The organism is Vreelandella lionensis (genome assembly GCF_044543515.1).
Lineage (GTDB): Bacteria > Pseudomonadota > Gammaproteobacteria > Pseudomonadales > Halomonadaceae > Vreelandella > Vreelandella lionensis.
In genome coordinates this window covers 56,944-112,347 of sequence record NZ_JBITWC010000002.1, presented here as the reverse complement: position 1 = coordinate 112,347, position 55,404 = coordinate 56,944, and the positions used below count along the sequence as shown (strand labels likewise).

Sequence of the window (55,404 nt, the reverse complement as noted above, 5' to 3'; positions counted from 1 at the left end):
TTTACGGCGCTGTTTGGCATGCGCCACGTTGGCTCCTTTCATTGGGCCTTTCATAGCGCCAGGCCCACAGCCGGTGCAGATATCTAAATCGCGCAAGCCCAAGTGGTAGCCCACATCCTTGGTGTACTCGTACTCTTCGCGGGAAATAGAGTGCCCGCCCCAGCACACCACTAAACTAGGGTCGCGACCGGGTTTCAGCGTGCCCGCCTTGCGCAGGATATGAAACACCGCATTGGTGGTGCCTTCGCCCGTACTGAGATCAAAGCGCTTGTGGTGCTGAATTTCGTTATAAATATACACAATGTCGCGAATGATGGACGAGAGATGTTCGCGGATACCGCGAATCATGCGTCCATCTACAAACGCTTCTGCTGGCGCGTTAGTCAGCTTTAGGCGAATGCCGCGATCTTGCTGCAGTACTTCAATGTCGAAATCTTTATAGGCTTCGAGAATGGCCAAGCTGTCATCAGTAGCGCTACCGCAATTAAGTACGGCAAGCGCGCAGCGGCGCAGTAAATCGTGCAAACCACTTTTAGACGTGCTCTTGAGCCGATTAACCTCATGCTGCGAGAGGACTTCAAGGCTTCCTTCAGGAGAAATAATGCTGGAAATCGTGGCACGAGGCGCTGGGGTTTGCGTCATTAGTCTGGCTGTCCCTAAGAGTGTTAGTAACGAACCTGCATACTAGCACGGCGCTTGGCGCTGTTCAGCAATGCGGCTAAGCGCCCGTCTTAGCAGCGTTTGTGCTACGCTAGGGGCCTGCAAGCGCACACGGCTGCGGGTGCGATAGCACGTCACAATAGTGCTTCACGTCAGCGCCTTACGATGATGGATAATGAGGATGTTGCTTAAACCCTATGTTTAATGCCCAATACTTTCGGACGTTTATAACGTTAGTGGAAACCGGCAGTTTCACACGAACGGCGCGTCGTTTAGAGATGACGCAGCCTGGGGTTAGCCAGCATATTCGTAAGTTGGAGAGCTATCTTGGCAAAACGCTGTTAGAGCGCCGTGGCAGAAGTTTTACCCTGACCGAATCGGGCCGCCGTGCCTATGATTACGCACTTAAGCTGTTTGCCGAACATGAGCAGTTCCGGCATGGCTTGGATGATGACTCGCTGGATAGCGGCGAATGCCGGATTGCATCCCCAGGCAGCGTAGGGCTGATGTTTTATCCCTATATTCTCGGTCAGCAGCAGATGCATCCCAACCTGACCGTTAACTATAGCTTTGCGTTCAACCATGAGATCGTCAACGACCTGCTTGAAGGCCGCTACGATATCGGTATCGTGACCGAGCAGGTCAATCACCCGGAACTCACTTGCACGGTATGGCACAAAGAGCCGCTCTGCTTGGTCGTACCTGCTGATTTTGCAGGCAGCACGCTGTCAGAGTTAATGGGTATCGGTTTTATCAACTACTACGATGGGATTAACCACGCCAATGCACTATTGCGGGCGAACTATCCCGATGAATTTCGCTCCATGACTCATTTCCGTCATCAGGGATTCACCAATGAAGTGAGCATGGTGCTGGACGCAGTGGCGAGGGGGCTTGGCTTTACGGTGGTCTCGCGCTTAGTCCTAGAAACGTCGCCGTGGCAGCGGCAGGTGAAGGCGTTAGCGCTTCCCCAAGCGATTAACGAAGTGCTCTATCTTCTTCGTCGGCAAGATTCTGTCCTACCTAAACGCTATGAAAAGCTGTTGAACGGCTTTCATGATCAGCGTCTCCAAGAAAAAACGCCCCTGATACCCGAATAAACGGGCCAGGGGCGTTTCCTATCGCGCTATGGATATTGCTTAACGGCGATACTCGTCAATGCTGGGGCAGGAGCAGATCAACTGCCGATCACCAAAGACGTTATCGACGCGATTCACTGAGGGCCAGTATTTCGACGCCATCACTACTTCTGTGGGGAAGGCGCCTAGCTGGCGGTCATAAGGCCGGTCCCATGCGCTATCCATTAGGTCGGCTTGTGTGTGTGGCGCATTCACCAGCGGGTTATTATCCAGCGGCCATTCGCCGCTCTCTACCCGTGCAATCTCTTCACGAATCGCAATCATCGCATCGCAGAAGCGGTCAATTTCGTAGAGTGATTCAGATTCCGTGGGCTCAATCATCAGCGTACCCGGTACTGGGAACGACATGGTGGGGGCATGGAAGCCGTAATCCATCAAACGTTTGGCGATATCTTCTTCACTAATACCAGACGCGCTCTTCAGCGGTCGGATATCGATGATGCACTCATGGGCGACATTGCCGTTCTGGCCGCGATAGAGAATCGGATAGGACGCTTCTAAACGCTTAGCAATATAGTTGGCGTTAAGAATGGCCAGCTCGGTGGCTTCACGCAAGCCACGGGCACCCATCATCTTAATGTACGCCCACGAGATCGGCAGAATGGAAGCGCTGCCAAAGGCTGCCGCCGACACCGCGCCGCTCTCTGGGTTAACCCCGTTGATGGGCGTCACCACATGGTTAGACACAAACGGGGCCAGGTGTGCTTTAACGCCGATCGGGCCCATCCCCGGACCACCGCCGCCGTGGGGGATGCAGAATGTTTTGTGCAAGTTCAGGTGAGACACGTCGCCGCCGAAGTCGCCAGGGCGAGTGAGGCCAACCTGAGCATTCATGTTAGCGCCATCGACGTAAACTTGGCCGCCATGCTGGTGCACCACTTCGCATACTTTGCGAACGTGCGACTCAAAGACGCCGTGGGTCGACGGGTAGGTAATCATCACCGCTGAAAGCCGCTCACTGTGTTGCTCGGCTTTGCGGGTCAAATCCTCTAAATCGATGTTGCCGTTAGCATCGCACTCCACCACCACCACTTCCATGCTCAGCATGGCGGCAGAGGCCGGGTTAGTGCCGTGGGCGGAGCTTGGAATCAAGCACACATCACGGTGAGCTTCACCTTGAGCTGCCTGATAGCGGCGAATCGCCAGCAAGCCCGCGTATTCACCCTGCGCGCCTGAGTTAGGCTGCATCGAGATATGATCATAGCCGGTCACTTCGACCAAGAAGGCTGCCAGCTCATCAATCATCTGATGGTAGCCCGCTACCTGGTCGCGAGGCGCGAACGGGTGCAGGTTGGCAAACGCAGGCCATGAAACAGGAATCATCTCGCTAGTCGCGTTGAGCTTCATGGTGCAGGAACCTAGCGGGATCATGGCATGGGCCAGCGACAGGTCTTTGTTCTCAAGACGCTTCAGGTAGCGCAGCATTTCGGTTTCGCTGTGGTAGCGATTGAAGGTCGGATGTTCCAGAAAATCGCTTTCCCGCTGGTAGGCAGCCGGAATACCGCTCAGCTTATCGGTTACCACCTGGTCATCCAGTACTGACACAGCCAGACCATGCTCATCGCCCAGCAGTACATCGAATAGGGCGGCAACATCGTGGGCGGTGGTTGTTTCATCCAGGCTAATACCCACATCGCCATTGGCGAAGTAATGAAGGTTGATATCGTGGGTCATGGCGCGGCCGTGAATCTTGCCCGCGTCTACCTGGGTAAGGCGTAGCGTATCGAACCAGGTGTTATTCGCTAGTTGAACGCCGGCTTGCTGTAAGCCGGTAGCCAGCACAGTAGTCAGGCGGTGAACGCGACCGGCAATTTTGCGTAGGCCTTCTGCGCCATGATAGGTGGCGTAGAAACCGGCAATATTGGCCAGCAGCGCTTGTGCGGTACAGATATTCGACGTCGCTTTCTCACGGCGAATGTGCTGCTCGCGGGTCTGCATGGCCATGCGCAGCGCGGTTTTACCACGGCTGTCTTTAGAGACGCCGATAATCCGTCCTGGGATCGAGCGCTTGAGTTTGTCGGAGGTAGCGAAGAACGCCGCATGCGGGCCGCCAAAGCCCATGGGCACACCAAAGCGCTGCGAGTTACCTACGACAATATCCGCACCCATCGCGCCCGGCTCTTTTAGCAGTACCAGGCTAAGCAGGTCGGTGGCCACGCAGGTCATAATGCCGCGCTCTTGAGCCGCTTTTAGCATCGGGGCTAAGTCGCTGACGCTGCCGCTGGCAGAGGGGTACTGAACCAGAGCGCCAAACACATCGTGTTCGGCAAGGCTTTCGGCGGGGCCGGTGATCAGCTCAAAGCCAAAGAATTCGGCACGGGTTTTGACGACATCTAACGTTTGCGGAAAGAGGTCGTCAGCCACGAAGAACGCGTTCGACTTGCTCTTTTTATTGCCGCGCTTACACAGCGCCATGGCTTCTGCGGCGGCGGTGGCCTCATCCAGCAGGGAAGCGTTGGCAAGCTCCATGCCGGTTAAATCCATAATCACCTGCTGGAAGTTTAGCAATCCCTCCAGACGGCCCTGGGAAATTTCGGGCTGGTAAGGCGTGTAAGCGGTATACCAACCGGGATTTTCCAGCACGTTGCGCTGAATCACTGCGGGCATGTGGGTGTTGTAGTAACCCTGGCCAATATAGCTTTTGCTGACGCGGTTCTGGCGCGCTAACTGGCTCAAATATTCAAGGGCTTCCGCTTCACTGCGGGGGTCGTCAAGGGCAAGTTCGCGACCTAGGCGAATATCGCTAGGCACGGTTTGCTCAATCAGGTCTTCCATGCGCTGCATATTGAGCGCTTTTAACATGGTGGCGACATCATCGGGGCTGGGCCCGTTATGGCGTTTGATAAAAGCATCGTGGTCGGCCAGTTCGGCCAAACGGCGTGATTCAAAAGGCATGGGGAGATTCCGGACGTAATGAGAAAACCGTGCAGAGGCGATAATAAAGCGCCTGCCGCAGGGGCAGGCGCTTTGGCTACATGACTTAGGCGTCGGCGCTCAGCGTCGCTTGATACGCATCGGCGTCTAAGAGACCTTCTAGGGCTTGGTCGGTTACACGCACTTTCATAATCCAGCCGCCTTCATAGGGGGCGTCGTTCACCGTTTCGGGAGCGTCTTCGAGGGCTTCGTTCACTTCAATTACTTCGCCATTGACCGGCGAGTAGAGGTCAGAGGCCGCTTTTACGGATTCTATTACGCCAAACTCTTTCCCTTTGCTTAGCGCTTGGCCAACTTCGGGCAGTTCAACAAATACCACATCGCCTAGCGCTTCTTGCGCGTGGTCGGTGATACCGACGGTGACGGTGCCATCTTGATGATCAAGAACCCATTCATGGCTGGCAGCGTAACGAAGATTGGCAGGAAGATTGCTCATAGTGATTCCCTTATAAAATCAGTGGACAGAACGAAAGCATACTAGCGCTTGTCGTTCGCCTTGGCGACTGTGGCCAGCTCGCAGTGAGCGTAAGTGGGTATATGGTACCGTGTTTCTTATCGGAAACAAATTTCTTCATTGCCTCCAAAAGGCTAAAAATGGATGCTCTTTTTCCGTTGTTTCAGTGCGCCAGCCAGTTTCAAAAAGAGCAGCTTTCTCTATCAGCAGGCGACATTGGCATGGAAGCGCACTAAGAAAATGGTGTAAAACATACCCATCATCCGTTTTTCCAGCGTTAATTAAGCGCTATGGTAGGAACGCTTGGTGATTTCATCTGCTATCGGTTGGAGCGGGTGAACAACCTAACCTTCATAACAAATGCATTAATCAATTGGGTAAGGAGAGTCGTGTGGAAACGTTAACAAGCCTATTAGGGGCCATTAACGGCGTGGTGTGGGGCCCGTTAATGCTGATCCTGCTATTGGGGGTGGGTATCTACCTGCAGATTGGCTTGAAACTGATGCCGATACGTAAACTCGGCATGGGTTTCAAGCTAATGTGGCAAGGCCGCGATGCCAAGCCATCCGATAAAACCCCTGCAAAACCCAGCGATGAGGGGGAAATTTCTCCCTTTAACGCGCTGATGACAGCACTGTCTGCGACGATTGGTACCGGTAATATTGCCGGCGTGGCAACGGCCATCGCACTAGGTGGCCCAGGCGCCGTGTTCTGGATGTGGATTACCGCACTGGTGGGTATGGCGACCAAGTTTGCTGAGGCCGTGCTGGCGGTGCGCTACCGGGAAACCGATAGCACTGGCTACCATGTAGGCGGGCCGATGTTCTATATCAAGAATGGCTTGGGCCGTAAGTGGCTGTGGCTGGGCGGTCTGTTCTCGTTCTTTGGTGCTGTTGCCGCGTTCGGGATTGGTAATACCGTACAGTCTAACTCCGTGGCTGACGCCATGGATGCCACCTTTGGTGTTCCTCACTGGTTAACCGGCGTTATCATCATGGTACTGGCCGGTGCAGTGATATTGGGTGGCATCAAGCGCATTGCCAAGGTGGCTGGTAAGCTGGTACCGGTGATGGGCATTGCTTATGTGATTGCGGGCTTGCTGGTGCTGATCGTTAATGCGGGCCAAATCGGTGACGCCTTTGGGCTGATCTTCTACTACGCCTTCAACCCCATGGCAGCAGCCGGTGGCTTTGCCGGTGCTGCGGTAATGGCCGCCATCCGCTTTGGCGTGGCGCGGGGTATTTTCTCCAATGAAGCAGGTCTGGGCAGTGCACCGATTGCTCACGCTGCTGCGCAGACGAAAAACCCGGTTCGTCAGGGCTTGATTGCCATGCTGGGTACGTTCATTGATACCATCATCGTGTGCACCATCACGGCGCTGGTGATCTTGACCTCTACCGTGTGGATGGAAGGCGAAGCGGGCGCTTCGCTCACCGCGCTCTCCTTTGATGCGGCGCTGCCTGGCTTTGGTAATCAGATCGTGGCCATTGCGCTAGCAATCTTTGCTTTTACCACCATTCTTGGCTGGTCGTTTTACGGTGAGAAATGCTGCCAGTTCCTGTTCGGTACGCGCTCTATTATGCTGTACCGAGTGCTGTTCGTACTGGCTATTCCGCTGGGTGCAATTGCGCAATTGGGCTTTATCTGGCTGATGGCAGACACCTTCAACGCGATGATGGCGATTCCTAACCTCATTGCCCTGGCGCTGCTGTCTCCGGTTGTCTTTAAGCTCACTCGGGATTATTTTGCTGGTAAGGACGTGCTGCCGGGTGAAGCCCTGGATCATGATAAATAAGGCCTGCCTGTAAGCAGGCAATGCACGATGTAATAGAGCCGGGAAGCCTAGTAAGGCTTCCCGTTTCTCTTTTTTGACAGAGGAAATGCCATGACTGATCTGAACCACACGCCACTTCATGCGCTTCACACGCAGCTAGGGGCCAAGATGGTGCCTTTTGCCGGGTACGATATGCCGGTGCAATACCCGCTGGGTGTTAAAAAAGAGCATGAGCATACCCGCGAGCGGTGTGGCTTGTTCGATGTGTCGCATATGGGACAGATTCTGGTCTCCGGAGAAAAGGTCGCTGAAGCGCTGGAAAGTCTTATCCCAGCGGACTTGGTGGGCTTGCAAAAAGGCCAGCAGCGTTATGGCCTTTTTACCAGCACCGATGGCGGTATTATCGATGATTTGATGGTGGTGAATGCTGGCGATCACTTCTATCTGGTGGTGAACGCGGCATGCAAAGACCAAGATATTGCCCATTTGCGCGCCAATCTTGGTAACACTCATCAAATCGATGTGCTTGATCGCGGTCTGCTGGCGCTTCAAGGGCCACAGGCCCGCGATGTGATGCAGCGCCTCTGCCCGCAAGCCTGTGAGCTAACGTTTATGCAACATGGTCGTTACACCCTAGCAGGATGTGACGTGTGGATCAGCCGCAGTGGTTATACCGGCGAAGATGGCTTTGAAATCTCTGTCGCCGCAGAAGAGTGTCAGCCGCTGGCCGAGGCGCTGCTGGCCGAGCCTGAAGTAGAAGCGATTGGCTTGGGCGCACGGGATTCACTGCGCTTGGAAGCGGGCTTGTGCCTATATGGCCACGATATGGATATGCAAACCACGCCTGTCGAGGCCAGCTTGATCTGGGCCATTGGCAAGCCGCGTCGCCATGGCGGCGAGCGAGCAGCGGGTTTCCCCGGAGCCGATGTGATCTTGCACCAAGTGGATACCAAAGATCATACCCGCAAGCGGGTTGGGCTGGTGGCAGAAGGGCGCGCGCCGGTGCGAGAAGGCAGTCTGCTGGTCGATGAGGCGGGCAATGAGATTGGTGTGGTTACTTCTGGAGGCTTTGGTCCAAGCGTCGGTAAACCTATTGCCATGGGGTACCTCGCCCGTGAGTGGGAAGCGCCCGGTACTACCGTCTACGCGTTAGTACGCGGCAAGCAGCTACCCATGTGCGTTTCCGCGATGCCATTTGTGGCCCCTGGTTACTATCGCGGTTAATTAGCGAGCGCAGTTAATTCAAAAAAGATGCAAAAGCCCCTCGCGGGGCTTTTGCATGCGGAATATGCTTACCTTAGCACCTGTCGTGGGTCGATGGGTTTTCCCCCCTGACGTAAGTCAAACAGCAGATCATAACGCTGTGTCGCGTTACTTTGTCCTACATCACACAGCTCATCACCTGTACTCACCTGGTCCCCTACGCGGACGAGAATCCGCTCGCAGAGCGCGTAAACGGTTTGCAAGTTATCGGCATGGTGCACAATCACGACATCGCCGAGCTGTCGCATGCTATCTGCAAAGCGTACTTCACCAGGGGCTACGGCCTTAGCACGAGCGCCTGCCTGAGTTGCCAACAACATGGGCTGTAGTGTGCCGCGGCTGTCGGCACCAAACCGACGAACCACACGATAATCCTCTAAAGGCCACGGCCATCGGCGTGCCGAAGCTGGCAAACTAGTGCTTGGCGCAGGGGCGGGCGTTGATGCATTACGGTTATTGGCGCTACTAGCGGCTGAACTACTGCTTGATGATGCCGTTCTAGCGGTACTGCTAAGTGGTACGCTAATGATTTGCCCGACACGCAATGCCGTGGGGGAAGTGCCTTGGTTGGCACTCTGGATTCGCCCCGTTGTGGTGCTAAAGTGCCTGGCAATACCTGAGAAGGTATCGCCGGGCCGGATTTGATAGCGATAAGGGCCGCCAGAAGGCGCTCGCTCCTGCTGGGTTGGGATCAATAGGCGCTGACCAACGGCTAAACGGCGAGAGTCAACCCCGGGGTTGAAGCGCTCTAGCCGTTCAAGTGGTACGTTAGCCCGTGCCGCGAGCCGCCCTAGCGTATCCCCACGCCTAACCTCTACCCAGTTGCCGCCAATAGCGCTGGCGCTGCTAGCGGCGGGCACCCGCTGGCTAGAGGAGGGGGCAGAGCTGGCGCAGCCAGTTAGCACGCTGGCCAATACACAAATAGTGAGCCAGTGGCTTAGTCGTGGTCGCTGAGGCGATCTAGCAAGGTATCTTTTTCCTGCCAGAGTGAGTTGATCCATGCGTGGAAGCGTTCCTTGTGCTGCGGTTCGTCATGGTAGTTGGCAGTTTGCATCCATTCAGGAATGGCTAGCTGCCGGGCTTCAAGCGTAATGGGGGCTTCTTTACCGCATAAAAAACCCATAAACGTGGGTGATGGGTTGGTATAGCTAATAGTGACGTCAAGAATACCATCCAACTGATCACCCAGCAGGCTAAGTACTTGGGCAATTCCTCCTGCTTTAGGGCGAAGCAGATGCTGGAATGGACTTTGCTGCGACTCACGTTTGGCGACGGTAAAGCGGGTTCCCTCGACAAAATTAAAAATAGCGATAGGGGCATGGCGAGCTTGGCGGCACATGCGCTCAGTGGATTCCCGGTCAACTGTGGCTAGCTTGGGGTTATTGGCGATCTGCTCACGGCTAAAGCGACGCATAAAGGGAAACTCAAGCGCCCAGAAGGCGAGACCAACAATCGGGATCCAGATAAGCTGGTGTTTGAGAAAAAAGCGCGGCATAGGAATGCGTCGGTGCAGTGCCATAAACAGAATAAAGATATCGGTCCAACTGCGATGGTTGGAGATTACCAGCCACCACTGCTCAGGGCTTAATGTATCTGGCACGTTGATCGAGACATTAGGTTTTAACCAGTGCCGCATCCACCACAAATTGACGCCAATCCAGTTTAGTGCGACGGCACATAGCCCTTTAAGCAGCCACTCTTTTGGCCGCCGCCCAGGGACGATGACTTTGAGCAGCGTCAGAATAATCAGGGGGACACCCCAAACCAGCGTGTTCAACGTCAGCAGCAAGATGCTAACGCCCCCTTTAATAATTGGCATACCACAATCCTCAAAGCAATTCGTCTGCGTGCTAAAGGCCTTTTAAGCACGTGCTTAGCGATAAATGCTAATAGATCAGCGCCACGCTGCCCAGCATAACTGTATCAAAGCGTTATGCATCAATGGGTAGGGAAGGTGCTTTAACACTCTCAAGCAACACGCTACGCAGCGCATGCGCCGCCACGGAAAGCTCTTCCTGGGTCAGGATCCCCACTCGGCAAGCGATGCTTGGCTCGACAAGTGGTACGCAGCGCGCACCCAGCTCATGCATTTGCTGAATGCACATGGAAGGCACAGCGCTGACCCCTAGGCCTTCCGCGACCATTCTTCCGACGGTAGAGAGCTGGTGGCTTTCAAAGGCGACAGGGAGGTCTATATGGCGCTTGCCAAGCTCTTGCTCCAGTAAACGCCGTACCATGGAAGGGCGTTGTAGCGTGATAAAGTCATTCTCAAGCAGCTGCGTCCAGGGCAGTGTGTCGCGGTGAGCCAGGGGCGAGGTAGGAGGAACCACGGCGACAAACTGATCTTCAAACAAAGGTGTAAAACTTAAGCTTCCCTGGCCCTCCGGCGAGAAGGCAATGCCAATCTCTACCTGTCGGGAACGCACCATATCCGTGACTTCTTCATTGATCACATCGTGCACCGTAACGTTGATTTTGGGGTACTGTTGTCGAAACTTAACCAGTGCACTGGGTAATAGATTGCAGGCAAAAGACGGCATGGCCGCAACGCTGAGTCGCCCTAGCTGTAACGTAAACCGCTGGCGCAGGCGTTCCTCTGTGTTATCCCACTGCGCCAGCAGATGTTTGGCAAGCGGGAGCAGCGACTCCCCCTCTGGGGTTAGTCGCACGCTGCGGGTGCTACGGATAAGCAGTTTGCCGCCTAGCGAATCTTCTAACCCTTTGATGGCAAGGCTTAGGGCGGGCTGTGAAAGGTGCAGGCGCTCACATGCCTGGGTAAAGCTCAAGGTCTGTGCCACGGCTAAAAATGCACGAAGCTGCTTGACGGTCATGGCGTCTCTTTATAAGTTATTAAAATAAATTGATAAGAAAAACAAACTTAACAAATATATCATCTAGGACAACACTGGCAATACTGTTCTGATCGTCATACTCACTATGTATGGCGCGACATTCCAACAAACGCTTCTTACACACTATTCTCGACAAACGTTCTCAACACCGATACGTACTCAACAACAATGTGAGGCATAACAATGGCAGGATTCGACAAGCGTGTAGCTTCTTACGAAGAAGCAATGGAAGGCATCGAAAGCGGCATGACCGTCCTCGCAGGTGGCTTTGGTCTGTGTGGTATTCCAGAAAATCTGATTGCAGAAATTAAACGTCGTGGTGTGAAAGACCTTACCGTTGTCTCTAACAACTGTGGCGTGGATGGTTTTGGCTTAGGCCTTCTGCTCGAAGATCGGCAAATTAGCAAAATCTTCGCCTCCTACGTAGGCGAAAACGCGCTGTTTGAGCAGCAAATGCTGAATAATGAAATTGAGGTGGTACTGACCCCTCAAGGAACGCTGGCAGAAAAAATGCGTGCTGGCGGCGCGGGCATTCCCGCCTTCTACACGGCTACTGGTTATGGCACCCCGATTGGAGAAGGTAAAGAAGAGCGTGTGTTCGATGGCCGCCACTATATTTTAGAAGAAGCCATTAAAGGCGATTTTGCGATTGTGAAAGGCTGGAAAGCCGACCGCTATGGCAACGTGATGTATCGCCATACTGCACAGAACTTTAACCCCATGGCCGCCACGGCAGGCAAGATCACCGTTGTAGAAGTTGAGGAGATTGTTGAACCAGGCGAGCTGGAGCCAAGCCAGATTCATACGCCGGGTATCTACGTGGATCGTATTATTCAAAGCACATTCGAGAAGCGTATTGAGAAGCGCACGGTGCGCAGCTAAGCGCAACAACGCCAACAATCAACTAACTGCTAAGACAAGAGGTGGCACCATGGCTTTAACTCGCGAACAGATGGCACAGCGCGTTGCCCGTGAACTGCAGGATGGTTTTTACGTCAATTTAGGCATTGGTATTCCTACCCTGGTAGCTAACTATATCCCAGATGGTATAGATGTCATGCTCCAGTCTGAAAACGGCTTGCTGGGCATGGGGCGCTTCCCCACTGAGGAGGAAGTGGACCCCGATATGATTAACGCGGGCAAACAGACCGTTACCGCGCGTCCTGGCGCTGCCATTTTCTCATCCGCTGAGTCGTTCGCCATGATTCGTGGCGGACATGTGGACTTAACCGTACTGGGTGCGTTTGAGGTTGATCAGGAGGGCAATATCGCCTCTTGGATGGTCCCTGGTAAGCTCATCAAGGGTATGGGTGGAGCGATGGATCTTGTGGCTGGCGCAGAAAATATTATTTGCACCATGACCCATGCATCCAAACACGGTGAATCCAAATTGCTGGAAAAATGTAACTTGCCGCTCACTGGCGCCGGGTGCATCAATCGAGTGCTAACGGATCTGGCTTACCTGGAAATTAAAGACGGTGCCTTCATCCTCAAAGAGCGCGCGCCCGGCGTTAGCGTTGAGGAAATTGTCGAGAAAACTGCAGGCAAGCTGATCGTTCCTGACCACGTTCCAGAAATGACCTTCGACGAGTAACACTGAAAGCGAGCATGGTGAAATGGCGTGGGCCTTGGCTCACGCCATTTCACACCGGGCATGAAAGGGTAATAAAATTTCAGCAACACGCTCATGATCATCGCTTAGCTGTTTTTGGGTGAGTGCCAAGCCTCCCAAGCATAAACGGTGCTCATCGCCATCGCTAAAGACCACTTTTTGCGGCGTGGCAGGGTAAAAGCGATGTTCAAGCAGTGTGGATACCGAGAATACGCCATTCTGTTGACCGCTTAGTGATGGCATGCCTGCGTTTTCCAATTGCTTGCTAATCGTATCGATCGACTCATTAATCCGGTAACAGTCAAAGCCTGCATGGTGTAAACGTGGCCCCATTACGGACAGCCAGGCAGCAAGCGGGTGGGCATTTTGTAACTGCTGATAAAGCGCCCAGGAGGGCATCGGCCATGGCCTGCCGCGGCAAAGCAGGTTTTGCCCCTTACAGTCGGCGGGGTGGCTCTGATGCACTAGCGAGGTCAGTGCTTCACGGGGTACTTTCGATAGGGTGCCTATCTGTAGTTCTGCCAATACTAGCCAACTGCTCTCATCCGCAGGAGCCATTAAGTGGATGAGCAGCCCTTTATCGGCCATGGCATAGTGCCCCACCGAACGATAGCCCATGCGCGCTAGCGACACGCTTAAGGCATTCATGGCAAAAGGGCCGTAGTTAAGCGTCACCAGCGTTAAATATTCAGCAGTGGTGCTAAGCGGCCATAGCCTTAAGCTGCCAATATCTGGATGGGTATGGATATAGTCGAGCCACAGCTGTTGTACAAACTCCTCGCGCTGCATTGGGGTTCCTCGCCGCCTATAGACGTCCGTGAGTAAACAGGTAACTGAGAGGTCAGTATAGGCAAGCAAGGAGTTCGTAGGTTCAACGGGGTTTAACGGCGATTTTAACGGCCGCTAAGAGGCCATTAATTGCTTATCGCGGACAAACTGGTCGAATTCGGTAAAGCCGCCAACGTGCTGCTGGTCGACAAAGATTTGCGGTACGGTATGAATGGGTTTGCCCGCAGTTTTGGCGATATCTTCCTTGGTAACGCCTTCTGAGGGCATGTCCACATAGCGGTAGCCATCAATTTTGCCGTTACTCTCGAGGTGTTCGGCAAGATGCTTGGCACGTACACAGAATGGGCACGACATGCGCCCAAAAATGACCACAAACATGGCAACAACTCCTTTACGATACAGAAATAAGTAAGTGCTTGGATTAGGAATCAGCGCCCATTGTGGCGTAGGGCAAAGGTTTTCGCCAATAGCACCACACTACGTGTCCTATAAAGCCGCACAATGAGCAACGGAACAGTAGGAGAAGCCATGCAAACCCTGGCACCGCATGAATATGGTTATTTAGCTGAGCTTGCCAAGTGCTACCGCGATGAGCACTTGGCAGGACTTAAGCAGCAGGCGCACTTCAATCCGCGATTAGGCGTTGATGCGCTCTGTTTTCAGCATATTGAGTCGCGCATTAGCGGCGCCAGCGTGATGGCTGGCGCTTTAATTACGCCTTGTGAGCTATGGCTTGTCGCGCTGCCAGAGCAGTCTGCTTTACAAGCGCCGCTTGAGTCACAGTGTGCGTTAACGCTTCCTTCAGGCCGTTACTCACTGCAACTAGAGCGTTTGCCCGCGGGTATCGAGCTTTATAAGCGAAAAATCTTAGAAGATTTAAGCGATCTTGAAACGCTTCAAGAGACGGCACGATTAGCGCAGCGCATGATGGAACAGCTAATGACCCCGAACGCTGTACCGCAAGGGTAGAGTAGGCAGAAGCTGCCTGCGACTCCTATACTCATGAGCGTTTATACATTCATTACCGTGCAGTTAATAAAAGGAAGTCTGAATGTCATCCCAAAAAGCTTCAACCCCTCGGGTTGCCGTGGTGACTGGTACCAGCAGTGGTATCGGTGAAGCCGTTGTTAAACACTTTTGCGAGCAGGGCCATCAAGTCCTGGCGGTCGATTTTAATCCTGCTGGAAAAGAGATTGCAGAAGCGGCAGGCGCGGCGTTTTACCAAGCGGATCTCACCGATGCAGATGCATGCCGTGGCGCGATTGCTGAGGCAGTGAAACGCTTTGGTGGCGTGGATATTTTGGTGAATAATGCCGGTATTCAGCATGTCGCTTCTATCGAGACTTTTCCCGAAGAGAAGTGGCGGCAAATTATCGACCTGATGCTGACCGCGCCATTCCTTCTCACCCAGGCCGCTTGGCCTTATATGCGTGAAAAGGGCTGGGGGCGAGTGGTAAATATTGCCTCAATCCATGCGCAGGTGGCATCGCCGGGTAAGGCGGCGTATATCAGCGCCAAACACGGCATGATTGGGTTAACCAAAACCGCTGCGCTGGAAGGCGGCGAACAGGGCATTACCGCCAATGCGATTTGCCCTGCGTATGTTAAAACCCCGTTAGTAGATAACCAGATCGCCGATCAGGCCAAGCTGCATGGTATGGATGAGCAAGAGGTGATCGAGAAAATCATGCTCAAAAACGCCGCGATTAAGCGCTTAATCGAACCCTCCGAAGTTGCTCAGTTGGTCGCTTACCTGACGTCAGATGCGGCGGGTGCAGTCACTGGCGCTAGCTGGAATATTGATCTCGGCTGGACAGCACACTAATCCAACCCCCCGCCTGTTACGATAGCTAGTGGAGCTTGATAACGGGCGGGCTCAGCGGCGAACCGGGCGTTTTTGCAACTTGCGCTGTAGTGTGCGGCGGTGCATGCCTAGCGCCCGAGCCGTGGCGGAAATATTGCCATCATGCTCTTGCAGCACTTTTTGGATATGCTCCCAGGTAATCCGGTTGATGGAAGGGGGATTATCCGCCAGCTCGATATTGGGGTCAGCGTCAGGGTGTTCAAAGGCCGCCATCACATCGTCGGCATCTGTCGGTTTACACAGGTAGTTGATCGCGCCAAGTTTGATAGCTTCTACCGCCGTAGCAATGCTGGAGTAACCCGTGAGCACAACGATGCGACAGCTTGGTACTGCGGAGAGCAGTTCAGGCAGCAGCTTAAGGCCAGAGCTGTGCTCCAGCTTTAAATCAAGCGTGGCCATGGTGGGCATAAACTGTGCCGCGATATTCAGCGCTTGGTCGGCGTCGTGAGCGACCATCACTTCAAAGCCGCGGCGGGTCAGTGCGCGGCTTAGCACGTGGCAAAACATTTCATCGTCATCGACAATCAGCAGACGTTGCTCTTGGTTCTGCATAGTACCCTCATTTGTCTAAATAGCTGCCGTCTCACCCTAGGTTGGTGCTGAGCAACGCGGCAGGGTGACCTCGGTCAGCGTTCCACCTTCTGGATGGTTATAAAGGCTAACGCCGCCGCCGAAGCGGTTAATCGTGGCGTGGGTGAGAAATAAGCCAATGCCCATGCCTTTGCTTTTAGTGGAGACAAAGGTATCGCCTAGCTGATCCGCAATCGACATCGCCACGCCTGGGCCGTGATCACGAATATCAATCACCACCCCCTCGTCTTGCCAATCCAGGCGAATAGCAATGTGCTCGGGGTTGGCATCGGCGGCGTTATTCAACAAGTTAGTCAGCGCTTGGTCTAAGGTGGCATCAACTGCCAGCCAAGGTCTGCCGCGGCGTTCAGCGACTTCAAAACGATGGCTAACATCGGGCCGAATTACGAGCCAGCGCTGTACCACGCCGGCCAGCCACACTTCCGCATCGAGTATTTCAGGTTCGGCCATACGTCGACGGTCAGCATTGCTGACCAAATGCTGCAGGCGCGATTTACAGATATCCACCTGCTGGCGCAGCAGCGCAATGTCTTGCCCTAGTGGGCTCTCTTGCTCCGCGTCCGCCTGCATCTCTTTCAATAGCACGGCCATCGTAGAAAGCGGCGTTCCCAGTTCATGAGCAGTACCCGCTGCTTGGGTGGCCACGGCGAGCACTTGCTCATTGCGTAGCGCAGCCTCCCGGGTGCGGGAAAGCGCTTTATCCCGGCTGCGCAGGGCGTGGGCCATTTTATAAATAAAGAAGGTGACTAGGCCGGCAGAAAGTCCGAAGTTCAGCCACATTCCTAGGATATGTAGACTTAACGGGCCATCGCTACTGATATGCCCTAGCTGCGGTATCGGGTGGTAGTAAAACATCAGGAAGCTGTAGCCTGCCATGGCGCAGGCGGCGATGATCCACGCGTGGCGCCAAGGTAGGGTGGCTGCGGCAATAGTCACCGGCACCAAGTAGTAAGTGATAAACGGGTTGGTGGAGCCACCTGAAAAGTAAAACAGCAGCGTGAGCCCTGCGATGTCGGCTAGTAAATGCGATAAATATTCGCCATGGCTAACGGCTCTAGGCCTACCCAGCCGCCACCACGTGGCAATGTTCAACATGCCCATGGCAATGACTACGCTGACCACGGCTGTGACGGGCAAGTTAAACGCTAGTAGTTCGATGCCTACAATAATGGCCATCAAAAAACCCGTCCAGGTGATCCCCCGAACGATGGTGAGCCGTACCAGATTGCGGTTAGGCGTAGAGAGCGGCAAGGGCAGAGCAGTAGGCATGAGGCGGCTTATTTACTTGAAGTTTTGACGCTATGGATAACGAACTTAATAAATAGGGTCATGACAAACGTCATCCAACCCGCAGAGGCTAACAGGTTAAACAGCAGCATCTTAGGAGGGAGCCAGGCCGAGCCGAGCAACGCTTCCAACATAATGTGGAAAAACATCGCCAGTAGCAGCGGTAGCGCCAGCGTGTGAATCCACATGTCAGTGCGGCGCTTACGAATGTGGTAACGGCGCAGTAAATAGCGCATAGGTCGATGTGCCCAGCTAAACAGGACCAGCGTTGCCACCACAAATAGCATCGCCAGAGTAGGTTCGGTGCTTTGACGGTGCATTGATATAGAAATCGACCATGCGAGCCCCAGCCACGCCAATCCCTCGATGCTGGCGATAAAATCCGCATAGCGTCGTACGTTCTGCATAAACAACTGAATCCTTGATCTTACAGCGTGCCGCCATGATACGACACTTGCGCTTATCTGTGGGGGTAACGCGCAGATTTATCCTATCGCCGTATTGAGTATACTGTGGCAGCTCTCTGAACTCCCTTACCCAAGATCAGAATAGGATTTGCCGTGGACGCTATTACCATTACCCGCCCCGATGATTGGCACCTGCATTTACGTGATGATGAGGCGTTAAACGCCGTGGTGGGGCATACTGCTGCGCAAATGGGGCGCGCTATTATTATGCCTAACCTGAAACCGCCGGTGACGACGACAGAGCAGGCAATAGCATATCGCGAGCGAATCCTGGCAGCGCTACCAGAGGGCAGTGCGTTTGAGCCTTTGATGGTGCTTTATCTGACGGATACGACGCCACCTGAAGAAATTGAGCGCGCGGTAGAAAGCGGTATTGTTAAAGCCGTAAAGCTCTATCCAGCAGGGGCGACGACCAATTCTGCGTCAGGTGTGACGGATATTGCTCACTGTGACGCCACGATTGCTATGATGGCCAAGCTGGGCATGCCGTTATTGGTGCATGGAGAAGTCACTGATCACGAGATCGATATTTTCGATCGGGAAGCGATGTTTATTGAGCGGGTGATGAAACCGCTGCTGGCGCATCATCCTAGTTTGAAAGTAGTATTCGAGCACATTACCACTCAGCAGGCCGCTGAGTTTGTGGCCAGCGCCTCCGATAACGTAGCGGCGACTATCACCGCTCACCATTTGCTGTTCAATCGCAACAAAATGTTAGCGGGCGGCATTCGTCCTCACTACTACTGCTTGCCTATTCTCAAACGTGAACAGCACCGCCAAGCCCTGCTGAAAGCGGCGACCAGCGGTAGCCCGAAATTCTTTTTAGGCACTGATAGCGCACCCCACGCGAAAGGCGATAAGGAGTCGAGCTGCGGCTGTGCTGGTGCGTATACCGCTCCCGCTGCCATCGAGCTATACGCGACGGCGTTCGAAGAGATGCAGGCGCTGGATAAGCTAGAAGCGTTTGCTAGCCTGAACGGCCCACGCTTCTACGGCTTGGCGCCGAATACGGATACGGTAACCCTTGAGCGCCGTCAATGGGTATTGCCGGAGAGTTACCCCTACGCATCGGGACAAACCATTGTGCCCCTGCTGGCAGGTGAAACACTGCAATGGGCGATGAAAAAGTAACGCGCTGTATAAGTCTCAACGAAAACGGAGCCATTAAGGCTCCGTTTTCGTTAGTGCAGTTAGTCGATGATACTTACTTAGTTTCGCCCAGGGCGATGAGCATCTGATCCACCATACGCGATGAGTGGTCGGCGGCAATATCGAGGAACTGCTCGAAAGAGAGGTGGTTGTCGCCACTGCCAGGGATGTCAGAGAGGGCGCGAATGACGACAAACGGGCAGTCATAGAGATAGCACGTTTGGGCAATCGCAGCGCCCTCCATTTCCACTGCCAGCATGGTGGGAAATTGGGCGCGTGTGGTGGCTACCCGCTCGGGGTCGGCCATAAAAGCATCGCCAGTGGCAATCATCCCTTCGCGTACGTTTACCTCGCCAAGTGCTGCAATCGCGCCGCGAGCGATGTCGCGCAAGCGGCTATCCGCATGATAGGCAGCCGGCATGCCTGGTACTTGGCCTAGCTCATAGCCAAATACCACTGCATCGACATCGTGGTGGCGAACTTCATCGGAAATGATAACGTCGCCAATGGCTAAGTCGGTGGCAAACCCGCCAGCTGAGCCAGTATTGATGATCGCATCCGGCTGATGGCGCTCTAATAAAATCGCCGTGCCAACCGCCGCGTTCACTTTTCCAATACCCGATTGCAGAATGATTACTTCCAAGCCGTGGCGCGTACCGGTATGAAATACAAATCCGGCGTGCTCGTAGCGCTCGGCGTTATCAAGCTGCCCCGCTAAAATATTCACTTCCTGCGCCATTGCGCCAATAATTCCAATCCGTTGCACCGTCGCATTCTCCGTCGTAATTCGTGAGGTTTAATTGTTGAAACGCTCAGTGCTTAATGCTGCTGATCGTGTCGTTCGGCGGCTTCAAGAGTGTTTTCCAGCAACGTGGCAACAGTCATGGGACCAACGCCACCCGGTACGGGAGTGATATAGCTGGCGCGCTCTGCAGCCGCAGTAAAGTCGACGTCACCGACGAGGGTACCGTCATCTTGACGGTTAATGCCGACATCAATCACCACGGCGCCTGGTTTGATCCATTCGCCCTTCACAATGCCGGGCTTGCCAACGGCAACAACGACTAAATCTGCACGGCTGACATGGCCGGCTAAATCCTGGGTGAAACGGTGGCATACCGTAGTGGTGCAGCCTGCCAGCATTAGCTCAAGTGCCATCGGGCGTCCAACGATGTTAGAAGCTCCCACAATGGTGGCGTCCATGCCGCGTACCGCGATACCGCTTTGCGCCAGCATGGTCATAATGCCTTTTGGCGTACAGGGGCGTAGTGAAGGTAAGCGCTGGGCCAGGCGGCCAAGGTTATAAGGGTGAAAACCATCGACATCTTTGTCAGGGCGGATGCGTTCCAGAATTGGCCGAGCGTCGAGGTGGGCGGGCAGAGGGAGCTGAACCAGAATGCCATCCACAGTTGCGTCGTTATTCAACTCATCGACCAGTGTCTCTAACGCTTCCTGGGTGGTGTCCGCTGGCAGGGCATGTTGAAAAGAGAGAATGCCAGCCTGCTCACATGCGCGATGTTTATTGCTTACGTACACATGAGAGGCTGGATCTTCGCCGACCACAACAACGGCTAGTCCGGGTGCACGAGCGCCAGCTTGCTGACGTGCGGTAATTTTCTCGGCAACGCGTTGACGGACATTAGCGGCGATGGCTTTACCATCGATGAGTTGGGCGGTCATGTAATGAGATCCCTATGAAGGTTGAAAAGCAAAGCAAACTGACAAGCGCTGGTGGCAGAACGCGCTTTTAAGGGGGGCAATTTTCGCATGGTAGGGCGGCAAGGCAAAGCGCCTATCGAATCAATCACTTTAAGTGTTGACTTTAAAATTAGAAATAGTAATATATGCCTCGCTTGAGACGGGACACGCAGCAACGTCTAAGGTAAGAAATCGGGATGTAGCGCAGTCTGGTAGCGCGCCTGCTTTGGGAGCAGGATGTCGGGGGTTCGAATCCCTCCATCCCGACCACGTACCTAGCACGGAAGGTGTTAATCTGCTTCTCCAAACTTTGGTTGTGGTCAAGTGCTCATCAGTATTCACTCTGGATACACTATGTGCGCCCATAGCTCAACCGGATAGAGCAACGGCCTTCTAAGCCGTAGGTTGCGGGTTCGAGTCCTGCTGGGCGTGCCAATCAAATACTTTTCAGTGTTTGTTCTCCAGTTGGGTATTCTCAAGTTTGCTTTTTGTCAGTGGTGGATGTAGCTCAGTGGTAGAGCCCCGGATTGTGGCTCCGGTGGTCGTGGGTTCGATCCCCATCATCCACCCCATTGACAAGGCAGCATTAAAAGTTTCAGGTTGTGGTGGATGTAGCTCAGTGGTAGAGCCCCGGATTGTGGCTCCGGTGGTCGTGGGTTCGATCCCCATCATCCACCCCATTAACCTGTAATTTACTCTCTTATATCTCCTCTTCTTTTACAAAGCTCTCCAGCGTCTCTGCTAGTTAAATAAGCATTTCTTTTTGGCTTTTTTAGCCCTTGTCTGTTTTATACCCCTCTATCGCGGCATCACTTTAATCTGGTTACCTGCTGTAGCGGTAATGGGCTCCGGTTTGCCCAGCAAATACCCCTGCGCATAGTCAATTCCTAATGAACGCAGCTTATCCAGCGTTGCTTGATTCTCTACGTATTCGGCAACTGTATCGATATTGAGCGCTTTGCCAACGGCGTGAATCGCCTCTACCATGGCGCTATCAATCGGATCGTGGTGGATATTGCGGATAAAATTGCCATCAATCTTCAAATAGTCGACTGATAGCTGTTTTAAGTAGCTGAAAGAGGAGAGTCCGGTGCCAAAGTCGTCCAGCGCGAATCGGCAGCCGAGTGCTTTCAGCGCTTGAATCAGTTCGCTCACCTTTGAAAGCTGCGCAATGGCTGCACTTTCAGTAATTTCAAAACATAAGGTGCCTTCAGGTAACCCGGCGCGACGTACCTGCTGTACCAACTCCTGACAAAAATCGCTGTCTGATAGCGAATCCCCAGATAAATTAATACCCCAGTGGCCTATGGTATGGTTCTCCGCGCAGCGATAACGGTCACCCAACCACGCCAACGTGTTGCGAACCACCCAGCGATCAATTCTGACCATAAAGTGATAGCGTTCGGCGGCGGGTAGAAAACTGCCGGGTGTAATGAGTATGCCGTTCTCCTCCAAACGCAGTAAAATTTCCCGATAGCCCGGCCCGTTGCCGCATACGGCGCTAATCGGTTGCGCGTAAAGTCGAAAGGCGTCGTTATCTAGGGCATTTTGTAGCCGCTGAACCCACTGCAGTTCGCCGTGACGTTCTAGCAGCAGGTGGTCGTTAGGTTGATAGCAGTGAATGCGGTTGCGACCAGCCTCTTTGGCGGTATAGCACGCTGCATCGGCTGCGTGTAGTGTGTCAGATAAGCGTCTGGGATGTTCCTTGTCGATCGCTACCAAGCCAATACTGACGCCAATACCAAACGTGTGCCCCTGCCAAGCAAAGCGAAAGTGATCAATGTCTCGGCGTACGGCCTCACAAATAATCTTGGCCTTTTCTAGTGGGCAGTCAGGTAGCACCAGGGCAAACTCATCGCCCCCCAGGCGGGCAACCGTATCACTAGTGCGCACATGGGCTTTGAGCTTCATGGAAACTTGGCGAAGCAGTTCATCTCCTGCTAAATGACCACAGGTATCGTTAACGATTTTGAACTGATCTAAGTCTAGATAGCAGAGCACATGATGATGCTCCGTTTGGGCAAGCAATTTAGTGAGCAGCGTCTCGAACGCGCGCCTGTTCAGGAGTCCGGTAAGGTTGTCATGGGTGGCTTGGTAGTTAAGCTGCTCTGATAGCTTGCGCGTCAGACTCACGTCTTGAAACACCACAACGGCGCCCAGCGTGATGCCACCGCGGGAACGGATAGGGGCGGCGCTATGCTGAATGGGATAGCGTTTGCTGGTGCGATGAACAAGCTGGCAGTGCTCGCTGTAATGAACCGCTCGGTGCTGGGTGAGCACTTGGCGGGCAGGATTGTTGATCGGTTCATCGCTTAGCTCGTCACGTAGTTGATAAACCGTCTGGATAGGCTTATTGGTGACTTCTTGAAGCGGCCAACCGGTTAATCGTTCGGCTTCCGCGTTCATAAACGTGATATTGCCGCTGGCGTCGCAGGTAATAACGCCGTCGCCAATGGAAGCCAGCGTGGTACGGGCGAGGTCGCGCTCACGGTTCAGTTGCTCTTGAAGCTGTTTGCGCTCGGTAATATCGCGCACCATTCCCGAACACTCTGAGACTGAACCAGCGGCTCCTTCGCTTACCTGAATTTCTAGGTAGCGCACCTGCTGATCATCCGTACGCAGTTTGATTTCATGCAGCGCCCCAGGCGCAAGCGGTTTATTAGGCAGTAGCGTGCTGACAGGCTGGCCAATCAACTGCTCCGCATTAACACCAAAGAGGGCTTCCGCTCCTGGGTTTAGGCCGGTCAGCGTTCCGTCGGCTTGCCAGGTAATCACACCGTCGCGAAGATTGCGTAACATCACTCGGGTGTGGCCTACCGCGCGTTCAAGCGCCGCAGATACGCGGTTGTAGCTTGCTGCAATTTCCCCGACCTCGGTAAATGGGTCGGCATCAATGCGTTGGCGCATATCTCCCTGTTTTTCGTGCTGGCGCATATGCTCCAGAAGCTGATGAAGCTCATTTTGAGCCCCGTGTTCTGCTAGGTTAAGCCCCATTTTTTCCGCATCTTTGGAGACGCGAAGGGGTAAAAAACGCCTCGTGATACGAAATAGCAGCCAAGCAGTCCCAAAACTCCATAGGCCGCACACCACCACGCCCAGTAGTTGCACCGTAAATTGATCAAACCGGCTAAGCGAGGTACCTAATTTATTTAGATCTGCCAGCCAGGGTAGGGCCAGGGTGCCCCATAGGCCTGTCACTAAGTGTGCGGGGATGGCTCCCACCGCATCATCAATGCGCCGTTTTAATAGCCATTCGCTTGCCAGCACCATGAGTACTCCGCTAACGCCTCCCATTAAAAAGGCGGCTGGTAAGGAAAGCGCATGAGCGCCAGCGGTGACGGCGACCAAACCTGCAATTGCGCCGTTAATGGCGTACATCACATCCGCATAGCGGCGCACCCGCCAACCAACCAGCATGGCGGATAAGATGCCGCCTACGGCGCCCAACATGGTATTCGCGATAATGCCAGGCACCGAGCTATTCAATGCCAGCGTGCTACCACCATTAAAGCCGAACCAGCCCAGTACCATAAAAAGGGCACCCAGCATGGCAAGCGGTAAATTTCCAGCAGGAAACGCAGTAGGGGGCTTGTCTACTTGAAAGCGCCCCTCACGAGGGCCTATCACCAGCACAGCGGCTAACGCGACCCAGCCGCCTACGCTATGCACCACGGTGGCCCCGGCAAAATCAATAAACCCCAGCGCCGCTAGCCAGCCTGGCGTTCCGCCCAGCAGGCCGCCCCATGCCCAGTGGCCAAATACCGGGTAAATCAGTAGTGCAATCCAGAAGGCCGTCCATAAATAGCCAAGGAACGGCATCCGCTCGGCGACTGCGCCAGCCACGATGGTAGCTGCCGTTGCGCAAAACATGGCTTGAAAAATAAATACAGTGACAAGCCAGGTGTCGGTCGACTCCAGTTCCCATCCAAACAGTGAGCTACCCATCCAGCCTGATTGGGAAGTTCCAAACATCACCCCAAAACCGACCAGCCAAAAGACACTGACGGCAATGGCAAAATCCGCTAGATTTTTCATAGCGACGTTAATGGCACTTTTTGTTCGTGTGGTGCCCGCTTCCAGGCAAAGAAAACCAGCCTGCATGACGAAAACCAGCGCAGCTGCCCACAGTACCCAAAGCATATCGATGAGTGTTGTATCAAAGCTGTCGGTCATTGGCGTGATCCTTGTGCTGATCTGGTGCAAGGTGAACACTGACATGGTGCATTGTTAGGAAAGATGTCTTCTATTAATGCCGCGCTGTGGCTTCTGTCGCGGAAGGTTTCTGGGGTGTTAAACGCAGTGTTAACTGAGATTAAGCAAATGTTATGCCGTGCTTAGCAAAGTCATCCTTAATTAAGCTTTTTGCGTCATAAAAGACTAAAAAAATGTCTAAAAATAGTGTTTATAACTGTGCAAAAGCTGTTTGATTGGTGATATTTTTCAATATGTTACTTGTGTGATTAACAGCATATGGTTGGGCAAACAATAGAGCGAGAGGAGTGCATCATAATGGCGCGTCAAACGGTGGTTTTAGGAGCAGGCATGGTGGGTGTCAGTATTGCTTGGCAGCTGCAAAAGCGTGGCTATCAAGTAACGCTGGTGGATCGCCGCCAGCCTGGACGCGAAACCTCGTTTGGAAACGCGGGCATTATCCAGCGTGAAGCAGTTAGGCCTTATCCGTTTCCCCGTGATATGAAAACGATATTGAGTGTGCTTCCAAACCGTCGGGTCGATATCCGTTACCGGCCTGCCGGTATGGTCAATGCGGCCTCGCCACTGCTGAGTTACTGGCACCACTCTTCGTCACGGCTCTACAAAAAAATCGTGCCTGAGTACGCCTCGTTAATTCAGCTCTGTTTGGACGCCCACGCGCCGATGATTGAGGCCGCTGGTGCTGAGCATCTAGTGCGTAAGGAAGGGTGGCTTGAAATCTATCGCACGCCGGAAAAGCTCGCTAAGCGAGTTAAAGAGGCTGAAGAAGCCCGCGAGCTTTACGGCGTACAGTTCACCGTTCTTGATCGAGAAGCGCTGAATGAGAAGGAGCCGCAGCTAGGCAATAAAATCATCGGTGCTATTCACTGGCTAGACCCCTGGACAGTCGCTGACCCGGGTGGCTTGGTGGCTGCCTATGCGGCGTCTTTTGAAGCGATGGGCGGACAACTGGTACAAGCGGACATCACTGGTGTCACTCAGCAAAATGATCACTGGAAAGTGACGACCAGTGCGGAGTCGTTTGAGGCTGATCAAGTTGTCATGGCCCTTGGCCCCTGGGCTGGCCAATGGATGAAGCCGCTGGGTTACCACTTCCCCACGTTTGTGAAACGTGGCTACCACATGCACTACGCGACACAGCCAATGGCCAAATTAAACTACTGGTTGATGGACGCCGAGATCGGTTATTTGCTGGCACCGATGAATGCAGGTGTGCGGCTGACGACGGGGGCAGAGCTAGACCGCCTTGAATCTCCCGCGGATGAAGAGCAGCTGGGCGCTGCCGAAAAAGTGGCGCGGACAATTTTCCCGCTAGGTGAGCGAAAAGATAGCGCGGCGTGGAAAGGCGCACGGCCTTGCTTGCCAGATATGAAGCCAGTCATTGGCCCAGCGCCGCGCCATGCGGGTCTATGGTTAGCCTTCGGGCATGGCCATCAGGGCTTTACCCTAGGTCCCGCTACTGGCCAGCTGTTGGTTGATATGATGGAAGAAAAGCCAACAGCAATCGACATGACCCCCTTTCGAGCAGATCGATTTTAAACGGAGCGCCTCACCCTGTTACATAATGGAAAGTGACAAATGTGGCTTAGTCAGGTTGGGTTTGCTACGCTGAATAAGTCACTCAATAGATTGAGGTGCAGTATGGATGTAGCTGCGAGCAATGCAGTTAGTACAGCGCTATATATGAATCAAGCGCAAACCGCTGAACAGGCGCAAATGCAAATGTTCCGACAAGCTCTTGATATGCAGGCTGAGCAAATCACCGAGGTGCTGGCTTCTTCAGATGCTGGTGCTCAGCCAAATTTGTCGCAAGAAGGCAGTGTGGGTACTCAGGTAAACACTTACGCCTAATTCTTGTGGTAAAAGCACTCAAACGCCGACCCTGTCGGCGTTTTTTTATATCTACAGAAAAAGCTCTCTGCACGTGGTGGTATGCCGTTGAAGGCGAGTTGCGTTACCATAGGCACACACAACGCCGAAGGTTTGGCGCTACGTTTTAAGTCATCACGTTGTACCATCTTAGAGAACTCCATGTCTGACGCCCAATTAGCGCGCGAAGCTGAGCTACGCCGTACCTTTGCGATTATTTCGCACCCTGATGCCGGTAAAACCACTATTACAGAAAAGATGCTGCTGTTCGGGAATGCGATTCAGCTAGCGGGTTCTGTGAAAAGTAAACGCAATGATCGTCATGCTACGTCTGACTGGATGAAGATGGAGCAAGAGCGCGGCATCTCGGTGACCACGTCGGTGATGCAGTTCCCCTATGGTGGGCGTATCGTCAACCTACTGGATACGCCGGGGCATGAAGACTTCTCTGAAGACACCTACCGCACGCTGACGGCGGTGGACTCAGCGCTAATGGTCATCGACGGCGCGAAAGGCGTCGAGGATCGCACCATCAAGCTGATGGAAGTGTGTCGTCTGCGCACTACGCCTATCCTCACGTTTATCAACAAAATGGACCGCGATATCCGCGATCCTATTGAAGTGATGGACGAAGTAGAAACGGTATTGAACATCCAATGTGCGCCCATGACATGGCCCATTGGCATGGGGCGTCACTTTAAAGGGGTTTACCACCTCTATAATGATGTTATTCATCTCTATACCCAAGGTCAGGGCAGTCGCATTCCTGATGACAAGCGTATTGAGGGGCTAGATAACCCAGAAGTTGACGCCGTGCTAGGTGAAGAGCAGGCGGAAGAGCTGCGTATGGAAGTAGACTTAGTGCGAGGTGCTTCCCATGAGTTTGACTTGGAAGCCTACCGTCGTGGTGAGCTAACGCCGGTCTATTTTGGTACCGCTATGGGTAACTTCGGTGTGCGTGAGATGCTAGACGGCTTTGTCGAGCACGCGCCGGCTCCGCAGCCCCGCGAAACTGATACGCGCGAAGTGACCGCCCATGATGATCGCTTCACTGGATTCGTATTTAAAATTCAGGCCAATATGGACCCGAATCACCGGGACCGTATCGCCTTCCTACGGGTGTGCTCCGGCAAGTACGAAAAGAACATGAAAATGCGCCATGTGCGCATCGGTAAAGACGTCAAAATCGCTGACGCCCTGACCTTTATGGCCTCAGACCGCTCCCAAGTGGAAGAGGCATGGCCGGGCGATATTATTGGCCTGCATAACCACGGCACTATTCAAATTGGTGATACGTTCACCGTGGGTGAAGATATGCGCTTTACCGGCATTCCTCACTTTGCGCCTGAACTTTTCAAGCGCGTGCGCCTGAAAGATCCGCTCAAGATGAAAGCGCTACAGAAAGGCCTGCAGCAGCTGTCGGAAGAAGGCGCAACTCAGGTCTTTATGCCGATGGATAACAACGACCTGATCCTAGGGGCGGTTGGTACGCTGCAGTTTGACGTTGTCGCTCACCGCTTGAAGGAAGAGTATAAGGTCGACTGCATTTATGAAGGCGTTAACGTGCAAACCGCCCGCTGGGTGTATTGCAACGATGCCAAAATGCTTGAAGAGTTTAAGCGCAAGGCCAGTACCAACCTCGCCATTGATGGCGGCGGTTACCTGACCTATATCGCGCCTACGCGGGTTAACCTGCAAATGACCCAGGAGCGCTGGCCGGATATTCGCTTCCAGCCTACCCGCGAGCATTAAACGTCTTAAAGAGAGCAATATGCTGATAGACGCCCACTGCCATTTGGATGTTGCGGAGTTCGATACGGATCGTGATGCCGTGATCGCCGCCGCCCAGGCAGTGGGCGTTTGCCGTTTTATTGTACCTGCCACGGTGCGTGCGCGTTGGCAAAACGTATTGGCGCTGGGTGAGCGTGACGATGTCAGCATCTGCCTAGGGCTTCACCCGTACTTCATTGAGCAGCACCAGCCAGATGATTTGAAAGCGCTCGAAACCCTCATACTTCAGCAGCTTGCTGGCACTTACCCAGCCCGGCCAGTCGCCATTGGCGAATGCGGTATTGATGGGCGCTTTACGGATAGCCTGAATGAGCAATGGCACTACTTCGATAAGCAGTTAAACATCGCTAAACGCTGTAAGATGCCCGTGGTGGTGCACTGCGTTAAGGCAAATGATACGGTCAGCAAGCGGCTTCGTCAGCAAGCGCTGCCAGGCGCCGGGCTCGTTCACGCCTTTTCCGGTTCTTACGAGCAGGCCGTCAAGTTTTTGGATCTTGGTTATGTGCTGGGGCTGGGCGGCGCGGTGACCTATGAGCGCGCTCAAAAGTTACGCCGCGTGGTGGCAAAGCTACCCGATGATGGTTTTGTGCTGGAAACTGACAGCCCCGATATGCCGTTAAGCGGTTATCAGGGCCAGCGGAATGAGCCTTCTCGGGTAATGCTGGTGGCTCAGGAGGTGGCGAGGTTACGTCGGCAATCTTTTGATACCGTAGCAGCGCTGAGCAGTGACAACGCCGCACGAGTATTTAAGTTAACTAACGATGAGTGAAAATCGTGACCTCAAGCAAGTTGAGCCGCGATCTGCTCCGGGTCCAAGCGCTCAATGGGGTAGGGCATCTCATACAGCGTGATAGGCTGCTGTTGCCAATAAACTGCTAAATTATCTTCCATGACCTTGGTGTTCATCACCGCTAGCAATTCTACCTGCTGCTCGCCGCTAAATGCGCTGCTGACCACTTCTCCCAACGTCTTACCGTTGTCATCAAGCAGTGACTCGCCAATCTCAGGAAGGGTGGCCGCATTAACACTGGCGTGAACTAAGCGTTTTTTCACCTGGCCACGAAAGTGAGCGCGGGCGACGACTTCTTGACCTGTATAGCACCCTTTTTTAAAGCTAATGCCGCCTAATGCTTCCCAGTTCAGCATTTGGGGGAGAAAGTGATCCTGCTGTTTAGCGGTAAGCCAAGCAAGACCGCTGCGAATATCTGCAAGCTGCCACTCGTTGTGTAATGCATCATCACTGTTGACGAGGTCGCTGGCATCCTCTTCAAACATCAACAGCCAACGGGGTTTGCCTGGCATCCGCAACGCCGTTCCCTTTGAACTGGTAGTGTGGGTATAAGGTTGGTCGGGCAGCGTGATGTCTAGTTGATTGGCAAGCGTATCTGCAGGCTCGCTGGCGCCTGCAAACGTGACTCTGCCTACCACTGAAAGCTCTGCTTTATAGAAAGCGGCAAATTTTTTCAGATGGGTGAGCAGTCCGTCCGCAAGAGAGGCATCTAGTACCAAGCGGAAATGGTCGCTGCCGAGCCTCAATAACTGCCCATTGGCCAACATGCGCCCTTTAGGGGTGCAGAAGCAGGTGAGCGGTGCGAAAGTGCCATTCGCCAATCCCACCTGTGCGCTAGTTTGGCCCTGTAAGAATTTCTCCGCATCGGCCCCTTTAATATCGAGCGCGGCATACTGGGTCAAACGTACGGCGCTGGGGGGCTGCGTGTTCGCGGTGGCCATAGTCACTCCTGGGCGTAGTCAGTGAGATGTGTCAGTAAAGCGTGCTTGTAAAAGTGTGGGCAGGATAGGCAGATTGCAAGGCCTTGGGAGCATGCTAGACTCTTTATCCTGTATCAGGTTTGCATAGGTAATCTCCTGTATACAGTCCCGTTGTATGTGAGTTGACAATTATTCAGCAAAGGACGCGGCATGGCAGTTCAATCATTAAGCTTTCAAGGCGTCACTACCGCCGAACAAGTTAACAAAATCACCACCGCACTGATGATGCTTGACGGCGTCGATAGCGCCGAAGTGGGGCGCTATGGGGCGGAAGTGGAAGGTCGTGCTAAGCGAGAAGCGCTAATTAAAGCGGTTGAAAAACTTAATCTTCGCATCAAGGTATCGTAATGCATCCGCCTATCGTGGTGATTAGCGAACGAAATAGCGTTTTTCGTCAGCGTATCGAGGTAAGTGGCATGGAAGATCTCTATGCCGACGTGCCCACTGCGGTGGGGGGCGATGATAGCGCCCCTGACCCCCACGACTATTTCGATATCGCGTTGGGAACCTGTAAGGCAATTACGGTCCAAATGTACGCCAAGCGCAAACAGTGGCCACTGGAAGGCATCACCGTCAAGGTTCAGCGTGACGACAGTGAAGAGCGCAAAGGCGTTTATAAGCTGGATGTGACGTTAGAACTGCATGGCATCAGCGATCCAGAACAGCGAGCAAAGCTGGAAGACATTAGCCACCGCTGTCCGATTCAGCGCCTGATGACCCAGGCAACGATAGAGATAGCGACCCATACCGCGTAGGCCTACTTCCTCAACAGGAGCAACGATGAGCAAGGAATTTCGTCTGCAGTCAAAATTTCAGCCTGCGGGCGACCAGCCTGCGGCCATACGCGGGTTGATCAGTGGTTTGGAATCCGGGCTTGCCCATCAAACGCTGCTCGGGGTCACCGGTTCAGGTAAAACCTTCACCATGGCCAATGTAGTGCAACAACTTCAGCGACCCACCATCGTGATGGCGCCGAACAAAACCCTGGCGGCACAGCTGTACGGCGAATTTAAATCGTTTTTCCCCGATAACGCTGTTGAGTACTTCGTCTCCTACTACGACTACTACCAGCCCGAGGCCTATGTGCCCTCGTCAGATACGTTTATTGAGAAGGATGCCTCAATCAATGACCATATTGAGCAGATGCGTCTTTCCGCTACGAAAGCGTTACTGGAGCGCCGTGATGCGCTAATCGTGGTATCCGTATCGGCGATCTACGGCTTGGGTGATCCAGACCAATACCTGAAGATGCGGCTGCACTTCACTCGTGGTGAGCTGATTGACCAACGCGCCTTCCTACGTCGCTTGGCAGAGCTTCAGTACACCCGCAACGATATGGATTTCCGTCGCGGTACTTACCGCGTGCGGGGCGACGTGATTGATATCTTCCCGGCGGATTCGGATGAGGAAGCGGTGCGCGTTGAGCTTTTCGACGACGAAATCGATTCTATCCGTTTATTTGACCCGCTCACTGGCGATGTGCGCGGGCAAGTCCCAAGGATGACGATTTACCCAAAATCCCACTACGTGACGCCTCGTGAGACTATTCTAGAAGCCATCGACTCCATCAAAGCAGAGCTCAAAGAGCGCTTGGAGTGGCTGCGTAAGCACGAGCGTTTAGTAGAGGCACAGCGGCTTGAGCAGCGTACGCTTTATGATATCGAGATGATGCTGGAGCTGGGATACTGCAACGGGATTGAAAACTACTCGCGCTACCTCTCTGGTCGTGCCCCTGGCGAGCCGCCCCCCACATTTTTTGATTACCTGCCGGATGATGCGCTCTTGTTTATCGATGAGTCACACGTGAGCGTGCCCCAAGTAGGCGGGATGTACAAAGGCGACCGTTCTCGTAAAGAGACACTGGTCGAGTATGGTTTCCGCCTGCCGTCAGCGTTGGATAACCGCCCCATGAAGTTTGAGGAGTGGGAGGCTATATCGCCACAAACGATCTTCGTATCCGCAACACCAGGCAACTATGAAGCTGAGCACGCAAGCCAGATCGTCGAACAAGTCGTTCGGCCAACAGGGCTACTGGATCCGCAAATTGAAGTACGCCCGGCCAGCACGCAAGTCGATGATCTGCTGTCGGAGATCGGTTTGCGAACAGCGGTAGGAGAGCGGGTGCTCGTTACTACTTTAACCAAGCGCATGGCAGAAGACCTGACTGATTACCTTGATGAGCATGGTATTCGCGTGCGCTACTTACATTCCGATATTGATACGGTCGAGCGGGTGGAAATTATCCGTGACCTACGCCTGGGCAAGTTTGACGTGCTGGTGGGCATCAACTTGCTACGGGAGGGGTTGGATATTCCTGAAGTCTCTTTGGTGGCGATTCTGGATGCCGATAAAGAGGGTTTCCTGCGCGCCGAACGCTCGTTAATTCAAACCATTGGTCGTGCAGCGCGTAACGCCAATGGTAAAGCGATTTTATATGGCGACCGCATTACGGATTCCATGCGGACAGCGATTGATGAGACCGAGCGTCGGCGCCATAAACAGATGGCGCATAACGAGAAGCACGGCATTACCCCCACGACGGTTACCCGCTCGGTTGCAGATATCCTAGAAGCCGCGCAGACGCCAGGTAAGAAGAGCAGTCGGCGTAAGGGCAATGAGCGTAAGGTGGCCGAGCCTAAAGGTGGTTACGATGTGACTGCCATGAGTAAGCAAGACTTGCTCACGGCCATTAGTAAGCTTGAAGATGCCATGTTTGAAGCGGCTCAAAACCTCGAGTTTGAAGAAGCGGCGCGGTTGCGCGACCAGCTCCATCAAATGAAAGAGAAGCAGCTGGCGCTAGGATAAGCGATGCCTGAAGGTCCAGAGATTCGCCGCGCAGCGGATCGCATTGAAAAACAGATTGGCGGTAAAGTGCTGGATGATGTGTGGTTTGCCTTTCCAGAGCTCGCTAGCCAAGCAGGCTCGCTAATCGGTGTGAAAGTGGTGGCCGTGGATACCTGGGGCAAGGCCATGCTGATTCGGTTTGCCGATAAGCGGGTGCTTTACTCTCACAATCAGCTATACGGCGTGTGGAAATTGCATGCAGAAGATAATCTGCCTAGCACGTCGCGCTCCTTGCGTGTTCGGCTAGTGGCAGAAGGGCGTGCCGCCAGTTTGTACAGCGCCTCGGATATATCGCTTTGGGAAGAGTCGTCGCTGGCGCATCACCCCTTTCTTGCTCGATTGGGCCCCGATTTGCTCAGCCAACAGGTCAGCTCAGGTGATGTGAAGCAGCGGCTACTAATGCCTGAGTTTAAGCGTAGAAGCCTAGGGGCACTGCTTTTGGATCAGGGGCTGGTGGCAGGCTTAGGCAACTACTTGCGCTCGGAGATTCTATTCTTTTCCCAACTGCACCCTAAGCAGCGGCCTAGCGATCTTACCGACGATCAGTTAAGTACGCTGTCATCGCATATTGTCGAGATTACCCAAACCGCTTACCGAACGGCGGGGGTGACCAATCAGGAAGCTTGGATTGAGCAAGCCATTGCCTCTGGCGAGCCTCGCCGCCAATGGCGGTTCAGCGTATTTGAGCGCGCCGGACTCTCGTGCCATCGTTGCGGCAGTGTGATTGAGCGTATGATGGTCGGATCTCGGCGGCTATACTCCTGCCCGCAATGCCAGCCTTCTCCTTAGGATAAATTTTATACCGTTATCTTGATGGTTATGTTCAAACAGTCAGACCAAAGCGCTACGTAACAGCAAGCGGTTACTCGGTGCATTGGCTGCCGCGTGAGTCTCAATACGGTATACTTCCCGCACACTTAGACGGCCGCGAAGGCTGCAGCCAAGACGATAACCGAGGAGCTGTTAATCCATGACCGTGATTCGCCAGGACGACGTGATCCAAAGCGTTGCCGATGCTCTGCAGTACATCTCTTACTACCACCCGAAAGATTTCATCGATGCGATGGCCGCCGCTTACGAGCGTGAAGAGAACCCCGCCGCAAAGGATGCCATCGCTCAGATTTTGATTAACTCGCGCATGTGCGCAACAGGGCACCGCCCAATTTGCCAGGATACCGGCATCGTGACAGTGTTCGTTCACGTGGGTATGAACGTCACATGGGACGCCGAGCTAAGCCTCGACGACATGATCAATGAAGGCGTGCGCCGCGCCTACCAACTGCCGGATAACGTACTGCGCGCCTCGGTTCTTGCCGACCCGGATGGCAAGCGCCAGAACACTAAAGACAACACGCCCGCCATCATTCACCACAAAATTGTGCCGGGCGATAAGGTCGATATTCATGTGGCAGCGAAGGGCGGCGGTAGCGAGGCGAAATCGAAGTTTGCCATGCTCAACCCCTCCGATAGCGTGGTCGACTGGGTGATGGAACAGCTCCCCAAAATGGGTGCTGGCTGGTGCCCGCCGGGTATGCTTGGCATTGGTATTGGCGGTACCGCTGAAAAAGCGATGGAAATTGCCAAAGAAGCGTTGCTTGATCCCATCGATATCCAGGAGTTGCAGGCGCGCGGTGCCAGCAACCGTGCCGAAGAGCTGCGCCTTGAGCTGTTCGATAAGGTGAACAAAAGCGGTATTGGTGCCCAGGGCCTAGGTGGCCTGACCACGGTACTGGATATCAAAGTCAAAGATTATCCGACCCACGCTGCCAATAAGCCGGTGGCGATCATTCCCAACTGTGCAGCTACCCGGCATGCGCATTTCACGCTGGATGGCTCTGGCCCTGTAGCCTTGCCGGCTCCGAAGCTGGAAGACTGGCCGGAGATTACCCGTGAAACGGGCGATAACGTCAAGCGTGTCAATTTAGACACTGTCACGCCCGAAGAAGTCAAAACCTGGCAGCCCGGTGATACGCTGCTGTTAAACGGCAAACTACTGACGGGCCGCGATGCCGCCCACAAGCGCATGGTGGATATGATCGCCAAAGGCGAGCCGCTTCCGGTCGATATGAAAGGGCGCTTTATCTATTACGTTGGCCCAGTCGACCCGGTCGGCAATGAAGTGGTTGGCCCTGCAGGCCCCACCACGGCCACGCGCATGGATAAGTTCACTCGCACGATGCTGGAAGAGACTGGTTTGCTGGGTATGGTCGGCAAAGCAGAGCGCGGCCAAGCTGCCATTGAAGCGATCCGTGACAACCAAGCGGTGTATCTCATGGCGGTGGGTGGCTCTGCTTATCTGGTTGCCCAAGCGATCAAAAAGTCACGCGTGGTGGGCTTTGAAGACCTGGGAATGGAAGCCATCTACGAATTTGAGGTGGAAGACATGCCGGTCACGGTAGCGGTAGATAGCCAAGGCACCTCTGTTCACCAGACAGGCCCGGCTAAATGGAAAGAAATTATTGCCGAAAAAGCATGATACGCTGAGGTGATATAGGCGTTGCTTAACCACAGGAGCCCCGTTCTAACGGGGCTCCTGTGTATGGGGTAGTCAGAAATAACAGGTCCTAACGGATGGTGAGGAATAGCGAATGACCTCTTGGTTGCTAGGGACAGGGATCATGCTGATTCACGTGCTGGGAATGATCTCGGCGGTGATGGCATTAATGTCGAGCCGTACGTCACAGGGTGCAGTGGCGTGGATTATCTCACTGCTAACCTTTCCCTATGCGGCGGTGCCAGCGTACTGGCTGTTTGGCAGGCCACGTTTTTATGGGTATGTCACGGCAAGAGGCGCCAGGGATTCGGTGTTGCGCCGAGTGCTCGTTCGCTATCGACATAACGTAAAGCCCCATGTCGCTATTTCCGAGAATACCGATATTCAAGCGGTTGAACAGTTGGCCATGATGCCACTGACGAAAGGCAATAGCACCGAGCTGTTAATTGATGGCGATGCCACTTTTGACAGCCTGTTTGCAGGCATTAATCAAGCGCAGGATTATCTACTGATCCAGTTCTTTATCGTTCGCGATGATGAGCTTGGGCGGCAGTTGCTGCAGCATTTAATAGCGGCGGTTAAACGCGGTGTGCGTGTCTACTTCCTATATGACGAAATTGGTAGCCGCAAGCTTAACGAGGGTTATTTAAAAGAGTTGAGTGAGAGTGGGGTAGAAGTAAGCCCTTTCCGTTCGTCTCGTGGGCTTAAACATCGCTTTCAACTTAATTTCCGCAACCATCGCAAAATCGCTGTTGTCGACGGTAAGCAAGGGTGGATCGGCGGCTTCAATGTAGGCAACGAGTATCTGGGCAAGAGTGCGAAACATGGCCCTTGGCGCGATACTCACTTAAAAGTACAAGGCCCCTGTGTGCTAGGCCTGCAAGAAGCCTTCTGGGAAGATTGGCACTGGGCGACAGGCGCCGTGATTACGTTAAACTGGCACGCTGAAAGCCACCCACAGCAAGACCAGCAGGTGGTCATTGTGCCTTCCGGCCCAGCCGATAAACAGGATACGGCTGGATTACTTGTTCAGCAGCTGATTCATAGCGCTAACCAGCGGTTTTGGGTTACGAGCCCCTATTTCGTACCTGATCAGGGCGTCCAAGACTCTTTACGATTGGCAGCTATGCGAGGCGTCGACGTGCGCGTCATGATCCCGGAGCGCCCCGACCATTTGCTGGTATTCCTCTCTGCGTTCTCTTTTTTGCCGGATATGTTAAAGGCGGGTGTGAAAATATACCGTTATCGGCCTGGTTTTCTACATCAAAAAGTCATGCTTATCGACCATTCATCAGCTACTGTAGGCACGGTAAATCTGGATAATCGGTCGTTTCGACTGAATTTTGAAATCACTGCCTTCATTCCTAGCGCCGATTTCGCCAATGATGTGGCTACTATGCTGGAAGCCGATTTCGCCAAGTGCCGCCGAGTAAGCCTCGATGAAGTGAGTCAACGTCCTACGTGGAAAAAAGTTGTGTCCCGTGCTGCTTATTTAATGGCACCCGTACAGTAATCGTTTGCCCCAACCAAATGACGCGAGCCATCAACGTTCAAATAACAGGAGTCATGGGTGAATTTAGAAACAAAATGGCTAGAAGACTTCGTCGCACTGGCGAACACCCGCAGTTTTTCGGCCTCAGCCCGACAGCGCCATGTCACCCAACCTGCATTTAGTCGGCGTATTCGAGCATTAGAGCAGGCCGTTGGCGTCACCTTAGTGGACCGGTCAACAACGCCGATTGGCTTAACCTCAGAAGGGCAGCTTTTTTTGGTGACTGCCCGCAACTTAGTCGAACAGTTAAACGAATCGCTCAGCCATTTGCGAGGGCTATCCATTGCCAACGAAGCGTTAGATATCGTCGCGGCGCACTCGTTAGCGCTCAGCTTCTATCCGCCGTGGATTTCTAGGCTACAAAAAGGGTTAGGGGAGTTGCCAACGCGTTTGGTTGCCATGAACGTTGGCGAAGCCATTCATGTACTGCGTGAGGGAAACTGTGACTTAATGCTGGCTTACTACGACCCTTTCGCCACAATGCAATTAGATGCGGAGGTATTTCCTTCGTTTTCGATCGGCAAGGTCAAGATGCTTCCTGTTTCGCTGCCTGACGAGCATGGGAAACCGTTGTTCTCTTTGCAGCGCGATAGCTCCATTCCTTATCTGGCTTATACCCAGGGGGCGTTTTTAGGTCGCAGCGTGCGGATGCTGCTGAAAAACGACCCGCTGCGTATGAAGCTAAGAACCGTCTATGAAACCGCCATGGCTGAAGGTTTGAAAGGCATGGTATTACAGGGCGTAGGGGTTGCCTGGATTCCTGATTTCTGTATTCGTGAGGAGCTAAAAACCGGTAAGCTTGTGCGAGCAGGCGATGAGAGTTGGGACATTCCGCTGGAAATTCGCCTCTATCGCTGCTCGCTGGTCCACAAGCCGGGAGTAGAGCGCTTATGGCGGCAGATGATGAAACTGCCGCGTGATTTCCTGCAGGCTTAAAGAGAGCCAAAATCGGCGGGTAAGCCAAGGAAGTTCTGAATAATAAAGAAGTGATCTTCAAAGAGGCTCTCTGGCTCCAAGTCGGCGAGTGCCACCCAACGGGCATGGTCGCCGCCCTTGACGGGTTTAAGGCGCGGCAGCTGTTGGTCAGGCCGCAAAGCAAAGTAGAACGCTTCGGCCAGTGTGCGACCTCGCCAGCTACGGTGGGGCTCATCAAACAGCCGCTGGCCACGCAGAGAGCCTTTCAATACCGGTTCTGGCACTTTTAAGCGCAACCGTTCGCGCAGCTCACGTAAGCAGGCATCTAGTAATCGCTCATGGGGATTGATAAACCCACCGGGCAGCGCGAATAGGCCTTTCCCAGGGGCCGCAGTACGCTTCACCAGTAGCACGTGCCCTGATTGAACAACAACCGCGTTAACGGTGACAAAGATGGGTGGGTAGGGCGCCTGTGACCATGCTTGTCGATACTGATCGAGCAACTGCTGCTCTTCCAACAGTCGATGATAGGCCTCGCCTTTGCAGAATTTACCCACGCTTTCTACCACGCCAGGGGGCAAGTCATGGTAAGCCCCCGTACTGAGATAATCATCGGTTGAGCCAGGTGAGCGGAAAAGCCGCTCTCTAATTTGGCTGGCCGAAATGCCCTCCACGAGCGGTACACTCACCGACTCCCATTGGGGGAAAAGCGATAAATAGTAGCTGGACTGCCCACGACTTGCGCCGATTAGACCAATCCTTGGCAACCGTGCATTGGCGGGAGCTGCTAAATCGCGTACTTTCCGCTGCACGTCCCTGACCCATACATCGTCGTTGTAAAGCGCATCCAGAAGCGGGGTGATTTCAAGTCGTTGATTATCCGCATCATCAAATCCTGAGCGGATCATGGCTTGGCGCTCATCAAAATGCCACGGGTTACGAAGCGAGCGCGCCTGCCAGGAGGAGCCCACCATGACGATTACCTGTCGAGCCTGTTTAAGGGCTTCACGGATGATGGCAAGGTGGCCTAAATGGGGAGGCTGAAAGCGACCAATAAATACTAAGCAATCAAAGTCATAAGACGTTACAGACCGAGCTGCATCTGAGTTCATTGCGTGTCCTTGATTGCTGAAAATGTGAGAATAAAGCGTGGCCATTATGGTCGGCCCCATCAGCCTCTGCAACGCAATCATACCTGCGCTGAGCGTTTTCATTGGGTATGCTTATTGATTAATCAGTATATAAGCGTTGTATGAAAACGCTGTGATTTGCTTTTAAGGGAATGTGATGATGCTTAAGCGCACGCTCGTTTTTTGGTGGAAGGTAATTCAAGATGCAACGTCACTCTGGCTTGAGCGTAACGCGTTTAGCTACGCCGGGTCGCTGGCGTTCTACACGCTGTTCTCGTTAGCTCCCACGGTGATTATTGCGGTTACAGTGATTGGCGTGGTCCTCGGCGAAGAGGCGGCTCATGGTCAGATCGTGGCGCAGTTACAAGGAACCTTAGGCACAGAAGCTGCCTTGGCAATAGAGCAGGCGGTTGCCCAGTCTCGCATTGAAGAGTCGGGGGTTCTGCCCACAATTCTTGGCTTTATTGCCCTTGTAATCGGTGCAACGACCGTATTTGCGCAGATGCAGTTCTCGCTGAATACCATTTGGGGGGTTAGAGCGAAGCCAAATAGCAACAGCGCACTTATTTTTATCAAAAACCGTTTGTTATCGTTAACCGTTGTACTGTCTATCGGCTTTATTTTGCTGGTGTCGCTAGTGCTTGGAGTGGTGCTTCGCGGCATGCTAGACGCGACAAACAACCTGTTGCCATTTGCAAGCCTACTAACCACCACCGCCGAGTCGTTAATATCGCTTGCCATGGTCGCTCTGCTGTTTGCGACTATTTTTAAAGTGCTGCCCGATGTAGTGCTACGCTGGCAGGATGTCTTCATTGGTGCGGTGGTGACAGCAGTGCTGTTTACCATTGGTCGCAGTGTTATTACCATTTACCTCGCCTACACGGCCACGGCATCCACCTATGGTGCGGCGGGTTCGGTGGTTATGATTTTACTATGGGTATACTACAGCTCGCTTATCTTACTCTTTGGTGCAGCGTTCACACGCTCGTTGCTACTACGACGTGGGCGTCCACTGGTGCCCCGCAATAGCGCTGTACTGGTTAAGCATGAGCTGCTTTAACGACGGAGGAGTTTGTCATGGCCCATTGCTGCGTACATGCTTACGTAACAGGAAAAGTGCAGGGAGTATGGTATCGACGTGCCACTCAAGAGCAGGCGTTGATGCGTGGCTTAACCGGCTACGCTAAGAACCTACCTGATGGCAGGGTTGAAGTGCTAATGTGCGGGCCCTCTTCAGCCGTTGCCGAGCTTAGCCAATGGCTTTGGCAGGGCCCAGAAGGGGCGCGGGTGACCCATGTCACACTTGAAACACTGGATGCTCATCACGCCCCTGACCACTTTTCGACCTATTAGGCACACGTTTAGTGTGACTAGCTGGCAAGTTAGTGATTCTCTGTCTGCCACGCATGAATATTGTCGGCGGTTAAGCCGACGATGTTTTGCCGTGCTTCGGGCGTGATCCACGCGTTGTGCGGCGTTACGATCAGATTGAGGGGTTCTGCATTCGCCAGCGCATCTAATAGTGCGTGTCCATCTTTGGGTGGTTCGGCAGGTAGCACATCGACGGCTAGACCACCGATGCTACCGCTACGAAGCGCTTCCAGCGCGGCTTCTTCATCAATAATACCGCCACGAGCACAATTGACGATTAGCAGCGACGGCTTTGCTTTCGCTAGACGCTCTTTATTGAGAAGGTGCTTAGTAGCATCGTTCAGTGGGCAGTGCAGGCTAATCACATCTGCCGAGGGCAGCAGGTCATCCAGCGAAGGTCGCTGATCATTTTGCTCGTTGCCAGGACGGGCGGCAAACGTGACCTGCATACCAAACGCCTCTGCAAGCCGAGCCACTTCAGACCCCAGCTCTCCTTGACCTACCATCACCAACTGCTTGCCAGCAAGCTGGAGTGTTGGATGATCTTGTAAGCAGAAAAAATCACTCGCTTGCCATTTCCCATCGGCAATATCCGCCTGATAGCGGGGTAAGCGATTCGCCAGTGATAACATCAGCATCAGCGTGTGCTGCGACACACTGGCGGTGCCATAGGCCGACACGTTTTTAACGATAATGTTGTGGGCTTTGGCAGCATCTAGGTCAATGTTATTCAAGCCAGTGGCCAGCACGCAGATCAATCGTAACGAAGTAAGCTGTGAAAGCGTCTCAGCATCCAGCCTTACTTTATTGACGATGGCGATTTCAGCATCTGCTAGGCGTTCACGCGCCTGCGCTGTGGTGCTTTGCTGATGTATTTCTAAGTGCGTGACGGCATCACGAATAGCCGTCAAATTAATGTCAGGGCCAAGGCTTTGGGCATCCAGTATGACCGCATTGGGCATTTTATTTCTCCATTAACTGCCGAAAGCCGCTTGGCCTTGCTCGGCAGGGGGCACAAAAGGGTATAATGACCGCTCTATCGACCGCAGTCTTGGAATTTATCCCGACAGGCCACATATTGTCAGCCTGGTAGCATTAAGTTTGCCACGACACTGTCAACATAAACCTGTCGGAGTTGAGCTTTTCAGGAGCCATCAACATGCCCATCTATGAGTACGAGTGCAAGGCCTGCGGCCATCGCATGGAAAAACTTCAGAAAATTAGCGCCGATCCGTTAACAAGCTGTCCTGCGTGTCAGCAAGATGATCTAGAGCGCTTGGTCTCAGCAGCCGGGTTCCGCTTAGCGGGTGGCGGTTGGTACGAAACTGATTTCAAAACAGGTAGCAAAAAGAATTTAGCTGCCGACGGACAAGCAGCGGGTAGCGCGAAAAGCGATGTCGGCAGCACGTCAACGAAAAAAGGCGCCGCGGCGTAGCCGCGGCTGTCAGGGCCTTTAAAGGCTCAAGACAACTTAATTGCCACGAAACAGAACAGGATTAGACATGCGCAGCCATTATTGCGGCCAGCTTAACGAAACATTGGTGGATCAAACGGTCACCGTTTGCGGTTGGGTTCACCGCCGTCGTGACCACGGTGGGGTTATCTTTCTCGACATGCGTGACCGTGATGGTATCGCTCAGTTTGTCGTAGACCCCGATACCGCCGAGGCGTTTGCTAATGCCGACCGTGCACGCAGCGAATATGTTCTGCGCATTACTGGTCGTGTTCGGCTGCGTCCTGAAGGCACCCAGAACCCCAACATGCCCACCGGCATGATTGAAGTGCTGGCCAAAGAAGTTGAAGTACTGAATAGCGCAGCGACACCGCCTTTCCAGCTTGATGAGCATGGCAAAGTCGGTGAAGAAGTGCGTCTGAAACACCGCTATATTGATCTACGCCGCCCGGATATGATCGAAAAACTGCGGCTTCGTTCGCGTATTTCTCATAACGTACGTGCTTACCTAGAAAACCAAGGCTTTCTAGATATTGAAACGCCTGTGCTGACACGAGCCACGCCTGAAGGTGCCCGGGACTACCTCGTGCCTAGCCGTACTCACGCGGGCAGCTTCTTTGCACTGCCACAGTCTCCCCAGCTGTTTAAGCAGCTGCTGATGGTGGCGGGTTTTGACCGCTACTACCAAATCGCAAAGTGCTTCCGCGATGAAGACCTGCGCGCTGACCGTCAGCCTGAATTCACACAGATCGATATCGAAGCCTCTTTCGTGGAAGAAGACGACATCATGGGCATTACCGAAGCCATGATTCGTCAACTGTTCCAGGAAGTGCTGAGCGTCGAACTGCCGGAATTCCCGCGAATGACTTGGCAAGAAGCCATGGATCGCTTTGGTTCGGATAAACCCGATCTGCGTATTCCGCTGGAGCTCACCGACGTTGACGACCTGATGCAGCAGGTTAGTTTCAATGTGTTCTCAGGGCCGGCCAAGGCAGAAGATGGCCGCGTGGCGGCTCTTAAAGTACCGGGTGGTGCCAAGCTTTCCCGTAAAGAGATCGACGAATACACCAAGTTCGTAGGTATCTACGGTGCTAAAGGCCTTGCCTGGATCAAAGTGAACGAGCGTGCCAAAGGGCTAGATGGCCTGCAGTCGCCGATCGTTAAGTTCATGGAAAACGTGGTCGAAGAGCTGCTTGATCGTGTCGGCGCTGAAGATGGTGACATTATCTTCTTCGGTGCGGATAAAGCGCGTATCGTCAACGAAGCCATTGGCGCGCTGCGTGTCAAGCTGGGTGCCGACCTGAACCTTTACACTCAAGCCTGGGCGCCGCTGTGGGTCGTTGACTTCCCCATGTTCGAAGCCGACGACAATGGCCGTCTAAGCCCGCTTCACCACCCGTTTACAGCGCCCTCCTGCTCGCCGGAAGAGCTGAAAGCAGACCCGGCTAAAGCGCTTTCTCGCGCTTATGACATGGTGCTTAACGGTACCGAACTGGGTGGCGGCTCTATCCGTATTCACAATCAAACCATGCAAAGCACCGTGTTTGAAATTTTGGGTATTGGCGAAGAGGAAGCGCAAGAGAAGTTCGGCTTCCTGCTGGATGCCTTGCAGTACGGCGCACCGCCCCATGGCGGCTTGGCCTTCGGTCTGGACCGCTTAGTCATGCTCATGGCCGGTGCGAAAACCATTCGTGAAGTCATCGCCTTCCCGAAAACCCAAAGTGCTGCTTGTTTGATGACCGATGCACCGGGTGAAGTCAGCGCTGATCAGCTCAAAGAGCTGAACATTCGCTTACGCCAAAAAGCCAAAGCGGAAGCAGCGGGCGAGTAAGACCGCCTTCACGTTTTGACGAGTACAACACCGACGCTTAGCGTCGGTGTTTTTGTTTTAGGCAGTGCCAAGAGAAAAATCCATGGACGAAAAACAGCTGGCGACCACGGTCAGAATTTTAGGCATTGACCCAGGCTCACGTATCACCGGTTACGGCGTGATTGATCTAATAGGCGTGAAGCCTCGCTATGTGGCCAGTGGCTGCATTCGTACGGCTGATGGTGCACTGGAGCAGCGTTTGGCGCAAATATATGCCGGTATTAGCGAAGTGATTGGCCTGCACCGCCCTGATGCTGTTGCAGTAGAGCGGGTTTTTATGGCTAAAAATGCTGATTCGGCCCTCAAACTAGGCCAAGCCCGCGGCGCAGCATTGGTTTGCTTGGCTAACCATGGGCTTAGTATCGCGGAGTATGCCGCTCGGCAGATTAAGCAAGCGGTAACCGGGCAGGGCGGCGCTGATAAAAGCCAGGTGCAGCATATGGTCACCACGCTGCTCGGCCTGTCGGCGACACCCCAGGCAGATGCCGCCGATGCACTAGCCATTGCACTGACCCACGCTTTTGCTGGCAACGCCCTGGTGGCGGCGACTCCTTCACGCAGTAAGCGCCGTTCATCAGGGCGCTGGCGGCTCTAGGCATTACTGGTCATCTGTACAGAGTGGCTTTATAGTGGCTGCTATTTGATTGGCTATGAGGCATATGATGATTGGACGTTTAAAGGGCCTGTTGCTGGAAAAACAGCCGCCCTGGATGGTGGTAGATGTGCATGGCGTTGGTTATGAGCTTGAAGCCTCCATGAACACCTTTGTAGCGCTGCCCGCTCCCGGCGAGCAGGTGTCACTCTATACCCATCTCACCATCCGTGACGATGCGCATTTGCTCTATGGGTTTGGGCGAGAGCATGAGCGAGCGCTGTTTCGCGCCTTGATCAAAGTGAATGGCGTAGGGCCGAAACTTGCGTTAGCGATCCTGTCGGGTATGGATGAAGATGCCTTTATGCGCTGTATCAGAGATGACGACAGCAAAGCGCTGACAAAACTGCCAGGCGTTGGTAAAAAAACGGCGGAACGGTTGATTATCGAAATGCGTGACCGCTTTCCTGAATGGGAACATGGCAACGATGCGCCGCTGGCTCTTGAAGCGACAAGCGGGCGAGCCGCTCCAAGAGATCATTTGGCAGATGCAGAAGCAGCCCTGGTGAGCTTGGGTTATAAGCTGACAGAAGCGGCGAAAATGTTAGCCGACGTCGACCCCAATCAAACTACCGAAGCTTTGATCAAAGCCGCGTTAACCAAACGCATGTCCGGTTAGACCAGCACGAGTGCAATAGCGTGTACTCATTAGTCAGCACTCTAGAAGAGTCTTTATGTTAGAACACGACCGATTAATTGCCGCTGAGCCAGAGCAGGGCGAAGTGCGCATCGACTATGCTATTCGTCCGAAACATCTCAAAGACTATATTGGCCAGCCTCGGGTTCGCGAACAGCTTGAGATTTTTATTGGAGCAGCCAGGCTACGCGAAGAGAGCTTAGACCACACGCTGGTGTTCGGTCCGCCAGGCTTAGGTAAAACGACGTTGGCGAATATTATCGCTACTGAAATGGGCGTGGGGCTTAAATCTACTTCTGGCCCGGTGCTGGAGCGCGCGGGGGATCTCGCCGCTATGCTGACCAATCTTGAACCGGGCGATGTGCTGTTTATCGACGAAATCCATCGCCTCTCGCCCGTGGTGGAAGAGGTCCTTTATCCCGCGATGGAGGACTTTCAGCTCGATATCATGATTGGCGAAGGGCCCGCCGCACGTTCTATTAAACTTGACCTGCCCAGATTTACGCTGGTGGGCGCCACCACTCGTGCGGGGTTGTTGACCTCACCGCTGCGTGACCGCTTTGGTATCGTTCAGCGTCTTGAGTTTTATAACCTGGAAGAGCTGACCGAGATTGTCGCCCGCTCAGCACGGCTACTAGGCGTTGAAACCAGCCATGAAGGTGCCATTGAAGTAGCGCGCCGCTCCCGTGGTACGCCGCGTATCGCCAACCGACTGTTGCGCAGAGTGCGGGACTACGCCGAAATAAAGGGCGATGGCGTTGTGGATGTGACATTAGCGGATGCGGCGCTCAATATGCTAAATGTCGATCACCACGGTTTGGATCACATGGACCGCCGTTTACTGCTGGCGATGATCGACAAATTCGATGGTGGCCCGGTGGGCGTTGACTCACTCTCTGCGGCCATCGGCGAAGAGCGCGATACCATCGAAGATGTGATTGAACCTTATCTGATTCAGCAAGGGCTAATGATGCGTACACCAAGAGGCCGTGTGGTGACTCGTCAAGCCTGGCTGCACTTTGATAGGACGCCCCACGAACAGTCAATTGATGTTGAGGGAGAACGTCGGCCATGACGGGCGAATTTAGCATACCAGTGCGTGTTTACATGGAAGATACTGACGCCGGTGGAATTGTCTACTACGTTAACTACCTGAAGTTTATGGAACGGGCGCGCAGCGAGTGGCTAAGAGAATTAGGCCTTAATCAGCAAACGTTGCTAGACGAAGGTACACAGCTAGTGGTATACCGCATGGCCTGCCACTATGCCAAACCCGCACGATTGGATGAGGCACTGACGGTAACTGCCAACATTGCGGAAAAAGGTCGTTGCCGGATGACATTTGAACAACTGGTTCGGCGCGACGAGGAACTCTTGTGCTCCGCAACAGTCGAGATAGCCTGCTTAAACGCTACGACACTGCGTCCAAAAGCGTGGCCATTGTCGCTTAACACCACACCCCAGTCGAAAACGACATTAATTGATTGATGAGGGCAACTGTGAACGATAACACCATGTCCATTCCCCACTTAATAATGAGTGCCAGCATTGTGGTACAGCTGGTCATGCTGCTGCTAGTGGTGGGGTCAATCCTCTCATGGGTGGTGATCTTTCAGCGCAGCATTGCGCTACGCCGAGCCAAGCAAGAGTACAACCAGTTTGAAGAGTCGTTTTGGTCAGGTGTTGACCTAAACGAGCTCTACCGCGAAATTCCCGCTGATGATCCTCGTCATGGAGCGGAGCACATTTTCCAGGCAGGTTTTCGGGAATTTAACCGCCTGATGCCTAAAACCCGCAGTGCCGATACGGTACTGGAAGGTGTCCAGCGCAGCATGCGAGTCGCCTGGTCGCGGGAAGAAGACCGCCTGACCCAACATCTTGTTTTTCTGGCAACGGTTGCCTCCGCCAGTCCTTATATCGGCTTATTTGGTACGGTATGGGGCATTATGGGCTCATTCCAATCGCTTTCCATGACCCAGCAGGCCACACTAGCGACCGTTGCCCCCTGGATTGCAGAAGCGCTGATTGCCACGGCAATGGGACTTTTTGCAGCGATTCCCGCTGTTATTTTCTACAACCGTCTATCCAATAACGCTTCTCGCTTACTGGGTAAATACGAAGACTTTGCTGAAGAGTTTCACGCAATCTTGCACCGTAACTTGCAAGGGCGTGACGGCAAACCTAGCGCTAGTTAAGGGAGTCTGTCATGCAAGGTCCGTTCAATCGTAGCGGCAAAAGCAAGCCGATGGGGGAGATCAACGTCGTCCCTTTTATCGACGTGATGCTGGTACTGCTTGTCATTTTTATGATTACTGCTCCCATGCTGACGCAAGGCGTTCAAGTAGATCTGCCTCAAGTCACCTCTGAGCCTATTGAAACCCAGGAAGATAAGGACCCGATCATCATCTCGGTAGATCGCGATGGCGGCTACTTTATTACTCTGGGAGAAGATTCGACGGCGGTTTCTCTGGAGCAAATGTCGGAGCGAGTGACTGCTATTCTTCAGCGTCGTCCCGGTACGCCTGTGATGGTGCGAGGAGATCGCAATGTGCCTTATGGCCAGATTGTGCTGCTGATGAGCACGCTGCAGAGCTCGGGTGTCGCCAACGTAGGGCTGCTCTCAGAGCCGCCCCAAGATGGTTAAGGGCGAGTCGCACATGGCTGTAAAACCACCGCGTGACCCCCAGGACGTTGGCTATACGTGGCCAACGATTTTGGCTGTTGCCGTGCACTTGCTCGTGATTATCTTTAGCTTGGTCAAGCTGCCCAGCATGTCGGCGGAACCAGACTCTTCTTCGATCGTACAAGCGACGTTCGTGAGCACGGAAACGTTCACTGATCAGGCCCAGCAAGTCACTGAGCAACAGGCCGCAATGAACAATGCCTCTGAACCCGAAGAGCCCGATCCAGAGCCGCCTAGCGATGAGCCTTCCGCGGCGGAGCAGCAAGCTGCCGCCGAGGCAGCCCAGCGCGAAGCAGAAGCTGAGGCAGCGGAACAGGCTCGCGCGCTAGAACAAGCCCAAGCAGAAGCTGAAGCCGAAGCCCAGCGTCGCGCAGAAGAAGCTGAGCGATTAGCCGAACAGCAAGCGGCAGAAGCCCAGGCACGTGAAGCGGAAGAGCAGCGTGCGCAGGCAGAGGCCGAAGCCCAGCGCCAGCGTGAAGCGGAAGCAGAGCGTGCCCGTGCAGAGGCTGAGGCTCAACGTCAACAAGAAGCGGAAGAGCAGCGGCAACGAGAGGAAGAAGCCCAACGCCAGCAGGAAGCCGAAGAGCAACGTGCCCGTGAAGCAGAAGCCCAACGCCAGCGCGAAGCGGAAGAGCAACGCGCCCGTGAAGAAGCCGAAGCGCAACGTGAGCGTGAAGCCGAAGCACAGCGCCAGCGGGAGGAAGAAGCTCGTCGCCAACGGGAAGCCGAGGAGCAGCGCGCTCGCGAAGCAGAAGCCCAGAAACAGCGTGAAGCAGAAGAGCGTCGTGCTGCTGAGGCAGCCGAAGCGGCCATGCAGCGTCAGTTAGCGGGCGAGGCAGAAGCGGCCGCTAATGCACAGCAGGCCCAACAGGCGGCAAACAGCTTTATTAACATTGTCCGGCGTGCTGTAGAGCAAGCGTGGGTTATCCCTCCAGGAGCGAGCAACGCAATGAGTGCTACGATACAAGTGAGGCTTGGTCCATCGGGTGAGCTACTAGCGACCTCTGTCGCTTCATCCAGCGGTGATAGTGCTTTTGATCGCTCAGCTATGCAGGCGGTGGAACATGCAGCACCGTTTGGCGAGTTACGTGACTTGCCAGCGGAACAGCAGCGTACTTTACGTCAATTTAATCTGCGATTTACCCCGGGGGATGTTCGCTGATGCAAACGTTAAGCAAAATTTGGCTTTTTTGCGTACTGCTACTAATCAGCAGCGTAGCAAGCGCCAATTTAACCATTGAGATAACGCGTGGTAGCGATCAGGCGTTGCCTATTGGGGTCGTGCCATTCGCAGGCAGCGAAGGCCTACCTGAAGATGTCGCGCAAATTGTACAAGACGACCTTGAACGCAGCGGATTTTTCGCACCGCTAGAGCGTAGTGCTATGTTCGACCGTCCAAGCCAAGCGTCTGACGTAGAGTTTGGCACCTGGAGATCGCTGGACGTGCGTTATCTCGTCGTTGGGCGCGCGCAGCAGACAGGCAACGGTTATGAGCTGCAGTTCGACCTGGTCGATATTAGCGGCCAACGTCCCATGATCAGTGAAACCGTGACTGCCAGTGGTAACGACCTTCGTGGTGCGGCGCACTACATCAGTGACCAAATTTTCGAGGCGATTACCGATATTCGCGGCGCTTTCTCGACGCGCATTGCTTACGTTACGGCTCAGGGCCTAGGCGATAACATGCAGTTTGGGCTGTATGTGGCTGATGCCGATGGCCGTCGAAGCCAGCAGGTGCTGACCTCGGATCAGCCCATTATGTCGCCCGCTTGGTCGCCGGATGGCCGCAAGCTGGCGTATGTTTCTTTCGAAACAGGCAAGGCGTCTATCTACATCCAAGACGTTAATACAGGTCAGCGCGTTCAAGCCACCTCATTTGATGGTATCAATGGTGCGCCAACATGGTCGCCAGATGGCCGTCGTATCGCCATGTCGTTATCCAAAGATGGTCAGCCGGAAATTTACGTACTGGATGTGGCCAATCGTTCGCTGGATCGTATTACTGAAAGTAATAGCATCGATACCGAACCCGCTTGGTCACCTGATGGCCGTAGCCTGATTTTTACATCGGATCGCAGCGGTGGCCCGCAGATTTATCAGTATTCAATGGGCAGCGGAGAGACCAACCGTTTGACTTTTACAGGCAACTACAACGCCCGTGCACGCTTTTCGCCAGACGGTGAAGAAATCTTTTTGATTCACCGTTCCAGCCGCGGTTTCCAAGTGGCGAAGCAGGATCTTGAGGGTGGCCGCTTAGTGGTATTAAGCGAATCAACAAGAGATGAATCTCCTAGTGTTGCGCCGAACGGGACCATGGTAATCTTCGCTACCCAACAGGGTGGTAGCGGAGTACTAAGTGCCGTTTCAGCCGATGGCCGCTCGTCATTTAGGTTGCCCGCAGCACAAGGTGATGTACGTGACCCCGCGTGGTCACCTTTCTTAAATTAATAGATGAACAGCACTAATTTCTGTTTTCAGGCAAGGAGTCTGATTATGCAACTTAAGCCGTTGGCTCGCTCATTGGCAGTCGCGTTATCTATCGTAGTTATCGCTGGCTGTTCCAGCACCGGCGGAACCCAAGACGGAGACTCGTACGGAAGCCAGGATGGCAGCAGTATGGGATCTAATACGTCTGGTGTTGGCACCAGTGGCCAGTATGGCTCAACGTCAGGTTCAGGAGCGGGCGCCGGCCAGCAGGCTGATTCCCGTATCCCCGAAGTACGTACCATTTACTTCGATTACGATCGCGATACCATTAAGAGCGAATACGAGTCTGTCGTAATGGCACATGCACGCTACCTGCGTGCTAACCCGAGTGCTCGCGTTGTTCTGCATGGTCATACCGATGAGCGTGGTACCCGTGAATACAACATGGCACTGGGCGAGCGTCGTGCTGGAGCCGTGCAGCGTTTCCTGAATATTCAGGGCGTATCACCTTCACAAATGAGCGTAGTTAGCTACGGTGAAGAGCGCCCGGAAGCGAGCGGCCAAAGCGAAAGCGCCTACTCGCAAAACCGTCGCGTCGTCTTTAACTACTGATAGCATTGGCGTGCCCTCGGCACGCCAATAGCATCATTCGGAGCTATCATGAATCACAGTCTCAAACGCAATTTTGAGAGGCTGTGCGGTGCGGGAGCCTTAGTGCTCCCGCTGTCCGTATTGCCCTTATCACTACTGCCTGTGTCCGCTCTTGCTCAGCAGCCGCTCGTTCAGGACCTCTCTTCAGATTCGTCGAACAGCTTTTATCAGCAAACTCAGCGACAAGAGCCTTCAGGCGGTAACCTTGTGCTCTTTAACCAAGTCCAGGAGCACCAGCAAGAAATTCAGCAGTTACGTGGTCAAATTGAAGAGTTACGCCACCAGCTGGAGCAACTGCGCAATCAAACACAGCAGCAGTATTTAGATATCGAAGACCGCTTGATGACCAGCAGTGCACCAAGCCAGATAGAGCAGGCGACTCCTGATGTTGAGCCTGAAGCGGCTGAGCAGGTTGTGCAAGCGCCTTCCGCCCGTAATGTAAGTGAAGACGCACAAGCGGCTTATCAAGCCGCATTTGCCCACGTTCAGGCGCGCCAGTTTGAAGATGCTATTGCGGCCTTTGAGTCCTTTGTGGCCGACCACCCAGAAAGTAGCTTGACGGCGAACGGCCATTACTGGCTGGGCGAACTTTATGCTGCAGAGGGTGAGTTAGATGCAGCTGATCAAGCCTTCACGCGCGTTATTGAGCAGTACAACGGTAGTACCAAAGTACCCGATGCACTCTACAAACTCGGCTTGGTTAAGGCGCGTAAAGGCGAAGCAGAGCGTAGCCGCGAGCTGTTGGAACAAGTGCGGGATGACTACCCCCAAAGCAGTGCCGCTGGGTTGGCTAATGACTTCTTACGCCAGTCGGCGGGTTAATACCGTTTACTTTTTTAGCTTCAAGGAAACCTCATGAGCTGCAAAATCGACTATCAACCAGCGCCCAATCTGCTAGAAAATCGCGTCGTGTTGGTAACCGGTGCGGGAGATGGGATTGGCCGCGCGGCGGCATTAACCTATGCCCGTCATGGGGCTACCGTTATATTGCTAGGCCGCACTATTGCTAAACTTGAACGCGTTTATGACGAAATTGAAGCGGCTGGCGGGCCACAGCCGGCTATTTTTCCGCTCAATTTTGAAGGGGCGACACTCAAAGATTTTCACGATATGGCAGAAACGCTGGATAAAGAGTTTGGCCGTCTAGATGGGTTATTGCACAACGCTGGGCTGCTTGGCCGCATTACTCCGTTCGAGCAGTATAATCCCGAACTTTGGGATCAGGTAATGCAGGTCAATATCAATGGTCCCATCTGGATGACTCAAGCGCTGCTGCCATTGCTCCAGGCGTCTGATGATGCATCGGTTATCTTCACTTCCTCCAGCGTTGGCCGTAAAGGGCGAGCGTATTGGGGTGCCTATTCTGTGTCAAAATTCGCCACAGAAGGATTTATGGAGGTGCTGGCTGATGAATTAGAGAATCAGACGAATGTTCGGGTGAATACGCTGAATCCAGGCGCTACGCGTACCCAAATGCGCCGCACTGCTTACCCAGGTGAAGATCCGTTTACACTGCGTACGCCTGAAGAGGTTATGCCCACTTACCTATGGTTGATGGGGCCTGATAGTAAAGGCGTTAGCGGCCAGAAGTTTGATGCCCAGCCGCCACGCGTCTAACGTTTCCACACTGGCGAAGGCTAATCAGTGCGGTGGTCATGAAGAGCGGCTACCAGCTCATCACACGTTGTAAACCACAGGTCGGCAGGCCAGCTCTGGTAGTCGTCTTCTTCACTGATATAGCCATAGCCCACGGCGACAGCCGTCATACCGGCTGCTTTAGCCGCTTGCATATCGCGAACATGGTCGCCGATATACCAGCACGCCTCGGGGGAAACACCGAGGCGTTTTGCTGCTTCCCAAAGAGGCTCAGGCGCAGGTTTTTTAACACTTAAGTCATCAGCGCAGAGCAACGCCCCTGGCGTTAGCGCCAGCGCTTCCAAAAGCGGCAAGGTATAGCGCCGCGGTTTATTAGTCACAATTCCCCAAAGTCGCTCTTCACTGTGCCACTGCGTTAGCCACTCATTTAACGGCTCGAAAAGCTTGCTATGGACCGCCACCGCTTGCTCGTAAGCATCCAGCAAGAACTGCCTTGCCTCATCATGCTCGTCACTACCGCTTTCAAGGCCAAGCGCCAGCGTGACCAGGGCGCTGCCACCATTAGACACTTGCCCACGTATTTCCTGGAACGGCAGGGCCGCTAAGCCGTGATGGGCTCTTAACGCGTTAGTTGCAGCAGCCAAGTCGGGGGCGGTATCTACCAATGTGCCATCTAAATCAAACAGTATCGCCTGGGGGGAGGGCATCAACATTTACTCGCTCGCTTTGCGGCAGTACATCATGTAATTGACGGATACATCATGAGGAACCAGACGATAGTGCCGTGTAATAGGGTTATAAGTAAGTCCCGTTTGCTCACGCACCTCAAGAGATGCCGTGCGCGCCCAGTGTGCCATTTCGGAAGGACGAATAAATTTAGCGTAGTCATGGGTGCCACGGGGCAGCAGCTTCAACACGTATTCGGCCCCTAGGATGGCAAAGGCGTAAGACTTCGGTGTGCGGTTAAGCGTTGAGAAAAATACATAGCCTCCAGGGCGAACCAGTGTACTGCAGGCACGGATAACCGAAGCGGGGTCGGGTACATGCTCCAACATCTCCATGCAGGTCACCACATCGTAGTGCCCTGGCTCTTCAGCGGCTAAACCTTCAACGCTGATATGCCGGTACTCTACCGTAACGCCACTCTCTTCAGCGTGAAGCCGCGCCACCCCTAGCGGTGCTTCCCCTAGGTCGATGCCCGTCACGCTGGCTCCTCGATGGGCCATCGATTCGCTCAAAATACCGCCACCGCAACCTACATCCAGCACTTTCTTACCAGCCAGCCCAGCCCGAGCATCGATAAAGTCCAAGCGCAGAGGGTTAATATCGTGAAGCGGTTTAAATTCGCTCTCTGGATCCCACCAGCGACTGGCAAGTGCTTCAAATTTCGCAACTTCTGCGGCATCGACGTTGTCTTGATAGCGGCGAGTGGTGCTATCCTGAAGTGTCACTGGCATGGTGTAACCCCCATCGGCAGTTGGTCTTGAGTGAAATGAATATGGTTTGCCATTTCGCGGTGGTTAGCGGCAAGGTGGCATCCACTCAAACGTTGAGTATTATGGTTATTCTAACCACTCCTGACGCGAAACGCATGGAAAGGAACTCAGCATGACGCCTAACACTTTATTTTATCGGCGCTTATTGGCCAGGGAGAGCATCTGAATGCGTGTATTGCTGCATGGTAGTGAATTAAGCGCCGCAACTGCGGCGGCGGCGCTTGCTTGGGTAGGTCATCACGTTGACTGGTTACTCCACGAGAGCGTTCCGTGGCCAACGCTGGCCAATGCTGACTGGCTACGCCGAGAACCATCGCTGATGGCACAGATTGAGCAAGCCATGGTAGCAGGCAACTTAACCATCGTTGCTACTCCTGACGTCTCTGAAACGCCTGATATTGTTTGGTTAGCGCTTTCTCCTAGTCAGCGTCAGTCAGCCAATTCGCTTTTACAACACCCAATGTTTCAGGAGTACAGCGGCGCGGTGCTGGTCAATAATTCAACATTCCCAGTGGGCGAGACCGAGCGTTTGCATTCGCTAATGGGACACCAGCATAGCCGTGTGGCACTGCCTGACACTCTGGAAGAGGGGCGAGCCTGGCTCTCTTTTACTCGTCCAGTGCGCTGGCTACTCGGGTGCGATGACGCCATGGGTGAGCAAATGACAAGAGAGCTACTGCGTGCCTTCAATCGTCGTAGCGAAGTGTTTCAATGCATGCCTTGTCGTGCCGCTGAACTGACCAAGCTGGCCATCAATGGTATGTTGGCTACCCGTATCAGTTATATGAATGAAATTGCAGGTCTTGCCGATACGTTAGGAGTGGACGTTGAGCATGTACGCCAGGGTATGGGCGCAGATACGCGGATAGGGTTTGAGTACCTTTACCCAGGATGTGGCTTTGGTGGCCCTAACTTCTCGCGTGATTTGATGCGCTTAGCTGATGTTCAGTCATCCAGTGGTCGCTACTCGGCGCTGCTTGAGCAGGTGATGGACATCAATGAGCAGAAAAAAGAGACGCTGTTCAGAAAGTTGTGGGGATTTTTTGAGGGAGATTTAGCAGGCAAAACGGTGGCGATCTGGGGTGCCGCGTTCAAACCAGGCACCGCCCGAATTGATCATGCACCGGTGTTAACGCTGCTTGAAGCGCTCTGGGCACAGGGAGTCACGGTCAAACTACACGACCCGGCGGCTATTCCAGCGCTCTACTCGGCGGTTGGGCAGCGGGATGATTTAATGACGTTCGAGGATGATCCTTATCTTGCCTGCCAGGGTGCAGACGCCCTGATGCTAGTGACCGAATGGAAAGCCTACTGGAATCCTGACTGGCACCGCTTAGCCTCACTGCTACGCGAAAAGCTAATATTGGATGGACGCAATATCTACGACCCCGCTTTTGTAGCCAACTGCGGCTTACATTATCGGGGAATTGGACGACGCGCCGATCCAACGACGCTCTA

General features: G+C 53.7%; 54 protein-coding genes and 4 tRNA genes (2 of these 58 cut by a window edge). 39 read left to right on the top strand and 19 right to left on the bottom strand.

Annotated features, from left to right (window positions below; all coding sequences use genetic code 11):
- Window positions 1–642, bottom strand: the start of a protein-coding gene (gene ppnN, locus ACIGG6_RS01535) for a nucleotide 5'-monophosphate nucleosidase PpnN (protein ID WP_399841513.1). The gene continues 741 nt to the left of window position 1, outside the view; 642 of the gene's 1,383 nt are visible here — the first part of the coding sequence; its start codon is at window positions 640–642; the stop codon falls past the left edge of the window.
- Window positions 643–857: 215 nt separating this feature from the next.
- Between ppnN and ACIGG6_RS01530 the strand changes: the two genes are divergently transcribed.
- Complete coding sequence (locus ACIGG6_RS01530) at window positions 858–1,760, top strand: LysR family transcriptional regulator (protein WP_044630534.1); 903 nt, start codon at window positions 858–860, stop codon at window positions 1,758–1,760.
- A gap of 39 nt (window positions 1,761–1,799) precedes the next feature.
- Here the strand turns inward: ACIGG6_RS01530 and gcvP are convergent, their stop codons facing one another.
- Together gcvP and gcvH are read right to left on the bottom strand one after the other, a co-directional pair.
- Window positions 1,800–4,694, bottom strand: coding sequence for an aminomethyl-transferring glycine dehydrogenase (gene gcvP, locus ACIGG6_RS01525; RefSeq protein WP_399841510.1), 2,895 nt, complete (start codon window positions 4,692–4,694; stop codon window positions 1,800–1,802).
- 85 nt (window positions 4,695–4,779) lie between these two features.
- Entirely contained in the window at window positions 4,780–5,169 is a 390-nt protein-coding gene (gcvH, locus tag ACIGG6_RS01520; RefSeq protein ID WP_399841508.1) for a glycine cleavage system protein GcvH, read from the bottom strand.
- A 409-nt stretch (window positions 5,170–5,578) separates the two neighbouring features.
- Between gcvH and ACIGG6_RS01515 the strand changes: the two genes are divergently transcribed.
- Both ACIGG6_RS01515 and gcvT read left to right on the top strand, forming a co-directional pair.
- Entirely contained in the window at window positions 5,579–6,982 is a 1,404-nt protein-coding gene (locus tag ACIGG6_RS01515) for an alanine/glycine:cation symporter family protein (protein ID WP_253505296.1), read from the top strand.
- A 90-nt stretch (window positions 6,983–7,072) separates the two neighbouring features.
- A complete protein-coding gene (gene gcvT, locus ACIGG6_RS01510) occupies window positions 7,073–8,185 on the top strand; it encodes a glycine cleavage system aminomethyltransferase GcvT (protein ID WP_399841505.1) in 1,113 nt (370 codons plus the stop codon).
- Between the two features lie 68 nt (window positions 8,186–8,253).
- On the opposite strand, the gene ACIGG6_RS01505 is transcribed toward gcvT, so the two are convergent.
- The 3 genes from ACIGG6_RS01505 to ACIGG6_RS01495 form a co-directional block, all read right to left on the bottom strand.
- On the bottom strand, window positions 8,254–9,225 hold the full coding sequence (locus ACIGG6_RS01505) for a LysM peptidoglycan-binding domain-containing protein (protein WP_399841503.1): 972 nt from the start codon (window positions 9,223–9,225) through the stop codon (window positions 8,254–8,256).
- Window positions 9,162–10,043 carry an acyltransferase gene (locus tag ACIGG6_RS01500; RefSeq protein WP_399841502.1) on the bottom strand — a complete coding sequence of 294 codons (882 nt, stop codon included), beginning with the start codon at window positions 10,041–10,043 and terminating at the stop codon, window positions 9,162–9,164. The genes ACIGG6_RS01505 and ACIGG6_RS01500 overlap by 64 nt, the downstream gene beginning before the upstream one ends.
- 112 nt (window positions 10,044–10,155) lie before the next feature.
- Window positions 10,156–11,055, bottom strand: coding sequence for a LysR family transcriptional regulator (locus tag ACIGG6_RS01495; protein ID WP_399841499.1), 900 nt, complete (start codon window positions 11,053–11,055; stop codon window positions 10,156–10,158).
- 204 nt (window positions 11,056–11,259) lie between these two features.
- On the opposite strand from ACIGG6_RS01495, the gene ACIGG6_RS01490 reads away from it, so the two are divergent.
- Together ACIGG6_RS01490 and ACIGG6_RS01485 are read left to right on the top strand one after the other, a co-directional pair.
- Complete coding sequence (locus tag ACIGG6_RS01490; protein WP_083025954.1) at window positions 11,260–11,958, top strand: CoA transferase subunit A; 699 nt, start codon at window positions 11,260–11,262, stop codon at window positions 11,956–11,958.
- Window positions 11,959–12,007: 49 nt separating this feature from the next.
- The gene (locus ACIGG6_RS01485; RefSeq protein WP_044630542.1) at window positions 12,008–12,670 is read left to right on the top strand and encodes a CoA transferase subunit B; all 663 of its coding nucleotides are present in this window, start codon (window positions 12,008–12,010) and stop codon (window positions 12,668–12,670) included.
- 39 nt (window positions 12,671–12,709) lie between these two features.
- Here ACIGG6_RS01485 and ACIGG6_RS01480 read toward each other — a convergent pair whose 3' ends face one another.
- Window positions 12,710–13,477 carry a DUF1338 domain-containing protein gene (locus ACIGG6_RS01480; RefSeq protein WP_399841496.1) on the bottom strand — a complete coding sequence of 256 codons (768 nt, stop codon included), beginning with the start codon at window positions 13,475–13,477 and terminating at the stop codon, window positions 12,710–12,712.
- A 114-nt stretch (window positions 13,478–13,591) separates the two neighbouring features.
- Window positions 13,592–13,855, bottom strand: coding sequence for a GrxA family glutaredoxin (locus tag ACIGG6_RS01475; protein ID WP_083025950.1), 264 nt, complete (start codon window positions 13,853–13,855; stop codon window positions 13,592–13,594).
- Between the two features lie 150 nt (window positions 13,856–14,005).
- On the opposite strand from ACIGG6_RS01475, the gene hybE reads away from it, so the two are divergent.
- Together hybE and ACIGG6_RS01465 are read left to right on the top strand one after the other, a co-directional pair.
- The gene (hybE, locus tag ACIGG6_RS01470) at window positions 14,006–14,446 is read left to right on the top strand and encodes a [NiFe]-hydrogenase assembly chaperone HybE (RefSeq protein WP_044630544.1); all 441 of its coding nucleotides are present in this window, start codon (window positions 14,006–14,008) and stop codon (window positions 14,444–14,446) included.
- A gap of 82 nt (window positions 14,447–14,528) precedes the next feature.
- Entirely contained in the window at window positions 14,529–15,302 is a 774-nt protein-coding gene (locus ACIGG6_RS01465) for a 3-hydroxybutyrate dehydrogenase (RefSeq protein ID WP_253505280.1), read from the top strand.
- A 51-nt stretch (window positions 15,303–15,353) separates the two neighbouring features.
- Here ACIGG6_RS01465 and ACIGG6_RS01460 read toward each other — a convergent pair whose 3' ends face one another.
- Genes ACIGG6_RS01460 through ACIGG6_RS01450 form a run of 3 tightly spaced genes read right to left on the bottom strand, consistent with a single transcriptional unit; the run spans window position 15,354 to window position 17,626 of the window.
- On the bottom strand, window positions 15,354–15,893 hold the full coding sequence (locus ACIGG6_RS01460; RefSeq protein WP_399841492.1) for a response regulator transcription factor: 540 nt from the start codon (window positions 15,891–15,893) through the stop codon (window positions 15,354–15,356).
- 36 nt (window positions 15,894–15,929) lie between these two features.
- Window positions 15,930–17,201, bottom strand: a complete 1,272-nt coding sequence (locus tag ACIGG6_RS01455; protein ID WP_399841491.1) for an ATP-binding protein — start codon at window positions 17,199–17,201, stop codon at window positions 15,930–15,932.
- Window positions 17,202–17,209: 8 nt separating this feature from the next.
- On the bottom strand, window positions 17,210–17,626 hold the full coding sequence (locus tag ACIGG6_RS01450) for a hypothetical protein (protein ID WP_044630548.1): 417 nt from the start codon (window positions 17,624–17,626) through the stop codon (window positions 17,210–17,212).
- A gap of 153 nt (window positions 17,627–17,779) precedes the next feature.
- Between ACIGG6_RS01450 and pyrC the strand changes: the two genes are divergently transcribed.
- Window positions 17,780–18,817 (top strand): dihydroorotase, encoded by a 1,038-nt coding sequence (pyrC, locus tag ACIGG6_RS01445; protein ID WP_399841488.1) that lies wholly within the window; start codon window positions 17,780–17,782, stop codon window positions 18,815–18,817.
- Between the two features lie 73 nt (window positions 18,818–18,890).
- Here the strand turns inward: pyrC and mtnN are convergent, their stop codons facing one another.
- Window positions 18,891–19,601, bottom strand: coding sequence for a 5'-methylthioadenosine/S-adenosylhomocysteine nucleosidase (gene mtnN, locus ACIGG6_RS01440; RefSeq protein ID WP_044630550.1), 711 nt, complete (start codon window positions 19,599–19,601; stop codon window positions 18,891–18,893).
- Window positions 19,602–19,654: 53 nt separating this feature from the next.
- Window positions 19,655–20,515, bottom strand: a complete 861-nt coding sequence (gene folD / locus ACIGG6_RS01435) for a bifunctional methylenetetrahydrofolate dehydrogenase/methenyltetrahydrofolate cyclohydrolase FolD (protein ID WP_399841485.1) — start codon at window positions 20,513–20,515, stop codon at window positions 19,655–19,657.
- A gap of 211 nt (window positions 20,516–20,726) precedes the next feature.
- Between folD and ACIGG6_RS01430 the strand changes: the two genes are divergently transcribed.
- The 4 genes from ACIGG6_RS01430 to ACIGG6_RS01415 all read left to right on the top strand — a co-directional run bounded on the left by ACIGG6_RS01430 (window position 20,727) and on the right by ACIGG6_RS01415 (window position 21,213).
- Window positions 20,727–20,803 (top strand) — tRNA-Pro (locus ACIGG6_RS01430).
- An 88-nt stretch (window positions 20,804–20,891) separates the two neighbouring features.
- Window positions 20,892–20,968, top strand: a tRNA-Arg gene (locus ACIGG6_RS01425).
- 62 nt (window positions 20,969–21,030) lie between these two features.
- Window positions 21,031–21,105: transfer RNA gene (locus tag ACIGG6_RS01420), tRNA-His, on the top strand.
- Window positions 21,106–21,138: 33 nt separating this feature from the next.
- Window positions 21,139–21,213: transfer RNA gene (locus tag ACIGG6_RS01415), tRNA-His, on the top strand.
- Between the two features lie 118 nt (window positions 21,214–21,331).
- On the opposite strand, the gene amt is transcribed toward ACIGG6_RS01415, so the two are convergent.
- Window positions 21,332–24,706, bottom strand: a complete 3,375-nt coding sequence (amt, locus tag ACIGG6_RS01410) for an ammonium transporter (protein ID WP_399841483.1) — start codon at window positions 24,704–24,706, stop codon at window positions 21,332–21,334.
- 336 nt (window positions 24,707–25,042) lie between these two features.
- Here amt and ACIGG6_RS01405 point away from each other — a divergent pair, with 336 nt between their 5' ends.
- From ACIGG6_RS01405 to ACIGG6_RS01390, 4 genes are all read left to right on the top strand, one after another.
- A complete protein-coding gene (locus ACIGG6_RS01405) occupies window positions 25,043–26,284 on the top strand; it encodes an NAD(P)/FAD-dependent oxidoreductase (protein ID WP_399841480.1) in 1,242 nt (413 codons plus the stop codon).
- Between the two features lie 144 nt (window positions 26,285–26,428).
- Window positions 26,429–26,596 (top strand): putative motility protein, encoded by a 168-nt coding sequence (locus tag ACIGG6_RS01400; protein WP_399841478.1) that lies wholly within the window; start codon window positions 26,429–26,431, stop codon window positions 26,594–26,596.
- A gap of 180 nt (window positions 26,597–26,776) precedes the next feature.
- Window positions 26,777–28,366 (top strand): peptide chain release factor 3, encoded by a 1,590-nt coding sequence (locus tag ACIGG6_RS01395; protein WP_058577958.1) that lies wholly within the window; start codon window positions 26,777–26,779, stop codon window positions 28,364–28,366.
- 19 nt (window positions 28,367–28,385) lie between these two features.
- Window positions 28,386–29,174, top strand: a complete 789-nt coding sequence (locus ACIGG6_RS01390) for a TatD family hydrolase (RefSeq protein WP_399841475.1) — start codon at window positions 28,386–28,388, stop codon at window positions 29,172–29,174.
- Between the two features lie 11 nt (window positions 29,175–29,185).
- Here the strand turns inward: ACIGG6_RS01390 and ygfZ are convergent, their stop codons facing one another.
- Window positions 29,186–30,136 (bottom strand): CAF17-like 4Fe-4S cluster assembly/insertion protein YgfZ, encoded by a 951-nt coding sequence (gene ygfZ / locus ACIGG6_RS01385; protein WP_399841472.1) that lies wholly within the window; start codon window positions 30,134–30,136, stop codon window positions 29,186–29,188.
- A gap of 189 nt (window positions 30,137–30,325) precedes the next feature.
- Here ygfZ and ACIGG6_RS01380 point away from each other — a divergent pair, with 189 nt between their 5' ends.
- The 7 genes from ACIGG6_RS01380 (at window position 30,326) to ACIGG6_RS01350 (ending at window position 38,001) form a co-directional block, all read left to right on the top strand.
- Complete coding sequence (locus ACIGG6_RS01380; protein WP_044630087.1) at window positions 30,326–30,523, top strand: hypothetical protein; 198 nt, start codon at window positions 30,326–30,328, stop codon at window positions 30,521–30,523.
- Window positions 30,523–30,930, top strand: coding sequence for an OsmC family protein (locus ACIGG6_RS01375; RefSeq protein ID WP_044630086.1), 408 nt, complete (start codon window positions 30,523–30,525; stop codon window positions 30,928–30,930). Before ACIGG6_RS01380 ends, ACIGG6_RS01375 begins: the two co-directional genes overlap by 1 nt.
- Before the next feature lie 25 nt (window positions 30,931–30,955).
- Window positions 30,956–32,980 carry an excinuclease ABC subunit UvrB gene (gene uvrB / locus ACIGG6_RS01370; protein ID WP_399841468.1) on the top strand — a complete coding sequence of 675 codons (2,025 nt, stop codon included), beginning with the start codon at window positions 30,956–30,958 and terminating at the stop codon, window positions 32,978–32,980.
- Between the two features lie 3 nt (window positions 32,981–32,983).
- Window positions 32,984–33,808, top strand: a complete 825-nt coding sequence (nei, locus tag ACIGG6_RS01365; RefSeq protein ID WP_399841466.1) for an endonuclease VIII — start codon at window positions 32,984–32,986, stop codon at window positions 33,806–33,808.
- Between the two features lie 181 nt (window positions 33,809–33,989).
- Window positions 33,990–35,495: a fumarate hydratase gene (locus ACIGG6_RS01360; RefSeq protein ID WP_058577954.1), complete on the top strand. Its 1,506-nt coding sequence runs from the start codon at window positions 33,990–33,992 to the stop codon at window positions 35,493–35,495.
- A 112-nt stretch (window positions 35,496–35,607) separates the two neighbouring features.
- Complete coding sequence (gene cls / locus ACIGG6_RS01355; RefSeq protein WP_399841463.1) at window positions 35,608–37,026, top strand: cardiolipin synthase; 1,419 nt, start codon at window positions 35,608–35,610, stop codon at window positions 37,024–37,026.
- Between the two features lie 57 nt (window positions 37,027–37,083).
- Window positions 37,084–38,001, top strand: a complete 918-nt coding sequence (locus tag ACIGG6_RS01350; protein ID WP_044630082.1) for a LysR substrate-binding domain-containing protein — start codon at window positions 37,084–37,086, stop codon at window positions 37,999–38,001.
- Here the strand turns inward: ACIGG6_RS01350 and ACIGG6_RS01345 are convergent.
- Window positions 37,998–39,092, bottom strand: coding sequence for a bifunctional nicotinamide-nucleotide adenylyltransferase/Nudix hydroxylase (locus ACIGG6_RS01345; protein ID WP_399841461.1), 1,095 nt, complete (start codon window positions 39,090–39,092; stop codon window positions 37,998–38,000). The two genes, ACIGG6_RS01350 and ACIGG6_RS01345, sit on opposite strands and share 4 nt — an antisense overlap.
- A gap of 178 nt (window positions 39,093–39,270) precedes the next feature.
- Here ACIGG6_RS01345 and ACIGG6_RS01340 point away from each other — a divergent pair, with 178 nt between their 5' ends.
- Together ACIGG6_RS01340 and yccX are read left to right on the top strand one after the other, a co-directional pair.
- Complete coding sequence (locus ACIGG6_RS01340) at window positions 39,271–40,170, top strand: YihY/virulence factor BrkB family protein (RefSeq protein ID WP_399841653.1); 900 nt, start codon at window positions 39,271–39,273, stop codon at window positions 40,168–40,170.
- A gap of 17 nt (window positions 40,171–40,187) precedes the next feature.
- Window positions 40,188–40,463: an acylphosphatase gene (gene yccX, locus ACIGG6_RS01335; RefSeq protein ID WP_399841460.1), complete on the top strand. Its 276-nt coding sequence runs from the start codon at window positions 40,188–40,190 to the stop codon at window positions 40,461–40,463.
- A 29-nt stretch (window positions 40,464–40,492) separates the two neighbouring features.
- On the opposite strand, the gene ACIGG6_RS01330 is transcribed toward yccX, so the two are convergent.
- Window positions 40,493–41,443, bottom strand: a complete 951-nt coding sequence (locus ACIGG6_RS01330) for a D-2-hydroxyacid dehydrogenase (RefSeq protein ID WP_399841457.1) — start codon at window positions 41,441–41,443, stop codon at window positions 40,493–40,495.
- Window positions 41,444–41,640: 197 nt separating this feature from the next.
- Here ACIGG6_RS01330 and ACIGG6_RS01325 point away from each other — a divergent pair, with 197 nt between their 5' ends.
- From ACIGG6_RS01325 to ACIGG6_RS01265, 13 genes are all read left to right on the top strand, one after another.
- Window positions 41,641–41,916 carry an FmdB family zinc ribbon protein gene (locus ACIGG6_RS01325; RefSeq protein ID WP_044630077.1) on the top strand — a complete coding sequence of 92 codons (276 nt, stop codon included), beginning with the start codon at window positions 41,641–41,643 and terminating at the stop codon, window positions 41,914–41,916.
- Between the two features lie 67 nt (window positions 41,917–41,983).
- Window positions 41,984–43,765, top strand: a complete 1,782-nt coding sequence (gene aspS, locus ACIGG6_RS01320; RefSeq protein WP_062359694.1) for an aspartate--tRNA ligase — start codon at window positions 41,984–41,986, stop codon at window positions 43,763–43,765.
- An 82-nt stretch (window positions 43,766–43,847) separates the two neighbouring features.
- Window positions 43,848–44,399, top strand: a complete 552-nt coding sequence (ruvC, locus tag ACIGG6_RS01315) for a crossover junction endodeoxyribonuclease RuvC (RefSeq protein WP_062359692.1) — start codon at window positions 43,848–43,850, stop codon at window positions 44,397–44,399.
- 67 nt (window positions 44,400–44,466) lie between these two features.
- A complete protein-coding gene (ruvA, locus tag ACIGG6_RS01310) occupies window positions 44,467–45,075 on the top strand; it encodes a Holliday junction branch migration protein RuvA (protein ID WP_399841652.1) in 609 nt (202 codons plus the stop codon).
- Window positions 45,076–45,130: 55 nt separating this feature from the next.
- Window positions 45,131–46,168 (top strand): Holliday junction branch migration DNA helicase RuvB, encoded by a 1,038-nt coding sequence (gene ruvB / locus ACIGG6_RS01305; RefSeq protein WP_253506047.1) that lies wholly within the window; start codon window positions 45,131–45,133, stop codon window positions 46,166–46,168.
- On the top strand, window positions 46,165–46,581 hold the full coding sequence (ybgC, locus tag ACIGG6_RS01300; RefSeq protein WP_083025907.1) for a tol-pal system-associated acyl-CoA thioesterase: 417 nt from the start codon (window positions 46,165–46,167) through the stop codon (window positions 46,579–46,581). Before ruvB ends, ybgC begins: the two co-directional genes overlap by 4 nt.
- An 11-nt stretch (window positions 46,582–46,592) precedes the next feature.
- On the top strand, window positions 46,593–47,288 hold the full coding sequence (gene tolQ, locus ACIGG6_RS01295) for a protein TolQ (RefSeq protein WP_253506049.1): 696 nt from the start codon (window positions 46,593–46,595) through the stop codon (window positions 47,286–47,288).
- 11 nt (window positions 47,289–47,299) lie between these two features.
- Entirely contained in the window at window positions 47,300–47,737 is a 438-nt protein-coding gene (gene tolR, locus ACIGG6_RS01290; protein WP_399841453.1) for a protein TolR, read from the top strand.
- A 13-nt stretch (window positions 47,738–47,750) separates the two neighbouring features.
- Complete coding sequence (gene tolA, locus ACIGG6_RS01285; protein WP_399841451.1) at window positions 47,751–48,938, top strand: cell envelope integrity protein TolA; 1,188 nt, start codon at window positions 47,751–47,753, stop codon at window positions 48,936–48,938.
- Entirely contained in the window at window positions 48,938–50,224 is a 1,287-nt protein-coding gene (gene tolB / locus ACIGG6_RS01280) for a Tol-Pal system beta propeller repeat protein TolB (RefSeq protein WP_399841449.1), read from the top strand. The genes tolA and tolB overlap by 1 nt, the downstream gene beginning before the upstream one ends.
- 45 nt (window positions 50,225–50,269) lie before the next feature.
- On the top strand, window positions 50,270–50,815 hold the full coding sequence (gene pal, locus ACIGG6_RS01275) for a peptidoglycan-associated lipoprotein Pal (RefSeq protein ID WP_399841446.1): 546 nt from the start codon (window positions 50,270–50,272) through the stop codon (window positions 50,813–50,815).
- Window positions 50,816–50,863: 48 nt separating this feature from the next.
- Window positions 50,864–51,676 (top strand): tol-pal system protein YbgF, encoded by an 813-nt coding sequence (gene ybgF / locus ACIGG6_RS01270; protein WP_399841443.1) that lies wholly within the window; start codon window positions 50,864–50,866, stop codon window positions 51,674–51,676.
- Window positions 51,677–51,709: 33 nt separating this feature from the next.
- On the top strand, window positions 51,710–52,471 hold the full coding sequence (locus ACIGG6_RS01265; protein WP_083025898.1) for a YciK family oxidoreductase: 762 nt from the start codon (window positions 51,710–51,712) through the stop codon (window positions 52,469–52,471).
- Window positions 52,472–52,491: 20 nt separating this feature from the next.
- Here ACIGG6_RS01265 and ACIGG6_RS01260 read toward each other — a convergent pair whose 3' ends face one another.
- Both ACIGG6_RS01260 and ubiG read right to left on the bottom strand, forming a co-directional pair.
- The gene (locus tag ACIGG6_RS01260; RefSeq protein WP_083025896.1) at window positions 52,492–53,163 is read right to left on the bottom strand and encodes an HAD-IA family hydrolase; all 672 of its coding nucleotides are present in this window, start codon (window positions 53,161–53,163) and stop codon (window positions 52,492–52,494) included.
- Entirely contained in the window at window positions 53,164–53,907 is a 744-nt protein-coding gene (gene ubiG, locus ACIGG6_RS01255) for a bifunctional 2-polyprenyl-6-hydroxyphenol methylase/3-demethylubiquinol 3-O-methyltransferase UbiG (RefSeq protein WP_399841440.1), read from the bottom strand.
- A gap of 205 nt (window positions 53,908–54,112) precedes the next feature.
- Between ubiG and ACIGG6_RS01250 the strand changes: the two genes are divergently transcribed.
- Window positions 54,113–55,404, top strand: the 5' portion of a protein-coding gene (locus ACIGG6_RS01250) for a nucleotide sugar dehydrogenase (protein ID WP_399841438.1). The gene runs 1 nt beyond the window's last position; 1,292 of the gene's 1,293 nt are visible here — the first part of the coding sequence; the start codon lies at window positions 54,113–54,115; its stop codon straddles the right edge of the window (only 2 of its three bases are visible, at window positions 55,403–55,404).

What these genes read in the sequence shown, in the direction of transcription:
- nei (WP_399841466.1), top strand. Translation starts at nt 32,984, where the DNA reads ATGCCTGAAGGTCCAGAGATTCGCCGCGCAGCGGATCGCATTGAAAAA.
- ACIGG6_RS01405 (WP_399841480.1), top strand. Translation starts at nt 25,043, where the DNA reads ATGGCGCGTCAAACGGTGGTTTTAGGAGCAGGCATGGTGGGTGTCAGT.
- ACIGG6_RS01330 (WP_399841457.1), bottom strand. Translation starts at nt 41,443, where the DNA reads ATGCCCAATGCGGTCATACTGGATGCCCAAAGCCTTGGCCCTGACATT.
- amt (WP_399841483.1), bottom strand. Translation starts at nt 24,706, where the DNA reads ATGACCGACAGCTTTGATACAACACTCATCGATATGCTTTGGGTACTG.
- ACIGG6_RS01325 (WP_044630077.1), top strand. Translation starts at nt 41,641, where the DNA reads ATGCCCATCTATGAGTACGAGTGCAAGGCCTGCGGCCATCGCATGGAA.
- ybgC (WP_083025907.1), top strand. Translation starts at nt 46,165, where the DNA reads ATGACGGGCGAATTTAGCATACCAGTGCGTGTTTACATGGAAGATACT.
- ACIGG6_RS01475 (WP_083025950.1), bottom strand. Translation starts at nt 13,855, where the DNA reads ATGTTTGTGGTCATTTTTGGGCGCATGTCGTGCCCATTCTGTGTACGT.
- ACIGG6_RS01260 (WP_083025896.1), bottom strand. Translation starts at nt 53,163, where the DNA reads ATGTTGATGCCCTCCCCCCAGGCGATACTGTTTGATTTAGATGGCACA.
- ruvA (WP_399841652.1), top strand. Translation starts at nt 44,467, where the DNA reads ATGATTGGACGTTTAAAGGGCCTGTTGCTGGAAAAACAGCCGCCCTGG.
- ACIGG6_RS01340 (WP_399841653.1), top strand. Translation starts at nt 39,271, where the DNA reads ATGCTTAAGCGCACGCTCGTTTTTTGGTGGAAGGTAATTCAAGATGCA.
- folD (WP_399841485.1), bottom strand. Translation starts at nt 20,515, where the DNA reads ATGACCGCCCAACTCATCGATGGTAAAGCCATCGCCGCTAATGTCCGT.
- uvrB (WP_399841468.1), top strand. Translation starts at nt 30,956, where the DNA reads ATGAGCAAGGAATTTCGTCTGCAGTCAAAATTTCAGCCTGCGGGCGAC.
- ACIGG6_RS01485 (WP_044630542.1), top strand. Translation starts at nt 12,008, where the DNA reads ATGGCTTTAACTCGCGAACAGATGGCACAGCGCGTTGCCCGTGAACTG.
- yccX (WP_399841460.1), top strand. Translation starts at nt 40,188, where the DNA reads ATGGCCCATTGCTGCGTACATGCTTACGTAACAGGAAAAGTGCAGGGA.
- ybgF (WP_399841443.1), top strand. Translation starts at nt 50,864, where the DNA reads ATGAATCACAGTCTCAAACGCAATTTTGAGAGGCTGTGCGGTGCGGGA.
- ACIGG6_RS01480 (WP_399841496.1), bottom strand. Translation starts at nt 13,477, where the DNA reads ATGCAGCGCGAGGAGTTTGTACAACAGCTGTGGCTCGACTATATCCAT.
- gcvH (WP_399841508.1), bottom strand. Translation starts at nt 5,169, where the DNA reads ATGAGCAATCTTCCTGCCAATCTTCGTTACGCTGCCAGCCATGAATGG.
- hybE (WP_044630544.1), top strand. Translation starts at nt 14,006, where the DNA reads ATGCAAACCCTGGCACCGCATGAATATGGTTATTTAGCTGAGCTTGCC.
- ACIGG6_RS01490 (WP_083025954.1), top strand. Translation starts at nt 11,260, where the DNA reads ATGGCAGGATTCGACAAGCGTGTAGCTTCTTACGAAGAAGCAATGGAA.
- ACIGG6_RS01380 (WP_044630087.1), top strand. Translation starts at nt 30,326, where the DNA reads ATGGCAGTTCAATCATTAAGCTTTCAAGGCGTCACTACCGCCGAACAA.
- ACIGG6_RS01505 (WP_399841503.1), bottom strand. Translation starts at nt 9,225, where the DNA reads ATGGATCAACTCACTCTGGCAGGAAAAAGATACCTTGCTAGATCGCCT.
- ACIGG6_RS01375 (WP_044630086.1), top strand. Translation starts at nt 30,523, where the DNA reads ATGCATCCGCCTATCGTGGTGATTAGCGAACGAAATAGCGTTTTTCGT.
- tolB (WP_399841449.1), top strand. Translation starts at nt 48,938, where the DNA reads ATGCAAACGTTAAGCAAAATTTGGCTTTTTTGCGTACTGCTACTAATC.
- ACIGG6_RS01395 (WP_058577958.1), top strand. Translation starts at nt 26,777, where the DNA reads ATGTCTGACGCCCAATTAGCGCGCGAAGCTGAGCTACGCCGTACCTTT.
- ACIGG6_RS01455 (WP_399841491.1), bottom strand. Translation starts at nt 17,201, where the DNA reads ATGCCTACTGCTCTGCCCTTGCCGCTCTCTACGCCTAACCGCAATCTG.
- pal (WP_399841446.1), top strand. Translation starts at nt 50,270, where the DNA reads ATGCAACTTAAGCCGTTGGCTCGCTCATTGGCAGTCGCGTTATCTATC.
- gcvT (WP_399841505.1), top strand. Translation starts at nt 7,073, where the DNA reads ATGACTGATCTGAACCACACGCCACTTCATGCGCTTCACACGCAGCTA.
- gcvP (WP_399841510.1), bottom strand. Translation starts at nt 4,694, where the DNA reads ATGCCTTTTGAATCACGCCGTTTGGCCGAACTGGCCGACCACGATGCT.
- tolA (WP_399841451.1), top strand. Translation starts at nt 47,751, where the DNA reads ATGGCTGTAAAACCACCGCGTGACCCCCAGGACGTTGGCTATACGTGG.
- tolR (WP_399841453.1), top strand. Translation starts at nt 47,300, where the DNA reads ATGCAAGGTCCGTTCAATCGTAGCGGCAAAAGCAAGCCGATGGGGGAG.
- ACIGG6_RS01500 (WP_399841502.1), bottom strand. Translation starts at nt 10,043, where the DNA reads ATGCCAATTATTAAAGGGGGCGTTAGCATCTTGCTGCTGACGTTGAAC.
- ACIGG6_RS01390 (WP_399841475.1), top strand. Translation starts at nt 28,386, where the DNA reads ATGCTGATAGACGCCCACTGCCATTTGGATGTTGCGGAGTTCGATACG.
- ACIGG6_RS01530 (WP_044630534.1), top strand. Translation starts at nt 858, where the DNA reads ATGTTTAATGCCCAATACTTTCGGACGTTTATAACGTTAGTGGAAACC.
- ACIGG6_RS01450 (WP_044630548.1), bottom strand. Translation starts at nt 17,626, where the DNA reads ATGCAGAACGTACGACGCTATGCGGATTTTATCGCCAGCATCGAGGGA.
- ruvC (WP_062359692.1), top strand. Translation starts at nt 43,848, where the DNA reads ATGGACGAAAAACAGCTGGCGACCACGGTCAGAATTTTAGGCATTGAC.
- ACIGG6_RS01265 (WP_083025898.1), top strand. Translation starts at nt 51,710, where the DNA reads ATGAGCTGCAAAATCGACTATCAACCAGCGCCCAATCTGCTAGAAAAT.
- ACIGG6_RS01360 (WP_058577954.1), top strand. Translation starts at nt 33,990, where the DNA reads ATGACCGTGATTCGCCAGGACGACGTGATCCAAAGCGTTGCCGATGCT.
- aspS (WP_062359694.1), top strand. Translation starts at nt 41,984, where the DNA reads ATGCGCAGCCATTATTGCGGCCAGCTTAACGAAACATTGGTGGATCAA.
- cls (WP_399841463.1), top strand. Translation starts at nt 35,608, where the DNA reads ATGACCTCTTGGTTGCTAGGGACAGGGATCATGCTGATTCACGTGCTG.
- ACIGG6_RS01460 (WP_399841492.1), bottom strand. Translation starts at nt 15,893, where the DNA reads ATGCAGAACCAAGAGCAACGTCTGCTGATTGTCGATGACGATGAAATG.
- ACIGG6_RS01400 (WP_399841478.1), top strand. Translation starts at nt 26,429, where the DNA reads ATGAATCAAGCGCAAACCGCTGAACAGGCGCAAATGCAAATGTTCCGA.
- ACIGG6_RS01495 (WP_399841499.1), bottom strand. Translation starts at nt 11,055, where the DNA reads ATGACCGTCAAGCAGCTTCGTGCATTTTTAGCCGTGGCACAGACCTTG.
- ruvB (WP_253506047.1), top strand. Translation starts at nt 45,131, where the DNA reads ATGTTAGAACACGACCGATTAATTGCCGCTGAGCCAGAGCAGGGCGAA.
- ygfZ (WP_399841472.1), bottom strand. Translation starts at nt 30,136, where the DNA reads ATGGCCACCGCGAACACGCAGCCCCCCAGCGCCGTACGTTTGACCCAG.
- ACIGG6_RS01465 (WP_253505280.1), top strand. Translation starts at nt 14,529, where the DNA reads ATGTCATCCCAAAAAGCTTCAACCCCTCGGGTTGCCGTGGTGACTGGT.
- ACIGG6_RS01345 (WP_399841461.1), bottom strand. Translation starts at nt 39,092, where the DNA reads ATGAACTCAGATGCAGCTCGGTCTGTAACGTCTTATGACTTTGATTGC.
- ubiG (WP_399841440.1), bottom strand. Translation starts at nt 53,907, where the DNA reads ATGCCAGTGACACTTCAGGATAGCACCACTCGCCGCTATCAAGACAAC.